Consider the following 57671-nt stretch of genomic DNA (forward strand, 5'->3'; position numbering starts at 1 on the left):
GCGGGTCATTACGGATTTCAGTGGTCAACCGGTAACCGTCCATTTCCGGCATTTCGGCATCGGTGAAGATCATCAGCAACTTGTCGGTCATTACCTGCCCGGTATCGGCCCAGCCCTTGAGCATGTTCAGCGCCTTCAAACCATCGCTGGCGATATGCATCTTGACCCCCAGTTGCGAAAGCGTTTCACGCAGTTGCGCCAGCGCTACACTGGAATCGTCGACCAGCAGCACTTCACGCCCGCGCACTTGCTCGAAGATCGGATCGGCAAGCTTCTCGCGCGAGACTTTGGCGTTGTACGGCACGATTTCGGCAAGAACTTTTTCCACGTCGATGATCTCGACCAATTGCTCCTCGACCTTACTGATGGCCGTCAGGTAATGACTGCGCCCGGCACTGGCGGGTGGAGGCAGGATGGCCTCCCAGTTCATATTGACGATACGGTCAACCCCGCCCACCAGGAAGGCCTGCACCGAGCGGTTGTACTCGGTGACGATAATGGTGCTGTCCGGGCCCGGCACCAGCGCACGCATGCCGATGGCCTGGGACAGGTCGATCACCGGCAGGGTTTTACCGCGCAGGTTGACCACGCCGCACACATGGGGATGGCGGTGCGGCATCAAGGTCAGTTTTGGCAATTGCAGGACTTCTTGCACCTTGAACACGTTGATCGCGAACAACTGCCTGCCGGCCAGACGAAACATGAGAAGTTCCAGTCGGTTTTCACCGACCAGTTGAGTGCGCTGGTCTACCGTGTCGAGAATGCCGGCCATGAGTAACTCCTGGGGTAGGTACTTGATGCCTGACCTTATCGGCCGGATTCCCAGGACCTTGATATCGTTTAGCTATCAACTAACCCGCAATTCTGACTGGCCCAGCAAAGGCGACCCCTGGGGCAAGTGGACCTTCAAAGCGCCCTTGCGCACGGCAAAGCGCATCGCATCGCCCGCAAGCGGCTCACCATCGAGGTTGATCGCCAGCCCTTCGGCGGCCTTGATCTCGACCCAGGGCAAACGCGCGCGGACAAACAGGTTATCCAGCCCCCAGCCTTCGGTCATCAGGCTCTTGAGCGTACCGACGATTTCCGTGGGTGCTGGCAAAATGCTGATATCCAGCAAGCCATCATCGACCAGCGCCTCAGGGCACAGGACTTGCCCGCCCCCGGCCTGACGACCGTTGCCGATGCCCAGCGCCAGCAACTCGCCTTGCCAGTGAAAGTCCGGCCCCTGTAGCTCGGCATAGGCCGCGTGCAGCTCAGTAAAGCGCGACAGCCCGGTAAACAGATAGGCCGCGCCGCCCAGTACCTTTTTCAGGTCTTCGGAGGTATTGGCGGTGACCTGGCTACCAAAGCCACCGGTGGCCATGTTCAAAAACAACTGGCCGTCGACTTCACCCAGATCGATGGGACAGGCTGGCACATCGAGCAAGGCCAGGGCTTGAGCGGGCTCCAGAGACACACCGGCCGCCCGGGCAAAGTCATTGGCGGTGCCCAACGGCAACAGCACCAGACTGGCCTCGGTATCGGCCAGTGCCATCGCCTCGCAAATATCACGCAAAGTGCCATCGCCGCCACCGGCAATCAGCCGGGTGTAGCCACCCTCCAGCGCCTCGCGTACCAGACGCTGCGCATCCCCGGCCTCCCAGGTCAACCGCACCGCCAGTTCCCACCCCGCCGCCCGCTGCTGCTCAACGGCAGCGCGCACGTCCTCGTTGAGCGCCTGCTTGCCGTGCAAAATCAAAAAAGCCTTACCTGCACTCATATTCCATCCCTCGACATAACGGTCTGATTGCTTGGACAACAGCCAGACCGAAAAGGCCCATGCACCCGTGATTTAACCTTCACGGCTCGATCAAAAGCGCAGAACCGGTCAGACTTCAACCCCTGTAAGTTGTCCAATGATTCTAGAGGCGTTCTGTATGAGCACACTGGTTCCCTGCATCACCGCCGGTGGCGCTGGCACCCGGCTATGGCCAGTGTCGCGCGAGGCCATGCCCAAGCCCTTTATGTGCCTGCCCGATGGTCAGAGCCTGCTGCAAAAGACCTTTGCCCGCGCATCCGGCCTGCGTGACGTTGGCCCGTTGCTGACCGTAACCAACAGGGAGGTGTTTTTTCGCACGCTTGATGATTACCGCGCACAGAACATGGACGACATCGAGCTGGACTTTATCCTCGAGCCATTTGGCCGCAATACTGCCCCGGCGATTGCCGCAGCCGCCTTGCAGATTGCGCAGCGCTACGGCGGTGATACGCAGTTGCTGGTGCTCCCCGCCGACCATCTGATCACCGATATTGCCGCCTTCGGCCGGGCCGTCGACAACGCCCGCAAACTGGCCGACGAGGGCTGGCTGGTGACCTTTGGCATACTGCCAACCCGGGCCGAAATCGGCTTTGGTTATATAGAAAAAGGCCAGAAGCTGAACCAGGATGGCTTTGAAGTGGCGCAGTTTGTTGAAAAACCGGACGCCAAAACGGCCCAGGGCTACCTCGACGGCGGCCTGCATCTGTGGAACAGCGGCATGTTCTGCATGCGCGCCGACAGCGTACTGCAAGAATTCAGGACCCATGCGCCTCTGGTACTGGATGCCGTGACCCACTGCCTTGATCACAGCCAGATGTTTGAGGGCAAACAACAACGCCACCTCGAACTGGACAGCCAGAGTTTCGCCCTGGTGCCCGATATCTCCATAGACTACGCCGTGATGGAGCGCTCGCAAAAAGTTGCCGTGGTGCCCTGCCAGCTGGGCTGGAGTGATATAGGCTCATGGCAGGCGGTGCGCGAGCTGACCCCGGCCGACGCCAATGGCAACCAGTGTACTGGCGAAAACGTACTGCACGATGTACACAACTGCTACATCGACTCGCCGAAACGGTTGGTGGGCGGGGTCGGACTAAACGACCTGATCATTATCGATACGCCGGATGCTCTGCTCGTGGCCGACGCCCGACGCAGCCAGGACGTCAGGCACATCGCCCGAACACTCAGACTCCAGGGCCACGACGCCTATCGCCTGCACCGCACTGTCACCCGCCCGTGGGGCACCTACACCGTGCTGGAGGAAGGTCCGGGGTTCAAGATCAAACGCATCGTGGTCAAGCCCGGAGCCGCGCTGTCCCTGCAGGTGCACCAACGGCGCAGCGAACACTGGATTGTGGTCAGTGGCAGGGCCGAAGTGAACAATGATGGCCTGGACTTCACCCTCGAAACCAACGAGTCCACCTTTATCAAACCCGGCAGCCCACACCGGCTGGGCAACACCGGGGAGGCTGATCTGGTCATGATCGAAGTGCAAAGCGGCGAGTATGTGGGCGAAGACGACATCGTGCGCCTGACTGATATCTATGGGCGCGCGCCTGTCTGAGATCATTGTGGGAGCGGGCTTGCTCGCGATGGCGATCACCCGCAATCGCGAGCAAGCCCGCTCCCACGGGTGACGCAACAGTGCTAGCCCAGCACTTCACTCAACGGGATAAACCCCACCCGGTCGCCTTCGGCCAGGGTGCAATCCTCAAGGACTTCCACCAGCCCTTCAGCCCATGCCGCGCTGCGCAACACGCCTGAACTCTGGTTTTTGTAAATCACCGCACGCCCTTGCTCCAAACGCCCGCGCAGGTACTCGCGACGATTGCCCGGCTTGGGCCAGACAAATCCTGCAGGCACCTGGAACTTCAGCGGTTCGACAGCCTGCACGCCTTGCAGGCGCAGCAGATAAGGCCGTGCCAGCAACGCGAACGTCACCAGAGTCGAGGCAGGGTTACCTGGCAGGCCGATCACCGGCACACCGCGAAAATGCCCGCAGGTCAGGGGTTTGCCCGGCTTGATTGCCAACTTCCACAGCGCCAGCTCGCCCTCTTCGCGCAACGCAATGCCCAAAAAGTCTGCCTCACCAACCGACACTCCGCCGGTGGATAAAATCAGGTCAACCGTTCCCAACTCACCCAACCGCTGGCGGGTGGCGGGCAAGTCATCAGGCAGAATCCCCCCATCGACCACTTCACAGCCCATGCGCGCTAACCAGCTGCACAGCACTATGCGGTTGCTGTTGTAGATTTGCCCCGGGCCCAACGGCTGCCCGGGCTCGATCAGTTCATCGCCAGTGGATAACACTGCCACCTTGACCCGTCGCATCACTCGCAGCTCGGCGCAGCCCAGGGATGCTGCCAGACCCTGCTCGATCGGCCCCAAGCGCGTCCCCGCAGTAAGGACTACCTCACCAATGGTGGTTTCCTGCCCTTTAGGACGAATGTTCTGACCTGCACGCAAGGCATGGGTAAATACCACTCGTCCGTCGACCTGCACCACGGCATTTTCCTGCATTTCGACGCAGTCCGCGCCCGCAGGTACCGGGGCACCAGTAAAAATGCGTGCACAGGTGCCTGGCGCCAGTGGCTCCGGGGCAGTACCGGCAAAAATTCGCTGGCTAACGGTTAGCGGTTCCCCGGACCAGTCGCCCAGGTTCAACGCATAACCGTCCATTGCACTGTTGGGCCAAGGGGGAAGATCAAGGCTTGCAATCAAGTCGTGGGCCAGTACGCGGCCATCCCCTGCGCCCACCGGAACCGATTCGGTGTCAAGGATCGGCGCCGACTCAGCCAGTGCCAGCAAACGCTCAAGTGCCACCTCGACGGGCATCAGCGCGCCGGTTCGACCCGGCTTATCCACGGGTTTCACAGGCCGGCGCCTGCTTCAAGTGGGCGACGAAGTTGCAGGGGCGATGACGGGAATCCAGTTGCTCGGCCAATATCCCGTCCCAACCGGTGCGTACAGCGTTGGTCGAACCCGGCAGGCAGCACACCAGCGTACCGTTGGCCAAGCCGGCAAGAGCCCGGGACTGCACGGTCGAAGTGCCGATATCGGCCACGGAGATCTGGCGGAACAGTTCACCAAAGCCATCTACTTGCTTGTCCAACAGACAACTGACGGCTTCTGGCGTGCTGTCCCGTGCAGTAAAACCTGTGCCGCCGGTAATCAGCACCACCTGCACCCCATCGTCGGCGATCCAGGTCGCGACCTGGGCGCGGATTTTATACAGGTCATCCTTGAGCAACACCCGTGCCGCCAGGTTGTGCCCGGCATCACGCAGGCGATCGACAAAAACCTGACCCGAAGTGTCCGTTTCCAGGGTTCGAGTGTCACTGACGGTAAGAACGGCGATATTCAAAGGTACGAAAGGTGCATCAACCTTGGCTTTCATAGACGAGGTCCAGTTGTAGGAGAAACAGCCCGGTGTTATATCACAGCGCTTCTTTTGCCTGGTTGCGCGGAGTTCCATATGAACCGGTTTCAATGCTCCATCTTGCTGCTGGCAGGTGGCCGTGGCCAGCGCATGGGCGGTCAGGACAAGGGGCTGGTGAGATGGCAGGGTCAGCCGCTGATCGCGTATGCCCAGCGCGTCACCCGCCCGCTGACCGATGACCTGATCATTTCGTGCAATCGCAACCACGAACAGTACACCCGCCTGGCCGATCAACTGGTCAGTGATGGCAATGATGACTTTGCCGGGCCGTTGGCGGGGATCCGCGCCGGGCTGGCCGTGGCCCGCCACTCACACTTGTTGGTGTTGCCCTGCGATGTACCGAAAATCGACCGCGGGTTGCTCGATGCCCTGCTGGACGCTGCCGCTCAACATCCCGATCAGCCGCTGATGGTGCGCCACGGGGAGCACTGGGAACCGCTGTTGTGCGTGATCCCCACAGCCCTGAAAGATGTATTCGAGGCCGCCTGGCAGGCAGGTGAACGCAGCCCGCGCAAAATCATGCTCCAGCTCAATGCACGGGCCTGGCAATGCGCCGAAAATGACCCGCGGCTGGCCAATTTCAATACCCCGGACTGGCTGAAATAATCCGCGCCAGTGTCTGCCTGGGGCTAGCAATGGAACTTGCAGACGATGTATACGTCTCAAGGACAGTAATCATTAACAGCACATTCACTTGTTGGAGATACACCATGACTCACCGGACTCTCGCCGCCCTGATGCTCGCTGCTGGCATGGCCGCCCTTGCCGGCTGCTCCTCGCCTTCGGTGATCACCCTGAACGACGGTCGCGAAATCCAGACTGTCGACGCGCCAAAATACGATGACGACTCAGGCTTCTACCAGTTCAAGCAACTGGACGGTAAAGAAACCCGCATCAACAAAGACCAGATTCGTACCGTTAAAGAGCTGTAATACCGCTCTCTGGTCTTAAAACAAAACCCGCCTTGTGCGGGTTTTGTTTTACCAGTCCAGATGAATCCTGCTCTCGAAAAGGCGTGCTTCTCCCGTGAGCGGATCAACAAAGCGCAAACTCTGGGCCAGCAGTTTCAGCGGCTCGGCGTAGTCATCGACAGCGTCCCTGATCACGTCCGGGTAGAACGGGTCATTGCATATCCCTGCCCCCAGCGCCGCCATATGCACCCGCAACTGATGCTTTTTCCCGGTGACGGGGTACAACGCATAACGCCACAACTCACCGTTTTTCTCACAAACGTCGACCAGGGTCTCGGTATTGCTGACGCCCGGCCCTTCTTTCATGCGGAAAAAAGGCTCGCCCTCCACCAGGCGGCTTTTATGCACCAGCGGCAGCTCAAGTTCAGGCAATGCGCGAGCAATGGCCTCATAGCGTTTGTCGATCTTGCGCGTGGGAAACAACGACTGATACGCCGAACGAGTGTCCGGATTGGCAGAAAACAGCACGAGGCCCGCCGTGTGCCGGTCGATACGGTGCAGGGGCACCAGATGGGGGTTGCCCAGGGTGCGGATCAAGCGCCGCAGCAGTGTTTGCTCGACATACTCACCGCCCGGGGTCACCGGCAGGAAGTGCGGTTTGTCCGCCACCACCAGATGCTCATCGGCATACAGGATGGTTTCCTGCACCGGAATGGGCGTTTCGTTGGGCACTTCGCGAAAGTAATGAATGCGCAGGCCTTCCCGGTACGCCAGCTGCGGGCTGATAGGCGCACCGTCGGCATCCAGCACCCGGCCACGGGCGATACGGTCAAGCCACTGTTCGCGGCTGATGGCACTGAAGTGTTCACTCAGGCAGTCGAGCACCGTCAACCATCTGCCTGGCGGCAGGTGCAAGGTACTGGCTTGATGCTCGGCGGCGATGAAAGGCTGGGACGACATAAAGGGTCTCGAGCGGAAAATGCAGCCGGTGATTATGCAGGTTTATCCAAGAAAATTGACCACCTGCGCAGTATCAAACGGCCAGCCCAACTCCTGGCCCGTATCGACCCGGCGCAATACCGGAATACGCAAGCCGTAGCTTTCAAACAACGAGTCGCTGTCAGCAATATCGACCAGCTCGACCATCAACCCATGCTCGACCAAGGGCATTAAAACCGCTTCGGCCAGTTCACACAGGTGACAACCCAGGGTGCCGAACAATTGGCATTCGGGAGGCATAAATAACGACCTTAGAAATAAAGTGTTTATCTTAAGAGCCTGGCCCGGTGACGTCGACCCGTAGCAGATACCCGCAGCCGTATGCCTGATTTGCCAATACAATCGCTCTATTCCCCTGCTTGCGACTACGCTTGACCCACATCAGCGACAGACCTTCGTATTTGCCGGATGCTCGCGACCTTTTTCCCGACCTGCCAAGGAAGCCTTTCGTGTTTGCCAATCTGTTAATCATCCTTGCCTCGTCACTGGTGGTCATTGCCCTGTTCCGGCGCCTGAAGCTGCCGCCGGTGCTGGGTTACCTGTGTGTCGGCCTGTTTGTAGGTCCCACCGCCCTCGACTGGATCAATGACAGCCCCGACCTGCCTGACCTGGCAGAGCTTGGAGTGGTGTTTTTGCTGTTTTCCCTGGGGCTGGAGTTCTCGCTGCCCAAGATGCTCAAGCTGCGTCGGGTGGTATTTGGCCTGGGCAGCCTGCAAGTGCTGTGTTCGGCAGTGGCGCTGGGCGGCCTGCTGTATGCCTTTGGCATGAGCCTTAACGGCGCGTTCCTGCTCGGTGCCGGACTCGCCCTGTCATCCACGGCGATCGTAAGTAAAGAGCTGACTAGCCTGGGGGAAATCTTCAGCCGTCACGGTCAGAATGCCATTGGCGTACTGCTGTTTCAGGACGTGGTCGCGGTACTGTTGCTGACCCTGGTGCCGGTGTTCGCCGGCAGCAGCGACCAGGCCTGGTATTGGGCCTTGCCGGTTACCTTGGGCAAGACTGTGATCCTGTTTCTGGGGCTGCTGTTTGCCAGTCGCTTCCTGCTGCCGCGCCTGTTCCACGAGGTGGCGGCGTCGCGCTCGGCAGAGCTGTTTGTGTTGCTGGCGCTGGTGATCGTGCTGCTCACCGCCTGGCTCACCCACCTGCTGGGCCTGTCCCCTGCGCTCGGCGCCTTCCTGGCCGGCATGCTACTGGGTGAAAGCCACTATCGACACCAGATTGAAGCCGATATCCGACCTTTCCGGGACATTCTGCTGGGTCTGTTTTTCGTCAGCATCGGCATGCTGATCGACCTGCAGCTTTTCATTCACCACGGTTTCCTGATTTTAGGCCTGACCCTGGTCCTGATGCTGATCAAGGGTGCCGTGGTCGCGATTCTGGTCAAGTTGCGTGGCAGCGACGGAGAAACCGCCTGGCGCAGTGGCCTGGCCCTGGCCCAGGGCGGTGAGTTCTGCTTTGCCCTGATGGCGCAGATGCAGAGCAACTCGCTGATCCCGGCGGATATGGCTGCCTATCTGCTGGCCGCTACGTTCTGCTCGATGCTGCTGACGCCCCTGCTGCTGCGCGCCGCGCCACTTATCGCAGCCAGCCTGCACCGGCAATCCTATGAAGAGGCGGAGCTGGAAGAAATCGCCAGCCAAAACGCCGAACTGCACGGGCACGTGGTGATGTGCGGCTATGGCCGCGTGGGCCAGTCCATTGGCCGTTTCCTGCGCAGCGAACACAAGGACTTTGTCGCGCTGGACTACGACCCCGATCGCATTGAGGAAGCAGCTAAAGCGGACAGCTGCGTGCACTACGGCGACGCCCGCCGGGGTGATCTGCTGCGCGCTGTAGGCCTGGATCGTGCGCGACTGCTGGTGATTGCCGTGGACAACACCGAGGTGGCCATGAGCGTACTCAAGGAAGCCCGGCTGATTACCCTCGAAGTGCCTATCCTGGTCAGGACCCGCGATGACAGCCAGCTCACCGAGCTGAAGGCCGCCGGGGCAACTGAAGTGGTACCGGAATTGCTCGAGTCGAGCCTGATGCTCGCCTCCCATGCCTTGATTTTGCTGGGCCTGTCAGAAAAAATCGTGCAACGCCGGGTCGACCAGGTACGCCATGACCGCTATCACCTGCTCGAAGGCTGTTTTGAAAGCGAAGACGCGCGGGAAGCTGCAATCCCCCGCGAAAACGACTGATTTAAGGTAAGGTTTTGCCTCTGTACACAAAAGACATCTCTGGCATTGCCCATCCAACAGCGTAAGCAATGCCAAGGAAACGAGTGAACCTTCACCGAAGGCCTACACTCGAACGATTATCAAGCCACTAATGGAGTGAATCATGGCCCGTAAAACAGCAAAGAATGCTCAAGAAATCCTGATGGCCGATTTCCAGACGCTGGTACTCGATGCCGAAAAGTTGCTGGAACACACCGCGTCCCTGGCCGGTGACCAGGCTGAAGAACTGCGCGCCCAGATAAAGGACAGCCTGTTCAAGGCCCGCGCAACCCTGGAAGAAACCAAGGAATCGTTGAAAGACCGCAGTCAGGCGGCTGTGGTGGCCACCGAAGATTATGTGCAGGCAAACCCTTGGCAGTCTGTGGGCATCGCGGCCGGTATCGGCTTTGTTCTGGGCCTGCTGGCAACCCGGCGCTGATATGACAGACGAATCCGGTTCCCCCCGTTCCTCACCGCGGCGCTTGGGTGCCGCATTCCTGGGTCTGTTGCACAGCCATGTCGAATTGCTGGGCATCGAACTGCAAGAGCAGAAGGCACGCACCGTCAGCCTGTTGTTGTTTGCCGGGCTGGCACTGGTGTTCGCGCTGTTGCTGCTGATCGGACTGTCGGCGCTGGTGATGATCCTGCTCTGGGACAGCTACCGCATCCCCGGCATTATCGGGCTTTGTGTGTTTTATACGCTGGCCGCGGTGTTCTGCGGGCTGCGCCTCAACGCCGCGATATTCGATGAATCCTCTCCTTTCAATGCCACGCTTGAAGAGCTGGCCAAAGACCGCGAGCGTTTGTTGCCATGAGCCTGCCTGAATTGCCGAAAAATGCTTCACGCCAGGAGTTGCGCAAAACCTTGATCCGCCTGCGCATGGAAATGCACCGGCAGGAGATTCGTCATGAGTCGCAACAACTGCTGCAACCCCTGCAAAAAATGCGCGGGATGACCAGCAACTGGCAGGAAACCCTGGGGATCAAGCATGCACCCTTGTGGGGTGTGGGGATTGTCACCCTGCTCGGGTTCCTGACCGGCAGAGGCGCCAAAAGCAAAAACACCGGGGGCACGTCACGCTGGATCAGCTTGACCACTGGCTTGATACCACTGATCAAGATGGTGATCCAGGCCTCGCGCAAGCCCTGAACAGAAAGCCTCCCCCCCTCCTTCTGTGGGAGCGGGCTTGCTCGCGATGGCATCGACGCGGTTTGACTGAAACACCGCGCTGCCTGCATCGTGAGCAAGCCCGCTGCCACATATGGCGCTCCTGATCATGCCTCCACTTGCGTCATCCGTTCTGAAACGAGAAGCTGCTGGGGCGCAAAACACAGGTCCATCCGGTCAACAGCAACGACCATATCCACACCCGCCTCACCCACTCCCTCGAAGTCAGTTGCGTCGGCCGCTCCCTGGGTGACAAGAAGCACCGGTTCGGCTGCTACCGAGCGAACTGTATTTAGGCTCCGCAGCCAAAAACGACCTTATTACAGGGTCAACAGCCAACTAGTTACAAATAAGAATATATAAGAACAAGAAGACGAAATTGTACCACTTAGGAATAACCTCAGTTTTTGCCAGGACAATTATAGAGCCAATACACCACTCTTCGAACAGCCCGTTCGAACTGATTAGGGATTTACGGTTGTTTGCATCACCAGCAAAACAAAGACACTAGCCATCGCCTGCCTATAAGTCACCTGCTCTACGCCTCTGGCGCAGCAGCGAAACCCATCCTGTTAGCCTCTAACGAACGCATAAAAGAATGAAGCCTCTACAGCCGCTTGATCAGGCTTTGGAAATTTGATAAGTTCCTGGCCCTCATCAAATAATGGCATTATGCCAGCCTCCCGCTTAATTTTTTGAATTAGTCGTTTTTTTATTGCTAGCAAGCTAAGGAATAGCCATGAGTAGAAGGCCCGCGTTCGATTGTGCAGCAGTCATTTTAAGGGACAAAACAGTCACCTCCCACACAAGCGGCTCAGTTACAACCACTAAGCAAGGCAACAACGTTTCAGTTAGTAACAATATAGGAACTCATGTCAAGCTTGAGGCATTGCTTGAGTTTCAGAACGGTGACTTGCTGCCAGCGATCCTCATTGACGAGAGTTTACATGCTCCTGTTGGCAAAAAAATTCTAATGGCTTTTAAAAGTGGTGAACCAGTCGCCTATCAAGTGACCCCGAATGGAGAGATTTACACACTCGGGTATATTAGCGAAAGAGAAACTTTTACTTTTCAAGACTTTATAATGTTTGCATTGCCGGGCGTAGGCACATTTTTTAGCCTGGCCTCACTTGCAGTTACGCAAACGTATTACGAGCACGGGGAATTCAAAACCTATAACGGCAACAAAATTGTTGTCGCCGCCGGACTCGCAGTGACTGCCCTTAGCGTATACATTGCCAAAGGATGGTTTGGCTATGTAGTAGGAACAGCCCTTACTGCCGTTGGATTTTCCATCTCTGCCATTATTGGAAACTCCAAAGCAAATGAGGGACGCAAGTTAATGCTTCGTGAAATAAAAAATGAATTCGACAAATTAAAAGCTGAATTGTGATACAAAAGGCCACTTAGGTGGCCTTTTCAATGAGAAGCACATTTGCAATCACATAATAAAACAGCTGGCTATTATGTACACGCAGGCTCAACGCTCCCCGCCCATACCATTAAACTGTCGAGCCAAGTGCATGGCATAGTTATCGGTCATGCCACTCACGTAATCCAGAACCTGCATCATTGCACCGTACTCCTTGGAAACACCCCCACTGGCGTCTAAATTATTCAAGTCCAGCCCAAGAAGCTCTACCACCCTTCTCGTCTTCGAATCAGCTACACCGCCCTTTCTGACATATTCCAAAGCAGCAGAGCAGCTAACGTTTAACAGCGTAGATATAGTGCTATAAGCCCCTATTTCTAACTCAACCTTCCTGGGATGCTGGAAGATTTCATCACGCGCAAGACCTTTGGCGGCGGCTACACACTCACGGACATTCTTATCACAAAGTTCTAAAATACCTAGAACCTTGCCAGTCATGATTTCATTATGGTTATTCATGAAAGCAGTCGCTCCAGCATCTACAAAAGCTGAAATAACTTTCCCACGAATCATAGAGAGCCTACGGCCAACCTTCATGCCTTGAATTTCTTTGACTAACTGATTCTTCTGGTGATCATCAAGGACAAGGCACAGTATTTCAAAGACCTTATCCCACTCAAGGATACCCATCTCTACACCATCCTCTAAATCAAGAATGGCGTAGCAAAAATCATCAGACACTTCCATCAAGTTAGCCAGTGGATGGCGACACCGCCAACCATCACCCAGCTTTAACAAGCCAGTAGCGTCCGCCACTTCATTGAACAAACCCAATTCAGAACAGTAAATACCATATTTGTTCTGAATAGGTCTTTGCCCATTAACAGCATCACCAGCAAGCCAAGGATACTTAATGAAAGCGCCAAGCGACGCATAAGTAAGACGCATCCCCCCTTCATAGGGATGATATTCCGAGGTCGTTAAAACCCTAAACCCTTGTGCATTGCCTTCAAATCTACGTAAATCAGTAGCTTCATTAAAAGGCAATTGTTCTATTATCTTCGCCCCAACATCATTGGTGAACCAGTGACGAATAGCTTCTTCACCTGTATGCCCAAAGGGAGGGTTGCCAATGTCATGAGCGAGACAAGCAGTCTGGACAATATCACCAATATCAGAAGCTGAATGTTGCTCAGGAATAAGTCTTTCATTCAGAAGTTCCTGGCCTACTCTCACCCCCAGGGTACGGCCTACACAAGCCACTTCCAAGCTGTGTGTGAGACGGTTATGAACGTGGTCATTAGTGGCAAGAGGATGAACCTGAGTCTTTCTGGCAAGGCGTCTGAAAGCTCCGGAGAAAATAACCTTGTCGTGGTCTGAGTGGAAAGGTGAACGGCCTAGCTCAGATTTAGGAGGACGACCGCCAAGACGGGTATTATTCAGCAACTTGTCCCAACTCATGCTTTCCATGCGTGCTCCCCAGTAATTGATAAACACCTAAGACCGTTGATTTATACCACGGTTCAAAACACACTTTAAGCTGATCAATTCAACCCTCCAACCTGGACCAAGCCCCCTACTTCAAAAAAACCCCAAACCATAAAAATAAAAAAGACCGCCAAGGCAGCCTTTTCTCTAGACGCCGTCACTAAAAAACAGTTCCATCATCAAGTGCAGACTTCAACTTGCTCTCATAGTTACTCTTATTAAATTGTTCAACCTTTTTATATTCCATTAACTTTTCCGGCCTACGATATTCGTCTGCACTTGAAAAAGCTTGGAATGCATTATCATCAGCCATCCTCACGTGCAATTGTAGCTCTCTTGATTCGTACCCGTAAAACTCAACAAAACCCGGAATCTCGCTTTGACGAGCAATCATCAGAGCCTCTTTAACTGGCTTATCATAAAGATAGAATGTGGCGGCCACCATGATTGCACCCCCCGTTTCAGTGTCATTTTTACCAAAATCAGGGTTTGCATACGGCTCAAAAACCACGCCACCATTCATGTCATCTGATTGACCAAGCCACTTATAACCTTCAAGCGATTTAGTGACTGACTTAATAGGGCCAGCGTACTGAACACTGGTTCTATCTTTATCAAGCTCTACTCGCTCAAAGGTTTCTGCTGATGCTGCAAACGACGAAACCGCAATCAACGACGCAAATACAACACTTATAATTTTATCCATTTTTTCCTTTTCCATTTAATAGATTGCATAAACCAATCAACGCTAGAACGGACAAATCCTATCACAAAACGATTGATTGTAAAATGCCACTACCCCCTACACAAAAATAAGTTCACAACCTGCTAACAACTTCTCCACTGCTATACCTGACAGTCAATCAGCAACAGAAAATTTAACATCCCCTTACAGCTAGCATCCCCCCTGACTAAAGCGCAGATTACAAACACCCCAGCTCACTCGACAAGCTATAATAGGTAGAGAAAGATCACGACTTATAAACACCTTCCCTAATAGCCCAACCTGACCACACAAAAGGAACTGGGTATTTTGCCGCCTATAGCCAGTCAACAGGAAGCAAATAGAGTTCACCGCACATAAAAAACACTTATTACTTAAGGAAAACCTTACATAAACCAACCCATCAAACACATATATACTCTAAACCTGAAGACCCTCAACGGCAGATCATGCCCTCTTCAAAATATCCAAAACTGCAATGATGTAACTAGCCTTGTCCATTTATCACCAAGAGAGGTTCCCAAACGCAAACGCAGCTTCTCCATGTGTCGAGTCCCTGCTGCTGAACCTGGTGGGCGATGATTTGCCTGAAACTTTTCGCCTGCTTGGCCCCAACGACTCACGACGGCGAAAACGGGCAATACTGCGCGGCAAGGCCATCGAACATCTGACCAACGCCGCTGCCCGGGCTTTTGTCGAACAACAGCAAGCACTGCCGGCACCAGGGGATCTGGTCGAGCATATGCACGGCACGGCCACGTTGCGTGCTGGACAACAAAGACATGGCACGCAAAAAATCTTCCAGGACAAATGCAAAACCTTGCATGAAACGGGTGCCTATACGTCCCTGGAAATCCTCCTCAATGCATTCTGTGGCGCCGCACTTGGGCAGCATGGCGGTCGTACCCCATCGTTCAAAACCGTCGGATCCTCGATTTGCTGGGCAACAATGCTCCCGACCCACAGTGGCCATTACATCGATCGTTTATGCGCATCAACGACTTTATTGCCGGCATGACCGACAGTTATGCCACTGAAATGACCAGAGCAATGACAGGTCACTCCACCCCCCGCCTGACAACCGCTGCCCTCCCCTGCCAAACAGGGAGGGCACGCAGCTCCACTTGATCAAACACTATGTTTACTACATGAAGTAGCAAGTAAGACTTTTCCATACACAGGAAAGAAATATACTCGCGCGCCCGGCGTTAAACTCAAAAAATCTTTAAACGCACATTTAAATACGCCTCTCCCCTTGTGTAATTAGTGAGCCATCGCCTTATTTTGCGTAGGATAATTCCCATACTACGTTTGTAGGCTCCCCGGTTCCTGCCCCAGCTCTTACATCTGAGCTAAGGTCGCGCTTTCTATTCAGCACCTTATGGGGAATCAATATGAACACCGTATTTATTGTCGACGACCATCCTGTAATCCGGCTCGCAATTCGCATGTTGTTAGAACATGAAGGTTATGAAATAGTCGGAGAAACCGACAATGGAGTAGACGCCATGCAGATGATCCGCGAGTGCACTCCTGATCTGGTAATTCTTGATATCAGCATCCCCAAACTCGATGGCCTGGAAGTGCTGTCACGCTTCAGCTCAATAAGCCCAGCCCTCAAGACGCTGGTTCTCACATCGCAGTCACCGACACTTTTCGCCATGCGCTGCATGCAATCCGGTGCAGCCGGGTATGTGTGCAAACAAGAAGAGCTGAGTGAGCTTACCAGTGCAATAAAAGCGGTATTTTCTGGCTACAACTATTTTCCAAGCCAGGCATTGACTTCTGAAACAAACGATCACAACAACTCATCTGAAATCGAGTTATTCAAACTTGTCAACGACAGGGAACTTATGGTTCTGAAGCTGTTCGCACAAGGCAAAACAAACAAGGACATTGCAGCCGGCATGTTTTTAAGCAACAAAACCGTGAGCACTTACAAAAAGCGCCTCATGCAAAAACTGAAAGCCCATTCGCTGGTGGAACTTATCGAGCTGGCAAAACGTAATGGTCTTGTATGAAAAACAGGATGCCCGCACGATTAATCAAGTACCTGTCACTTTTTGCGGGGTTAGTTCTGTGCGTGCCCGTGCTGGCCGCCCCGGTCCGCAGTGAAACCCTTACGTTGCTCAGCCGCTCGAGTTCCGGCCACATTGAAGTCCCCCTGGACAACACTCAACGATACTGGCTGCAAAATAAGCGCGAACTCGTGATCGGCACCTCTGCTGCCGACTATCCACCGTTCGACATGACCGATAGCGGTCGGGACTACGAAGGCCTCACCGCAGATTACGCCGACCTTCTGCGCAAAGCCCTCAAGCTGTCGATCAGGATCCAGCGCTTTGCCTCCAGAGAAGCAGCCATCAAGGCACTCGAGGACGGCCAGATTGACCTGCTGGGTACTTCCAACGGCTTTGAGGCAGCGAACCAGCACCTTGTACTTTCCATTCCCTATGCCATCGACCAACCCGTCCTGGTGACCCGAGAGGGAGAAACACGCTCACTCTCCCAAGGCCTCGCCGGTTTGCGCTTGAGTATGGTGTACCACTATCTGCCCCAGGAGGAAGTAAAGGCGCTTTATCCCCAGGCAATCATCCAGTCTTATCCGTCCTATCAAAATGCCATTAATGCCGTGGCTTTCGATCAGGCGGATATTTTTCTGGGGGACACTGTGTCGACCCATTACATGATCAACAAGGGGTACCTGAAAAACATCAAGATGGCCAATTTTGGCAAACACGAAGCCCATGGATTCAGCTTTGCAGTGCGTCGGGACAACTCGCCCCTGCTAGGCATCATCAACGCCACACTCAAGGCCGTACCCAACAGTGAACAAGAAAGCATTGCCAAACGCTGGAGCGCTGGCAGTGACATTCTACTGTCCGATCAGAAGCTGCAGCTTACTCAGCGAGAAGCCCGTTGGCTGCTCAAGCATCCTGTGGTCAAGGTAGTGGTCAACGAAACCATGGCACCCCTGACATTTTTTGATGCCAGCGGGGATTTCCGAGGCATTACTGCCGACCTGCTGGAGATGATCCGTCTGCGCACGGGGCTGCGCTTCGAAATACAACGCACGAACAGCCTCGACACCATGACCCGAATGATCAGTCGGCACGAAACCGACATTATCTCGGCCATCAATCCTTCAGCCTCACGAGAAAGCGCCCTCAGTTTCACCCGTCCTTATCTGGTGAACTCCTTTGTCCTGCTTACGGCAAAAGGTGATGGGCAACCTGCGAGCCTTGAACAACTTGCGGGTAAAAAACTGGCCTTGACCCGAGGCAATCCCCTGACCGATTACCTGCGCAGTCAATACCCGCAGATAACACTGGTAGAAACCGGGGATATCTATCGCGCCACAGAACTGCTGGCCGAAGAGAAAGTGCAAGGTGCAGTCAGTACGCTGGTCATCGCCAACTACCTGCTGGCCTCGGGGTTGTTTCAGGACCGGTTACAAATCAGTGCCACCATCGGCACCCAACCCGCCATGTTTTCCCTCGCCACTGCCCGGGATGCCAGCGAGTTGTCCTCAATCCTCAACAAGGCGTTGTTGAGTATCGCGCCTGATGAGCTGGGCATTATCAACAGCCGCTGGCGGGGCTATGTGCCGGCATCTGACAGTTACTGGCACAATTACCATCGCCTGTTCTACCAGTTCATCATTGGCACCAGCCTTTTACTGTTGCTGTCCCTGATCTGGAATGCCTATATGCGGCGCCAGATCCGGCAACGAAAATCGGCCGAACGTGCACTCAGCGATCAGTTCGAGTTCATGCGTGCGCTCGTCAACGGTACGCCTCATCCTATTTATGTGCGTGATCGCGAAGGTGTTCTGAAAACCTGCAATGACAGCTACTTGAATGCCTTTTCAGCCAGGCGCGAAGAAGTCATCGGCAAGACCGTGATGCAAACCTGCGACCTCCTGAGCAACGAATGTGAAGCCCGTGATTATCAGGCCGACTACCTGCGTGTCATGCGTGAAGGTACTCCGCTGGTGACTGATCGCCCGCTGAGAATCGGCGAAAAAACGCTCACTATCTATCACTGGATTCTTCCCTATCGGGACTCCCTGGGCGAAGTACAGGGCATCATCGGTGGCTGGATTGATATCAGTGAACGTCATCAGCTACTGGATGAGCTGCGTACGGCCAAGGAGCTGGCAGATGATGCCAACCGGGCCAAAAGCACCTTCCTGGCAACCATGAGCCATGAAATCCGTACACCGATGAACGCAGTGATCGGTTTGCTTGAACTGACGCTCAAGCGCGCCGACCATGGGCATCTCGACCGCCCGTCCATTGAAGTTGCTTATAACTCGGCCAAAGACCTGCTGGAGCTGATAGGCGATATTCTTGATATTGCCCGTATAGAGTCCGGCCGCCTGAACCTGTCCCCGGAACGCGTCAATCTGCACCAACTGGCACACTCCGTGATGCGGATTTTTGATGGCCTGGCGCGGCAAAAAAACCTCACGCTCGACCTGCGTTTCGATGCAACAGACGATCTACCCGACGTACTGATCGATCCGCTTCGTCTCAAGCAAATCCTGACCAACCTGATCAGCAATGCGATCAAGTTCACCCAACAAGGCCGGGTGACGCTTGAAATCAACTTGCTGCCAGCCGGCACCCCTGAGCGGACTGAACTGCACTTGAGCGTCAAAGACACTGGCATCGGCATCGGCATCAGCGAGCGTGATCAGGCACGCCTGTTTGAGCCCTTCGCCCAGGCACAGAACAGCGGGCAACTGGCGCTCAATGGTGCCGGTCTTGGCCTTGTCATCTGCCGTAGCCTGTGCGAAATGATGGGCGGCACCCTGGTACTGAGCAGCCAGGAAAGTGCAGGTACCCAGGTTCAGATAAAACTTGAAGTGCCGACCCTGACGCCGTCCCAGTGCACCCCCGCACAAGAACCCTCAATCAACCCTGCCGCTCATCCGCTTAACGTACTGGTGGTGGATGATCACCCGGCCAACCGCTTGCTGATGTGCCAGCAACTTGGATTTTTAGGGCACAGGTTTACCACCGAGCACGACGGCGCCGCAGGTTTGAAAACCTGGAAGACAGGAAAATTCGACCTGGTCATTGCAGACTGCAACATGCCTGTCCTGAATGGCTATGAGCTGACTCGAGCCATACGCAAGCATGAGCTGGCCTCCAGCCAACGGCCATGTACCGTGCTGGGGTTTACTGCAAATGCCCAACCGGAAGAGCGGCAACGCTGCAAGCAGGCAGGAATGGACGACTGCCTGTTCAAACCCATCAGCCTGACCCTGTTGAGTCAACGACTGGCCATGCTTGAGCCGCTATTCCACTGCCCGGAAGTCTTCAACGCCGACGCTCTCAGCCCGCTTACAGGAGGCGACAAGGAACGAACAAGACTCTTGCTGGAAGAACTGCTCCGCAGCAACTGCCAGGATCTCAAGACGCTGCTTGAGTTACCTGACAACGGCGAATTGCAGGCGTTTGTCGAAATTGCCCACAGGATAAAAGGCGCTGCCCGCATCGTGGGCGCCCAAAGCCTGATCAACAACTGCGAGGCACTGGAGCAAGCCACGCCCGCTAACCTTGTGCAGGCCCGCGAGCAAGTGCAGGTCTCCATGCGTGCACTGGGACAGGCGCTGGCCCTGCAACTTGAATCGTTGACGAAGCACACCTGAGCGCCAATCAAAGGCAGGTTGGCGCGGTTTTACTATGCTGATAGATACCAGCACGCCTACATCAGCGGAGAATCAGCCCATGCGCAACAGTGCGCTCTCCCATCGGCGCCAGTACCCGCTGCATGCTCACATAAGTGCGATGTTTACATTTTTGTTGCTATTGCTGGGCGTTGTACTGGGCGTATTCAATTACCAGCAAACCACCCGCATCATTCTCGACAGCAGCCAAAAGTTGTTCAGCTACATAGAACAGGATGTTCAGGATGACCTGCTGGATGCCTATCAACCCATACGGCATGCGCTCAACCTGCTAATTCTTGATTCTGCGGCCACAACCGACCAGGTCGAGCTTCGAACAGGCCTGCTGCAGCCCTTTGTACAAGCACTCGAAGACAACCACACACTGTCAGCTCTATACCTGGGCGATGACAACGGCAACTTTTTCCTGGTCCGGCCTTTACGCAATCAAGAGATCCGGCGCCAGTTAAAAGCCCCACCCCAAGCTAGCTTCGAAGTATGGTCGATAACACGTGCAGCCCGGCAAGGCACGGTTAATTCAAAAAAACTGTATCTGGATGCAAATCTGAAACAGCTCGAACAGCGCAACATCCCCAATGAGCTCTATGACCCCCGCGTGCGCAGCTGGTTTATTGCGCAGGATGCCGACAAAAATCAGACCACCACCAGCCCCTACCTGTTTTTTACCACCCACGAAGTTGGTACTACACTCGCCAAACGCAGTACTGCCAATACGGTGATGGGTGCCGATGTAACGCTGTCTCAACTGTCCGCCACCCTGGCCGACCATCAAACAACGCCTGGTACACAGATTGTTCTGTTTGGCGATGATGGCCGGGCCATCGCTTACCCGGACTTCAACAAATTATTGAACGCCATGGACCCCACCAAACTGCCCAAAGTCTCGGAGCTGAATCCGGCCCTTGGACTGCTGATCAATCAAGGGGCAGATGCTCAGCAGCGCCTGGACGACGGCCAGCGCCAATGGATCGTTTCGCGGTTCAAGGTGGACGATGGCAGTGCCAATGGCTTGCAATTGGCAATGATGGTCCCGCAAGACGAGCTGTTGGCCGATGCCTATCAGTTGCGCTGGCAAGGGGCCCTGGTGACATTGGGCGCCCTGGTGCTGTGCCTGCCCATGGGGTGGGTGACCTCCAGGTTGCTGGTGAGGCCCTTGCGCGAATTGGTGCGTGAAGCCGATGCGGTTCGACGGTTCGATTTCAACTATCCATTCACACGACAATCGCCCGTGCTCGAAATCGATCAGATGCAGGCATCCATGGGCCGCATGAAAGAAACCCTCGCCAGCTTTTTTGAAATCACCTCCAGCCTTTCGGCCCATACCCGATTTGAACCCTTGCTGCAGTCCGTACTGTTCGAGACTCTCAAGATTGCTCAGGCAGAGGCCGGGCTGATCTACCTGACAAAAAACGACAGTACTCAACTGGAGTTAAAAGGCCTGATCATCAACGGCCAGCCCCAGGATCTGGCAACCCAGCCCGCGCCCGTGCTGAACCCTGACGACAGCCAGAGCCCCGAGTGGTTACGGGCGCTTTTCGAAGGTCATGACAGTGTCGCCCGCTCACTCACCCTTGAACAGGCGGGTGACTTGCAGTCTGTGATGGATGAACTGGGCAGCCAGAGTGTCCACCTGATCGGCATTCGCCTGCACAACCGCCAGGGCGAAACGGTGGGTATTCTTGTGCTGGTATTGAACGACAGTGGTTCGACTGACGATCAGGACCACTTGCGGGCCGACCGGATTGCCTTTATCCAGGCGGTGTCCGGTACAGCTGCCGTTGCTATTGAAAGCCAGCGCCTGCAGGCTCGGCAGAAACAGTTGCTGGATGCATTGATCCAATTGCTGGCGGGGGCTATAGACGCCAAAAGCCCGTACACCGCCAGCCATTGCCAACGGGTTCCAATCCTGACATTGATGCTGGCACAGGCGGCTGCTGCGAGCCGGCAGCCACCCTTTGAGCAGTACGCTCCCACGGATGAGCAATGGGAGGCGCTGCGTATCGCCGCCTGGCTGCACGACTGCGGCAAGGTCACAACACCGGAATATGTGGTCGACAAGGCCACCAAGCTTGAAACCCTGTACGACCGCATTCACGAAATCCGCACCCGCTTTGAAGTGCTCAAGCGCGATGCCTGGGTCAATTACTGGCAGGCACGGGCCCTGGGTGGCGACGATCAACAGCTGGCGCACCTGCGAGATGCCTGCCTGCTTGAGCTGGATGATGACTTCGCTTTTGTCGCCCAGTGCAATCTGGGCGGGGAAGCCATGATGGAGGCAGACCTGCAGCGTTTGAACGCCATTGCGCGCCGCACCTGGACCCGCACGCTGGATGATCGCCTGGGCGTTTCCTGGGAAGAAAACAAACGCCAGTCCACCCGCCAGGAGCAAGCCTTGCCGGTGACCGAGTCGCTGCTGGCCGACAAGCCCGAGCACCTGTTCACTCGCCCCGAGGCCGACCTGATTGACCCCGAAAACCCCTGGGGCTTCAAACTCGAAGTACCACCCTACAAATTCAACCGTGGCGAGCTGTACAACCTCAGTACCCGGCGCGGCACCTTGACCCGCGAAGAGCGCTACATCATCAATAACCACATCGTGCAAACCATCCTGATGCTCAGCAGCCTGCCGCTACCTGCCTACCTGAGCAACATTGCCGAAATTGCCGGGGGGCATCACGAAAAAATGGATGGCAGCGGTTATCCAAAACGCCTGAAACGCGAGGAAATGAGCCTGGAGGCACGGATGATGGCAATTGCCGATATTTTCGAGGCATTGACCGCGTCGGATCGCCCCTATAAACGCAGCAAAACCTTGAGTGAGGCGCTGAACATCATGGCCGCCATGTGCCATGACGCCCATATTGATCCGCAACTGTTCGCGCTGTTCATGCACGAACAGATTTACCTGCAATACGCCCGGCAGTTTCTTGACCCTCAACAAATCGATACGGTCGATATCGATGCGCTGATGCTCAAGGCCGGGCTGAAAAACTGATGCGGATCAGCACTCGCTCAAGCGCAAAAAGATGGCCGCCAGCGCTTCAATGCCCAACTGATCCTGCTCGCTGAAGCGCCCGATGCTCGGGCTGTCCAGATCCAGCACGCCGATCAGGCGACCATCCTTGATCAACGGCACGACCAACTCACTGTTGGAGGCACTGTCGCAAGCGATGTGCCCGGCAAATGCATGCACGTCTTCAACTCGCTGCGTTTGCCGGCTCGCCGCTGCAGCCCCGCAGACGCCACGCCCAAACGGGATACGAACACAGGCAATTTGCCCCTGAAACGGGCCCAGTACCAGCTCCTCATTACGATTGAGGTAAAACCCGGCCCAGTTCAGATCATCGAGCTGGTGATACAAAAACGCCGAGAACTGTGCAGCGTTGGCAATAAAGTCACGCTCATCTGCCAACAACGACTCCAACTGAGCCTGCAACAGGCCATAGCCGTTCAGGCCTGCACCTGTGGCGTTCAAATCAATCATTCACTTGCTCCAACAATTTCAAACCCACCCAATAACGCGCGAACTGATAGGCACAACGGCCGTTGCGGTTGCCACGCCCGGTTGCCCAGCGCACCGCCAGAATATCCAGTGCCTCGTCGCGCTGCCACTGCAAACCGGCTTTGGTGGCCAATACATCGATCCAGTGCTCAACCACGCTCAGGAAATGGTCCTGGGTGAACGGATAAAACGACAGCCACAGGCCGAAGCGATCAGACAAGGCGATCTTGTCTTCCACAGCTTCATTGGGATGCAACTCACCGTCGACATTCTTCCAGTTCTCGTTATCGCTTTCCTTTTCGGGCACCAGATGACGGCGGTTCGACGTGGCGTAAAGCAGGACGTTATCCGGCGCTTGCTCAAGGGAACCATCGAGCACGCTTTTGAGCACCCGGTAATCGCTTTCACCCGCCTCAAATGACAAGTCATCGCAAAACAGCACAAAGCGCTGGGGCAAACCTTGCAATTGCTCGACCACCCGCGGCAGGTCGGCCAGATGGTCACGCTCGATCTCGATCAGGCGCAGGCCCGCATTGCCATACTCGGCAAGCAGTGCGCGGATGATCGAAGACTTGCCAGTACCGCGCGAACCCCAAAGCAGAGCGTGGTTGGCCGGCAAACCATCAAGGAACTGTTTGGTATTGCGACCCAGTTGATCCCGCTGGTTATCGACGCCGATCAGGTCCGAAAGGCGCATATCAAGGCTGACTTGCAATGGCATCAGGTAACCCGAACGCCCCTCCCGCTGCCAACGGGCCGCCAGGCATTGATGCCATTCGATCGGCTCACGCTGAGCAGGCAGCAAGGGTTCAAGACGTGCGAGGACCGCTTCGGCCCGTTGCAGAAAGGCATCCAGATTAGAATTCACAACATTTCCTCAGACTGATACACAATGATGGCATATTGATATGACCTACATTCAGCTCAAACCACATTACGACTCACATCGCCAGGTCGCAAATACCGCAGTAATGCCTGCCGGTTGACCCACGAATCGACTACTCTTGCACGCCGCAAGGAAATGGAAACAGGTGCAACACCCCCAATGGACATAAAACTCACCCACCGCCTGTCTTTCAAGCAAGCCAAACTGACTGTGCTGGTCGGTCTGATATTGGGGACCCTGCTTAGCCTGCTGCAAATCGGCATCGATTATGCCAGTGAAAACGCCGCCATCGATCGCGAAATCCAGTCGCTACTCGAGATCAGTCACAACCCGGCATCACGCATTGCCTACAACCTTGATTCGGAGCTTGCCCAAGAGCTTTTGCAAGGGCTGGTGCGCTCACCGGCGATCACCGCCGCACAACTGCTCGACAACGACTATCTGGTGCTCTCGGCGGTGCAGGATCTGCCTGAAACCGGCCGTTATCGGGCGCTGAGCGACTCTCTGTTCGGTGCCAACCGCTCATTTGACCAGCGACTGTACTTCAATCACCTCCCCGAACAAAGCATGGGGGTCTTGCACCTTGAGGTGGATACCTACCCCTTCGGCAAGCGGTTTTTGCAGCGGGCGGAAGTCACACTGCTCAGCGGTTTTATTCGCAGCATCGTGCTCACCTTTATTCTTCTGGGCCTGTTTTACGTCATGCTGACCAAGCCGCTGGTGCGAGTGATTCGTGAGATCAGCGATGGCAAGCCCGCAGATCCGGGGCAGTCGAAAGTGCACTGCCCCAGCGGTCACGAAAACGATGAAATTGGCGTACTGGTGAACGCTGCCAATCAGCAGTTCGAGGCCATGGCCCGTGAAATGGAATACCGGCGCCGCGCCGAAAACACCCTGACCGAGTACCTGGCACAGCTGGAAACCATTGTTTCTGTGCGCACCCAGGAACTGGAGGCCAGCAACGAGCAACTGCGCCACTCCAATGAAGAGCTTGAGGCTGCGCGCACTACTGCCCTGGAAATGGCCCAGGCACGCTCAGCGTTTCTGGCCAATATGAGCCATGAAATACGCACCCCGCTCAATGGTTTGCTCGGGATGCTGGCGCTGTGCCTGGACAGCCCGCTGAATGCCGAGCAACACCAGCAATTGTCGATTGCCCATGACTCCGGCAAGGTTCTGGTCGAGCTGCTCAATGACATTCTCGACCTGTCGAAATTCGACGCGGGCCAACTGGAGCTTGAACATATTGCCTTCGACCTGGGCACGCTGATCGAAGATACCGCCAACCTGCTGTCACAGAACGCCGCACCCAGCGTGGAACTGACCTGCCTGATCGATCCGCAGTTTCCGGCACTGGTCATGGGGGACCCGACCCGGGTCCGACAGATCGTCAGCAATTTGTTGTCCAACGCGCTGAAATTCACCCGATTCGGGCGGGTGGATGTACGGCTCAGCGCGCAAGGCGATCAGGTACGTATCGAGGTTTGCGATACCGGCATCGGCATCGCCCAGGAGGCCCAGGCCAGAATTTTCAGCCCCTTCACTCAGGCAGAGGCCGGCATCACCCGCCAGTATGGTGGCACCGGGCTTGGTCTGACCCTGACCAACAGTCTGTGCGCAGTCATGCACGGACGCCTGACCATCAGCTCGGAAGTCGGTTTTGGCAGCCAGTTCTGCGCCGAACTCCCCCTGCCCTGCCATACCCCCGCCATCCAGCCAAAGCCGTTGTCCGGCCGGGTTATTGTGGTGAGTGCAGCGAGCAGCGGGCTGAGCGAAATGCTTGGCAGTTTTTTGCCCCTGTGGGGGCTGGACTACACACGCTACTCCCAGGACGACTCACTGACCGACACCCATCCACAGTTACTGATTACCGACTGTGCCGAGTGCCTGTTTGGCCTGCGCCCGGCCATCAGTGCGCCGATCCTGCTGGTGACCGCGTATGGCAACTTTATGCCCGGTGACCAGGTCAATGCGCTGGCACCCCTGCAACAAAAAGCCCGGCCCCTGTCGCGTCAGGCACTGTACAAGACCTTGCAACATTTGCTGCTCAAGGACGACGGCGAGGTACAGGGCACTCAAACCGTGAATACTCCTGCGGTCCACCGCGCGCGAATCCTGCTGGTCGAAGACAATCCGGTCAACCAGCTGGTGGCCAAGGGCATGTTGAGCAAGCTGGGCTGTGAAGTGGTGGTTGCGAGCCACGGCGGCGAGGCGCTGAGTCGGCTGGAGCAGAAGACCTTTGACCTGGTGTTGATGGACTGCAACATGCCAGTCATGGATGGCTACGAAGCCACACGGCAAATCCGCCATCGCGGGCGCTGGCCCAAGTTGCCCATCGTCGCCCTGACCGCCAATGCCATGCCCGAAGAGCGTGAGCGCTGCCGTTCGGCGGGGATGAACGATTATCTGGCCAAGCCGTTTCGGCGCGAAGAGCTGGCGGCGTTGATTGAGGTATGGGTGCCGCAAAGGCGAGACAGAGACACCAACCGTGTTGCCGCCGACGAGTAGAACGAGGCCGCGATCGAGCGCGAAGCGGTCGCAAAATGATGCACCAGGGTGCACCAGACAGACACGGTTTGCAGGATTTGCGACGGCTGCGCCGCCGATCGCAGCCTCATTCCACTCGTCAGCGGCTACAGATAGAGCGATTTTAACCCAGTAACGCTTCGATATCGGCCTTGAGCGCCTCAGGCTTGGTGGTCGGGGCATAGCGCTTTACGCTTTTGCCATCGCCACTGACCAGGAATTTGGTGAAGTTCCATTTGATTCCCTGCGAGCCCAACAGCCCCGGCGCACGCCTCTTGAGCTGGACAAACAGCGGATGAGCCTGGGGGCCATTGACCTCGACCTTCTTGAACAGCGGGAAGCTCACACCAAAATTCAGCTCGCAAAACCCGGAAATGGCCGCTTCGTCGCCCGGCTCCTGCTTGCCAAACTGGTTACAGGGGAAGCCCAGAATCACCAGCCCCTGATCCCTGTACTGCTGCCACAACGCCTCCAGCCCTTTGTACTGCGGAGTAAAGCCGCACTTGCTGGCCGTATTGACCACCAGCAGCGCCTTGCCGCCGAAATCGCCAAAGGCCTTTTGCTCACCGACCAGTGTGGTACAGGCAATATCGAGCAGGTTATCGTTCATGGCAACACCTCAAAAAGTCAGACGCGAGGGACCAGGTCCAGGCACACCGAGTTGATACAGTAGCGCAGCCCGGTCGGGGGCGGACCGTCAGGGAACACATGGCCCAGATGCGCATCACATTTGGCGCAGACCACTTCGGTACGCACCATGCCGTGGCTGACGTCACGGATCTCGACCATCGCACTGTCGCCAATGGGCCGGGAAAAGCTCGGCCAGCCGCAGCCAGAGTCAAACTTGGCGCTGGAGTCAAACAGCGGCGCGTTGCAGCAGATACAGTGATAGACACCGTCAGTTTTGGTGGCGTTGTATTTCCCCGAAAACGGCCGTTCGGTGCCTTTGAGGCGGCACACGTTGTATTGCTCCGGGTCGAGCATGGCCTTCCATTCGTCCAGGGTTTTGTTCAACTTTTCCATGGTTCTGCCTCTGTCACTGAAAAACCCCGACCGGTGGCTTTTCCAGGGATCGGGTGGCACGTATGATTGCGCCTCGTTAATCACCAGTCTGGCACCCGCCCTAGCTGCATTCAAACGGATTCTTGAAGCAAAGCGGTGTTAGCCACTGTGTGCAAACACAGAATTTCCCAGTGCAGTGGTCATCACATCGCCTGGATCGTTCATTTTCGGGATCACATCGCCATGCAGGTCAGCAAATCAAACAAGCTCGCCAACGTCTGTTATGACATTCGCGGCCCGGTGCTCAAGCACGCCAAACGACTGGAGGAGGAAGGCCATCGCATCCTCAAGCTGAACATCGGCAACCCGGCACCTTTTGGTTTTGAAGCGCCGGACGAAATCCTCCAGGACGTGATCCGCAACCTGCCGACAGCCCAGGGCTACAGCGACTCCAAAGGCCTGTTCAGCGCCCGCAAGGCAGTCATGCAGTACTACCAGCAAAAGCAGGTGGAAGGTGTCGGCATCGAAGACATCTACCTGGGCAACGGCGTGTCCGAGCTGATCGTGATGTCGCTGCAGGCGCTGCTCAACAATGGCGACGAAGTTCTCGTACCCGCGCCGGACTACCCGCTGTGGACCGCTGCCGTGACGCTGGCTGGCGGCCATCCGGTGCACTACCTGTGCGACGAGCAAGCCAACTGGTGGCCTGATCTTGAGGACATAAAAGCCAGGATCACTCCAAACACCAAAGCCATGGTCATCATCAACCCGAACAACCCGACGGGTGCGGTGTACTCCAAGGAAGTCCTGCTGGGCATGCTCGAGATTGCCCGCCAGCACAATCTGGTGGTGTTCTCGGACGAGATCTACGACAAGATCCTCTACGACGACGCGGTGCATATCTGCACCGCTTCACTGGCCCCTGACGTGTTGTGCCTGACCTTCAACGGCCTGTCCAAGTCGTACCGGGTTGCGGGTTTCCGTTCGGGCTGGATTGCCATCTCCGGGCCCAAGCAAAACGCTCAGGGCTATATCGAAGGCATCGACATGCTGGCCAACATGCGCCTATGCGCCAACGTGCCCAGCCAGCACGCCATTCAAACCGCATTGGGCGGCTACCAGAGCATCAATGATCTGGTACTGCCCAACGGACGCCTCCTTGAGCAACGGAACCGCACTTGGGAACTGCTCAACGCGATCCCCGGTGTCAGTTGCGTGAAACCGATGGGGGCGTTGTATGCGTTCCCGCGTATCGACCCGAAAGTGTGCCCGATCCTCAACGACGAGAAATTCGTGCTGGACCTCCTGCTCTCGGAAAAACTGCTGGTGGTACAAGGCACCGCCTTCAACTGGCCGTGGCCGGATCACTTCCGTGTCGTGACCCTGCCTCGTGTCGACGAGCTGGACATGGCCATTGGCCGGATCGGTAACTTTCTGAAGACTTATCGTCAGTAGTTTCTGAACATGTTGTGCGACCAATCAAAAGTCGCACAACATGTGTCTGATGAAACATTCTTCATTCTGCGTCTTTACGGACCTCCCCCGCCTTCAATAGCCTCATGAAAACCATAAAGCCCTTTATTTACTGGCGCTCAGTGGAACTTCTGGCCAAAAAAAACGCTCCTTCATATTAGGAAATCCCCAGCAAACTACTAAAATCAGGCTGCAGGACACAGTTTGAAATAGTCACCTGGTTGAATAGCCTGTGGCAGCACCTTATATACCCCGCATACGGCAACACCCTTAAGACGAGGAGATCCATACAACCATGATGCGCATTCTGCTGTTTTTGGCCACTAACCTGGCGGTCGTGCTGATTGCCAGCATCACCCTGAGCCTGTTCGGCTTTGACGGGTTCATGGCGGCCAACGGGGTTGATCTGAACCTCAGTCAGCTGTTGGTGTTCTGTGCGGTCTTTGGTTTTGCAGGGTCTCTGTTCTCGCTATTCATATCCAAATGGATGGCGAAGATGAGCACCAGCACCCAGGTGATTACACAACCTCGTACTCGTCATGAACAATGGTTGATGCAAACCGTTGAACAACTGTCCCGCGAAGCCGGGATCAAGATGCCTGAAGTGGGGATTTTCCCGGCATACGAGGCTAACGCCTTTGCCACGGGCTGGAATAAAAACGATGCACTGGTCGCAGTCAGCCAGGGCTTGCTCGAGCGTTTTTCGCCCGATGAAGTAAAAGCGGTACTGGCCCACGAAATCGGCCACGTTGCCAACGGCGACATGGTCACCCTGGCGCTGGTGCAGGGCGTGGTGAACACCTTTGTCATGTTCTTTGCCCGGATCATCGGCAACTTTGTCGACAAGGTGGTGTTCAAGAACGACGAGGGCCGCGGCATTGCCTACTACGTTGCGACCATCTTCGCCGAACTGGTCCTGGGTTTCCTCGCCAGCGCCATTGTTATGTGGTTCTCGCGTAAACGTGAATTCCGGGCTGACGAAGCCGGTGCACAGCTCGCCGGCACCTCGGCAATGATCAGCGCCCTGCAGCGCTTGCGCTCCGAGCAGGGTCTGCCGGTTCACATGCCGGACACCATGGCGGCTTTCGGCATCAACGGCGGCCTCAAACAAGGCCTGGCGCGGATGTTCATGAGCCACCCGCCACTGGAAGAACGTATCGACGCACTGCGTCGCCGCGGCTAACCCCACGGCAAACATAAAAAGGGCGACCCAGGTCGCCCTTTTTTGTGCCCGGGTTTTGCTTCAGGCGATTTTGCTCAGGCGATACACCCGCTCCACCAGTCGCGTCACGCCGCCCTTGAGGAACTTCCACTCCTGATCGAGTACATCCGGCTGCTCGAGTACTTCCAGCGCCCAGGCAGGCGACAGCAGGCTTTGTACCTCGGCGTCCGGCACCGAGAACGGCGGGCCGTTCATTTGCGACTGATCGTAATCCAGGGTAATCAACAGCCCCCGACAGCCTGGCGGCAGAATCCGGCTCAGGTGCCGAGCATAGGCCGCACGCATCTCGGGAGGGAATGCGATGGTTGCAGCGCGGTCATACAACCCCACACAGGAGGCCACGTCAGCTTCAGTCAGGGCAAACACATCACCGCAGAGGATCTTCACAGGACCCGCCTCGTACACCTTGAAGGCGCCCTGCTGACGAACCTGTGGCTCGACCTGTTGTTCACTGAAAAACTGCTCCACGGCCGTCTGCGTCAGCTCCACACCCAGCACTTCATGACCGTTGGCCGCCAGCCAGCTCATATCCAGGCTTTTGCCGCATAGCGGCACCAGCACACGACCGCCCTCCTCCACCCCCAGTGCCGGCCAAAGGCGCTGAAGGTAAGGGTTGACCTGCGACAGGTGAAAGCCAATCTGATTGCGATCCCAGCGGTCGTGCCAAAATTCGGGCTGCATGATTCACCTTTAAATTCGATAGATAAGCACTAAAACTTATATTGGATTTAGATCAATGATCAGGATGAAGATGACGCATCTCAACTTCGAGGACCTCTTTCATGCTCCCCAGCCTGTTTATCTCCCACGGCTCCCCCATGCTAGCACTGGAACCGGGCGCCAGTGGCCCGGCGCTCAAACGCCTGGCGGCCGAACTGCCGCGCCCCAAGGCCATAGTGCTGGTGTCTGCGCACTGGGAAAGCCCCGACCTGCGGGTCGCCAGCCACCCGTCACCGGAAACCTGGCATGACTTTGGCGGCTTCCCGCCAGCACTGTTTGCCGTGCAATACCCTGCGCCCGGCGACCCGAAGTTGGCCGCGAACATTGTGGAATTGCTGGCAGACAACGGCTTGCCGGCGCGACTGGACGCCAGACGCCCTTTTGACCATGGCGCCTGGGTGCCACTGTCCTTGATGTACCCGGATGCGGATATCCCGGTGGTGCAGGTTTCGTTGCCCAGCCAGTTGGGCCCGGCGGGCCAGACCAGGGTAGGCCATGCACTGGCGGTCTTGCGCAGCGAGGGGATTCTGGTCATCGGCTCGGGCAGCATCACCCACAACCTGCGCGAACTGGACTGGCACGCAGGCCCTGAGAGCATTGAACCCTGGGCCAAGGCGTTTCGTGACTGGATGATCGACAAACTGGCGGCTGATGACGAAACGGCGCTGCATGCCTACCGCACACAGGCGCCTTTCGCCGCTAAAAACCACCCCAGCGACGAGCACCTGCTGCCGTTGTATTTTGCCCGTGCCGCGGGCGGCCAGTTCAGCATTGCCCACCAGGGCTGGACACTGGGTGCGTTGGGGATGGATATCTACCGGTTTGGCTAGCGCCCCGCTCCCACAAAGGCCAGCCACTCCAAATCCCGGACAAAAAAAATCCCCGCACCAGGCGGGGATTTTTTTAGCGATCAATCACTGCAGGAGTGATTAATCTTCGCGGTAGCGACGCAGTTTCAACTGTTTGCCAGCAACGCGGGTGTCTTTCAGTTTGGCCAGCAAACCTTCCAGACCGGCTTCCGGCAGTTCTACCAGGCTGAAGCTGTCACGCACCTGGATGCGACCGATAGCTTCACGAGCCAGGCCACCCTCGTTGAGGATAGCGCCCAGCAGGTTCTTGGCAGCGATACCGTCACGCGCACCCAGCGCGGTACGGCAACGTGCACGGCCTTCAGCCAATGGAACCGGAGCACGACGCTCGCGATCACCACGATCAGGACGGTCACCCGAACGCTCGGAACGCTCACGCGGTGCACTGTTAGGCACCAGTGGACGTTCACGCTCGATGGCTGCCAGGGTCAGGGCCTGACCGTTGGTTGCCTTGCGCAGCAGAGCAGCGGCCAGGGCACGCGGGCTGCAGCCGATATCGGCAATCAGGCGATCCAGCAGATCACCGTGAGTCGATTCAGCGTCAGCGACCAGCGGCGTCAGGCTGTTGGTCAACTTCTTGATGCGGGCATCAAGAACAGCCTGGGCATCCGGCAGACGGACTTCCGCAACTTTCTGACCGGTTACACGCTCGATCACTTGCAGCATGCGGCGCTCACGCGGAGTCACCAGCAGCAGTGCGCGACCTTCGCGACCGGCACGGCCAGTACGGCCGATACGGTGAACGTAGGACTCTGGATCGTAAGGCATGTCAACGTTGAACACGTGAGTGATACGTGGAACATCAAGACCACGTGCCGCTACGTCGGTTGCCACAACGATGTCCAGACGGCCATCCTTGAGCGAGTCGATAACGCGCTCACGCTGGTTCTGGGCAATGTCACCGTTCAGCGCAGCAGCTTTGTAGCCTTTGGCTTCAAGGGCGCTGGCCAGATCCAGGGTCGCTTGCTTGGTGCGAACGAACATGATCAGGGCGTCGAAATCTTCAACTTCCAGCAGGCTCAATACAGCCGAGGTCTTCTGGTCAGCGTGAACCAACAGGTGAGCCTGTTCGATCGCGGTAACGGTCTGAGTCTTGGTCTGGATCTTCACGTGTTGCGGATCGCGCAGATGGCGTTCGGCAATGGCACGGATCGACTGCGGCAAGGTTGCCGAGAACAATACGGTCTGACGGGTTGGCGGAAGTGCCTTGAAGATAACTTCAAGATCGTCCATGAAACCCAGTTTCAACATTTCGTCAGCTTCGTCCAGAACCAGGTGGTTCACGGTCGACAGCACTTTTTCGTCACGACGCAGGTGGTCGCACAGACGGCCCGGAGTGGCGACAACGATCTGTGCGCCATTACGGATTGCTTTCAGTTGTGGACCCATAGGGGCGCCGCCGTAAACGGCCACAACGGTAACGCCCGGCATTTGCTTGGCGTAGGTTTCGAAAGCGGTTGCTACTTGCAGCGCCAACTCACGGGTTGGCGCCAGGATCAGGGCTTGCGGCTCGCGCTTAGCAGGATCGATGCGGTGCAGGATCGGCAGGGCGAACGCGGCGGTTTTACCCGTACCGGTTTGCGCCTGACCAATCATGTCGTGACCGGCCATGATGATCGGGATCGATTGCTGCTGAATAGCCGAAGGTTCTTCGTAGCCAGTCGCGATGACAGCAGAAAGAATGTTCGGATTAAGATTAAAAGCGGCGAAGCCGCCGGTTTCCTGGGTCATGGGTCTGCCTCTAAGTGCATCCGCAAAGACCCATGCTCCAAAGCTGCGCATGCCGTGTAAGACTCAAGAGTCGCCCTGGCTGCTTTGTCGGCGGGGATTTGCGAAAACGTTTAAATGAATGGAGCGTTCAGGGTTGTCCGCGAAACGGACGAGCAGCCGAAGCGTGCTTCGGGAAATGCGACACCTAAACGTGGCCCGGCTAAAGGCCGGCGCGCACTATACCGGATTTATCAAAAAAAAGAAGGGGTTTTTTGCCACAAAATCGTCTGTATCCCTCTGTGGACCGGGCTTTAACGTTTTTTTTCGTCCTTGAAAAAGCTTTTCGTGCCGGGCCACTCTGGGTGAAACGCTAAAACGTTTCACCGCTTGGCATCAAGTCGCCGGGCGAATTGCCTTGATCAGGGACTCCAGCGAATAACCCAGACGCGGAGCCAGGACTTGTGCCCGGACTGTCAGCGCGTCGATATCGAGTGCCTGTTCCAGGTCAGCAGGCACCATCAGGATGACATTACCCTCCTTGACCGGCAGCTCCCAATAATGGCGGTGATACAGGCCGCGCAGCAACGCAGCCCCCAGCGGCTTGCCATCGTCGGTGGCCCACTGGTTGATGATCAGCCAGCCATTGGGGGCCAGCTTCTTTTGACAGTTTTCAAGGAATGTCCAGGCCAGGTGACCCGCTGCCGGTCCAAGATCGTTGTACAGATCGACAAAAATCAGGTCCGCGGGCTCGGCGCTGTCCAGCAGCTCCAGGGCATCACCGATACGAATATACAAACGCGGATCATCATCCAGGCCCAGGTATTCGATGGCCAGACGCGGCACATCCGGGCGCAGCTCGATGGCTTCGACATCTTCCAGGGGCAAAAACTTGAGACAGGCCTGGGTCAGAGTTCCGGCACCCAGCCCCAGAAACAGTGCGCTTTCCGGAGCGTCATGGCACAACGCACCAATCAGCATGGCGCGGGTGTAGTCGTATTCCAGCCAGCTGGGGTCAGCAGTGAACACGCAGCTTTGCTCGATCGCATCGCCGAATTCGAGGAAACGGTAGTCAGCCACTTCCAGCACTCGAATCATGCCGAAGTCATCATGAACTTCGGCGAGCAGACGCTCTACGCGCTCCTCAGACATTTCCTCTCCTTGCCGCGCCCCGGTACTACCCGCGGCGCTGAAAAAACAGCCACTCGATATCGAGCGCAAAGGCGCGATTGTCGGTCATTGCGGCGCAACAGGTCACGCACTAATTGCTGCTAACATGGGCCATCTCCAACAAATACTAGAGTCTGCGATGAGCCCAATCTGGACCCCTGACAGCTGGCGCGCCCTGCCGATCCAGCAACAACCCCACTACCCTGACGCGGCGCACCTGCTGCGCGTCGAGCAAAGCCTGGCCAGTTACCCGCCACTGGTATTTGCCGGCGAAGCCCGGGAACTGCGCCGACAGTTTGCCGAGGTCACTCAAGGCAGGGCGTTTCTGCTTCAGGGCGGTGATTGTGCCGAGAGTTTTGCGGAGTTTTCGGCAGCCAAGATTCGCGACACGTTCAAGGTCCTGCTGCAAATGGCCATTGTCATGACCTTCGCGGCAGGGTGCCCGGTGGTCAAGGTCGGGCGCATGGCCGGGCAATTCGCCAAGCCGCGCTCGGCCAATGACGAAACCATCAACGGCGTGACCTTGCCTGCCTATCGAGGCGATATCGTCAACGGCATCGGCTTTGATGAAAAAAGCCGCGTGCCAGACCCTGAACGCCTGCTGCAGTCCTATCACCAGTCCACCGCCACCCTGAACCTGCTGCGCGCCTTTGCCCAGGGCGGCTTTGCCGACCTGCACCAGGTGCACAAGTGGAACCTGGACTTCATCGCCAACTCGGCCCTGGCAGAGAAATACAGCCAGCTGGCCGACCGTATCGATGAAACCCTCGCCTTTATGCGTGCCTGCGGCATGGACAGCTCGCCGCAACTGCGCGAAACCAGCTTCTTTACTGCCCACGAAGCGTTGCTGCTGAATTACGAAGAAGCCTTCGTACGCCGCGACAGCCTGACCAACGATTACTACGATTGCTCGGCACACATGCTCTGGATCGGCGACCGCACACGCCAGCTGGACGGCGCCCATGTCGAGTTCCTGCGCGGGGTCAACAACCCGATCGGGGTCAAGGTCGGCCCGAGCATGAACAACGAAGACCTGATCCGCCTGATCGATATCCTCAACCCGGACAACGACCCGGGCCGCCTCAACCTGATCGTGCGCATGGGTGCCGACAAAGTGGGCGATCACCTGCCGCAGCTGATCCGCGCGGTAGAAGGCGAAGGCAAGCAGGTGCTGTGGAGTTGCGACCCGATGCACGCCAACACCATCAAGGCCAGCAGCGGCTACAAGACCCGTGATTTCGCGCAAATACTGGGTGAAGTGAAACAGTTCTTCCAGGTTCACGATGCCGAAGGCAGTTACGCAGGTGGCATTCATATCGAAATGACCGGCCAGAACGTGACCGAATGCATCGGCGGTGCCAATCCGATTACCGAAGACGGCCTGTCGGACCGCTACCACACCCACTGCGACCCGCGGATGAATGCCGATCAGTCACTGGAGCTGGCGTTTTTGATTGCCGAGACGCTGAAGCAGGTCAAGCGCTGAAGAGCACCCTAACCCTCTCCCGGAGGGAGAGGGGACTGACCGCACGCGGTTTCAAGAACACCGACAATCAGCGCCCTCTCCCTCAGGGATAGGGCTGGGGTGAGGGGCAGCAAACACCGCGCCCTCACCTGTTAAACGGATCATCCCAAAAAGCCCGATGGCTTTCGGCCTCGATATCCGCCCTGCTCAACCCAAGGTCCTTGAGCGCCGCATCACTGATCTGCCGCAAGCACGCCCGCTCCCGCGACAGTTGATACCAGCGCGAAATCCGGGCAATCCACGCCACGCCTATTTGACCTTTCATCACTTGAGCCCTCCTGTGGTATGGCTCAAGTGTCTGCGCGGGCATAAGATCAATCCAACGAATGTTTCTTATGCGATACATCTGCGAGATTGATCAATGGCTGAATTTCCCAGCATCGACACCGACCTGCTGCGCACCTTTGCCGCCATCGCCGATCACGGCGGCTTCACCCGCGCCGCCGAAGCGGTCAATCGCACCCAGTCGGCGGTCAGCATGCAGATGAAGCGCCTGGAAGAAGACGTGCTGCAATGTGCGCTGTTCCAGCGCGAAGGGCGCAGTGTCAGCCTGACCCAGGAAGGCGTGGTGCTGCTCGGCTATGCCCGGCGCATCCTCAAGCTGCACAGCGAAGTGTTCAACACCCTGCGCCAACCACAGATGGTGGGCACGGTGAAGATAGGTTCGCCGGATGATTACGTGATGCGTTTTTTGCCCGGCGTATTGTCGCGCTTTGCCCAGGACTACCCGCTGATCAACGTCGAGGTACATTGCGAGCCGTCATCCCAGCTGTTGCAGCGTAATGATCTGGACCTGACGATCGTGACCCGCAAACCCGGTACCGAAATGGGCCAGATCCTGCGCCAGGAACGCTTTGTCTGGATGGTGGCCCAAGGCTTTTCGCCCCATGAACAAACACCCCTGCCCCTGGCAATGTTCAATACCGACTGTTTTTGCCGGACCTGGGCCTGTAATGCCCTGGATATTCAACAACGTGAATACCGGGTTGCCTACACCAGTGCCAGCCTCGCGGCGATCAACGCCGTGGTCAGCACCGGGCTCGCCGTCACCGCTCAGCTACAAAGCCTGCTGACGCCCGACCTGCGCATCATCGGCGCGGCCGAGAACCTGCCGGAGCTTCCCTCAGCCAGTATTGTGCTGTTACGCAAAGCCAACAGCGCGTCGTCACCGATCATTGAGTGCTTTGCCGAATATATCGTCGAAGGCTTCAAGCTTTGAGCGCCAGCAACCCCGCGCACAGCAGCAAGAAAGCACAATACAGGCCGCGCAACAGGCGCTCCGGCAAAGCGTGAGCCAGCCTGACACCCCAACTGATGCTTAACAGCCCACCAATGGCCATCGGTACGCCCATGGCCCAGTTGACCTCGTCATGCACTGCATACGTCAGCAAAGTCACCGCCGTACTTGGCGCAGCCAGGGCCAGTGACAGGCCCTGGGCCACAACTTGAGTGGTGCCGAACACACTGGTCAGCACGGGCGCCGCCACCACGGCGCCACCGACACCAAACAGCCCTCCGGTCGTGCCTGCCACGGCACCCAGCACCCCGAACCACGGCCAGCCATAGCGTGAACCGGCCACAGGCGGGGCTGGCGAGGTGTACATTTTGATCAGGTTATAGAGGGTGATCGCCAGCAAAAAGACGATAAAGCCCCAGCGAATGATCCGCGCATCCACGCCAACGGCGAGCATCGCGCCCAACCAGGCGAAGCAAAAACTCATCAGCACCAGCGGCAATGCCTGACGCAAATTGATCCTGTTGCGTTGCTGATAGCGGTACAACGCCAAGAACACATTGGGCACCGACATGGCCAGGGCCGTGCCTTGCGCCAATTGCTGGTCCAGACCGAACCACAACCCCAGTACCGGGATCGCGATCAGACCGCCTCCAATTCCGAACAACCCGCCCAGCGCCCCCATGGCGATACCCAAGGCTGCATACATTACAAAATCGATCAGCATTACCACCCCTCGTTGTGAGCACCCATGCTAACCAGTCCCCGGCGCCGGGCAAAGCGCAGAACCGGGGCTTTTTCATCGAGCAAAAAAAAGCCCGGCATCAAGGCCGGGCTTTTTCATCGTGCGGTTAACGCAAGGTTTAAACCTTGGCGCGGCCCTTGTAGGAACCACCGTCACGGGTATCGATTTCGATCCAGTCACCGATTTCAACGAAATCAGCAACGCTCAGCTCGGTACCGTTTTTCAGTTTGGCAGGCTTCATCACCTTGCCCGAAGTGTCGCCGCGAGCGGAACCTTCGGTGTAGTCAACCTGACGCACGATAGTGGTCGGCAGCTCTACGGATACCAGACGGTCTTCGAAGAAGATCGCTTCGCAAACGTCGGTCATGCCTTCTTCAACGAATGGCAGAACGGCTTCGATGTCTTCAGCGTTCAGCTCGTACATGGTGTAGTCAGTGGTATCCATGAACGTGTAGGTGTCGCCGCTGATGAAGGACAGGGTCGCTTCTTTGCGATCCAGGATCACGTCTTCCAGCTTGTCGTCAGCGCTGTATACGATTTCGGTCTTGTAGCCAGTCAGCAGGTTTTTCAGCTTGGTCTTCATGATCGCGCTGTTACGACCGGACTTGGTGAATTCAGCTTTCTGAACCAACCAAGGGTCGTTTTCGAGCTTGATGACTGTACCGGGTTTAAGCTCTTTACCAGTTTTCATTACGAATATCCGAATTTGGATTGAGATTTACAAAAATCTAGGTCGCGTATCATATCCAATTTCTATAAAACAGTACTAGCGCTTGCGCAAGATCAGCCTGTAATGACTGTTCCAGACACCACTGTTCAGCGTGTGCAGCGATTTCAGGCCAGCATTGGAGCACCCCATTCCAGCTTTCGCCCATCTCGGCGCCAGCATTCCAGGCATGCCAAAGCCCGGTAACCGCCCGGGCTGCCTGTGGTGAAAGGCCTTTGACGTAGAGGTCGAGGAATGCGTTGAGCTTGACCCAGTGCGCGTCTTCTTCCTGCTCATAGATATGCCACAGCAGGGGGCGCCCCGCCCATTGCGCCCGCACAAACGAGTCTTCACCACGCACTGCGTTGAAATCACAGCTCCATAACAGGTGGTCGTAATCCTCTTGCCTGACGAACGGCAACGCCTGAACGGTCAACGCCCCGCGCTGTTCGACCGCACCCAGGGGCAACTGCTCAATACCCAGCCACTGCAGCAGATCACCCATGATCCGTCCTTGTGGCACCAGCAGGTGGGTGGGCCCGGCCCCCGCCGCCATTGCATCCAGCCAGCTGGCCAGGCCGGTATTTTCATAGGCAAATAATGAAATCAGCCGCGCATTGTACGCCGGGCAAACCCCCAGCCCCTGCAAAAATACCTGCTTGGCCTGCGGGTCCTGCTCAAAGGCGTGGCGGCGCTGCAACAAGTCTGCCTCACGCAACAGCCCTCCAGTACCGGCATCAAACCCCGGAAAGAAAAACATCCGTTTCAAACCGTCAGGCCGCATCGATGGCAGGCCGTGGCAGCCGCTGACCCAGTCTTCGGCACTCAAGTACTCGAGATTGATCCACAACGCCGGTTTTTCGCGAGCCTTCATCGCCTGCAGATAGCCTTCAGGCAGTTTGCAGGCAAAGGCCTCGACCACCACGTCGGCAACCTCCGTCGCCGGCCACTGCGCCGGCCACTGGCAAACCTCAACCCCCTGCTGCCATTGCTGCGCAGCGCCGACATCCGCCTCGGGGCACAACGGCACAAACGCACGCAAGTCATCGACCCACAACCGTACGCCCTGCTGATGCTCGGCCACCAACTGCCGGGCCAGACGCCAGGTCACCCCGATGTCGCCGTAATTATCGACCACACTGCAAAAAATATCCCAGGAGGCTTTCATACCGGGCTCCAACATTCAAAAGGGGGGATTGTCCGCATAATTGGCTGCGTACAGAAGTCTTGAGGCGGATTAATCTGCGCGGCACTCGTGCGACAATCGACGTTCGTCACTATCAAGCTGCGACCATGAACAAGACTGCTGTGCACCTGCTGATGCTGGAGAAACTCGAAATCGACCTCGATGTCCTCCAGCGCGCGGCGCAAACCGCCTATGAAGCGGCCACCCATGCGGAAAACATCGCCGAGAACAAATACGACACCCTCGGCCTGGAAGCGTCATATCTGGCCACAGGACAGGCACGCCGGGTTGAGGAAATTCGCCAGGCGTTGAAAAACTGCCGGGCCATGACCCTTGCGCCGTACAACCCGGCGCAGGGCATTCAGATCGGAGCGCTGGTCAGGCTGGAAGCCGAAAATGGCAGCGAACAGTGGCTGTTCCTCGCCCCCGATGCCGCCGGGCTCAAGCTCGACCACAGCGGGCAGACGGTCACCGTCATCACCCCGCGCTCACCCCTGGGGGCCGCCTTGCAGGGCAAACAGCTTGATGATGAAGTGCAGATCAATGTGGGCGGTGCGGTACAGGTGTTTAGCGTTTGCGAAACGCTCTAGACAACTGTGGGAGCGGGCTTGCTCGCGATAGTATCGCCCCGGTCACGCAGATAAACCGCGGCAGCTGAATCGCGAGCAAGCCCGCTCCTACCAAAGTTTGATGCATGCCTTACTTGGCAGCAGCCACCATGCGGTTCAACTCACTGCGCACCATGTTGGCGTATTCCGGCGGTGACATGGCGTCCAGTTCCGAGCGCACCCATTCAGCCCATTTGCCCTTGCGCTTGGCGCGTTCACCAAACAAACGCGCCGCATCCCCTTTGGCCTTGCCAAGGTTGCTCTGCCAAAGGTCATACAAACGGGATTTTTCATCTTCAAGCGCTGCACGCTCTGCGAGAGGCTTGTTGGCGAGGTTGAAGCTCATGTGAATTTCCTGCGGTGTTAATTAGGTGACATCTTACACCCTACAAAGAAGTGTCTCAGTCTGGTTTTTGACTACGCTGTCAGCTCAGGCGCAAATCAGATGCAACTTTTTAGCATTGGGTTGACTCCATTACATATCACCCCTTTAACCTGCAAGGAGTACCGCAATGGCTCGAAAAAATGCCGTACAAGCTGAAGATCAAATCAAGGATCAAGCGTTCAGCGAACTGCAAGACCTGATTGCCGAATCTGAAAAGCTGCTCAAGGACAGCGTGTCCCTGGTCGGTGAAGAAGGCGAAACCCTGCGTGCCCAGGTGAGCCTCAAGCTCAAGCAGGCACTGGATTCAGTGACCAACGTGCGCGAGCGCACCAAGCCTGTGGTCGACGCCACGGAAAGCTATATCGGTGGCCATCCATGGCAGACCGTGGCCATCTCGGCCGGTTTCGGTCTGGTCGTTGGCCTGCTGCTGGGGCGTCGCAACTAACATCGGCTGCCACTGTTGCCTGCACAGCCCCTGGTGATTATTGCCAGGGGCTGTGCGGTTTAAAATTTAAAACCGCCGACATATTCAGTGACATTCTCCGCTGACATTCTGATACTTCGTCGCATTCCCCATGCCAACGAGACAGTCAATGTCCACGTCTACTGCTGCAACAAAACCTCTTAGCACCGCCCTGATTCTGCTGATGGCCACCGCCACCGGCCTGGCTGTTGCCAGCAACTATTACGCCCAACCCCTGCTGCACACCATCGCCCAGCAACTGGGCTTGAGCATGGGCAGCGCCGGTACCGTGGTTATCACTGCCCAGCTCAGCTATGGCGCTGGCCTGTTACTGCTGGTGCCGCTGGGTGATCTGTTCGAACAACGCCGACTGATCGTCACCATGACCGTGCTCAGCGCCCTGGGCCTTCTGCTAAGCGCATTTGCCCCTTCGTTGACGTGGCTGTTGATCGGCACGGCACTGACCGGACTGTTTTCGGTATCGGCCCAGGTGCTGGTGCCCATGGCGGCCAGCCTGACCGACCCGCAAAGCCGTGGTCGGGTCGTTGGGACACTGATGAGTGGCCTGTTGCTGGGCATTTTGCTGGCCCGCACCGTAGCGGGCGCGCTGTCATCGGCAGGTGACTGGCGCACCATTTACCTGGTGGCTGCCGCCTTGATGCTGATCAGTGCCATCTCGCTGTATTGCGCCCTGCCCAACCACCATCAAAGCGCCGGGCTGAGCTACCCAAAACTGCTGAAGTCGGTGTTCACTCTGTTTATCGAAGAACCCGTACTGCGCCTGCGCGCCCTGCTGGGCCTGCTGACCTTCTCGCTGTTCGCCCTGTTCTGGACCCCCCTGGCCTTTTTGCTGGCGGTACCACCCTACAGCTACTCGGACGCGGTGATCGGTCTGTTCGGCCTGGCCGGCGCCGTCGGTGCGGTAGCGGCCAACTGGGCCGGACGCATGGCTGATCGCGGCAAGGGGCAACAGGCCACCACCGCTGGCCTGCTGGTGCTACTGGCCTGCTGGCTGCCCATGGCATTTGCCGGGCATTCATTGGTGGCTTTGCTGATCGGTGTGCTGGCCCTGGATTTTGCCGTGCAACTGGTCCATGTGAGCAACCAGAACGCGGTGTTCAAAGTCCGCCCGGCAGCCCGCAACCGCCTGAATGCTGGCTACATCACCTGTTATTTCATTGGCGGCGCACTGGGTTCACTGGTAGGTGCGCAGACCTACCCGGCCTATGGCTGGGACGGTATTGTCGTGGTCGGCGCCGTGGTCGCGACACTGGCATTGGCGGTATGGGGCTACAGCCTGCAGCGCGAAAGCAAGCTGCAACCGGTGGGCTAAGCAGCTATATGGCACTTTTCATCGTAATGCGAACTCGCTAGCATGCGAAAAATGCCCTGACCATCCGAGACGCCATATGATCCCTAAAGAATCCCGTAACGAACTGGCCCTGGATACTTTTATCAAGGCGCACCCTGAACTGATCGAAGAAATGAAAGAGCTGAGCGCCGAGGACCGCCAGCAACAGATTTTGTGGGCCTTTGAGGACGAAGCCGAAAGCCGCGGCCTGGAAGCCTGGGAACTGGCCCTGGAACTGATCGCCCGCTCCCCTGAAGAACTCAAGAGCATGCGCCTTGAAGTGCATCAGGAAGTCGCCGAAGCCCTGGACATGAGCTGGGAAGAGTACTGCGGGTTCAACGAAATCGCGGTCTGAGCCACGCCACGTTGCATAAAACGCCCGGTCGATCACTCACCGGGCGTTTTTGCACTTAAAGGATCAGGACTTGTGGTGGGCATCCACCAGTTTTTGCGCCATCAGCAGATGCATTTCCAGCTTGGGCAGATACTTTTCGGCAAACGCCTGCAACTCCGGTGACTCGGGATTTTGCGCCTGCTCCTTGTACAACTCGATGGCCTGTTCATGGGCCTTGACCTGATTGGCCGCATAGGCCGCGTCGAACGAATCGCCCTCCTGCACTTGCAGCATCAGCTTTTTCGCCTTGTCGAGTATCTGCTCATCGCTGGACACCTGCAGGCCCAGTCGGCTGGCAAGATCCTTCAAATCCCGATTGGCATTGGTATGGTCCTTGATGGCTTCCACGGCATAGCTTTCTATGTCCGTCGAAGAGGTTTTACTGATCGCCATACGGCTGGTCTCGATCTCCGCAATCCCTGCTGCATGAGCCTCATCAACAAAGTCTGCCGGACTGGCTGCGACTGCTGTGGCCGCCACGATCAGGGAGCAGACCAGGGCACAACCTGCCACAAAGCGTTTGGGGCCAATCAGGTGTTTCATAACGTCCTCCAGAAAAAGGCAGGTTTATTCCCTGCACAGAATCTGAAGGCACGTGATGGCAAAGGTTTAAATCAAAGCTGTTTTTTCTGACGGATGGCAACTGAAGGCACTTCAGCGAACCCTGAGCCATACTGTCCAGCAGCACTTTCCGTCAAACAGGAGAAGCCATATGGACGCCTTCAGGGCCATGCTCGACAACTGGGAGTCCAGATCTCAGGAGTCCAGTGAGCGGGTTGAATACAGCCTTTCACTGCACAAGCGTGATTTGGTCAAAATCAAGGCTTTCGCCCAAGCCTACGGCCTGGATGAAGCCACCATTACCCAAAGCCTGATTCATTGCGCGCTTGAGCAAGCAGAGCAGGCCATGCCCTATGTGAAGGGCTCTGAGGTCATCAGGATTGAAGAAGGTGAAGAGATTTATGCCGATGCCGGCAAAACCCCAGCATTCGTGAAAGCGGAACAAGCAATTTCCAGAGAACTGGACCTGAACAGTCCGCCTTCCTGAATCAAGTCTTGGGCCGTGACCGGGTAGCGCTGCGCCCGGGGGCACCGGCAGGTGGCGTGTACTGCCGGGCCTGCGCGCAGCCCGCATTCAGCAACAGCACGCCAAAGGGGGAGCGGCCTTATCATCGTCTAAATCCATTTGAGCTCGAATGGGAGCGTTCAATGGCACTACCGGGTAGTTATCCTTCAATCCCGGCACCACACGACCGAGCATTCGCAACAATTCGATCCAGGCCAGTTACATGATATCAACCGTTAGTTTTCAGGCCGATATTTAACCCGACGCAAAAGTTAACCCCGCGCCACAAAGTTATTGTCCGACAATATAACGATATATATCCGCTCGTCCGACCAAACCGCCATAAAAACATTAAAACTTGCCCAATAAAATAAATGTGCTTTTCTAGTGAAGCGATCCCAACCCATCGTCTTCAAAGGATGAAGTGATGAACACTGACTCTCGAGCACCCAGTACGACTTTGCCAAAAACCGAGCAGGATTTAATTAACGACGTTACTCAAAAAATCACACAGCACAGTAATGAGCTACGTAAACGCTATCGCGTACTGGGTTTCCAGAATGCCATAGGCGCCAGCGTGATGGCTGTTTCTGTAACTGGCATGATAATAACGGGCACACTGTATATAAAAGGGCTTATTCCCGGCTGGCTTTGTATTGTAATCAATGCGTTGTTGACGTCATTTATTCATGAACTTGAACACGACTTGATTCATCGCCTGTATTTCAGAAAACACCCCGTGGCGCACAACCTGATGATGCTGCTGTGCTGGATAGCCCGCCCCGGCATGCCCAGCCCCTGGTTACGGCGTGAACTGCACTTTCATCATCACAAAGAATCCGGCACCCACACCGATGTTGAAGCCTGGATTACCACCAGCGGCAGCAAGTGGGGGGCCAAGCGCTTTTTAAAACTCATCGACGGTTTTGTCTTTGGCATTGTCAATGCCCTGTTCGCACCGACCTGGCAAGAAAAAATCAGGTTGACCGTCAAGGTGCTTCGGTTGAATGCGCCCATGGGGCTTCTGTACTGGGGCTGCTGGTATATATTCCTGGGTTACCACCTCTACACATGGGTGAACTCGCTGATGGGCCTCACCGTTGAGCTCTCTGCTGCCGCATCACTGCTGATACAGGTGGTCAATGCTGCAGTGGTGATTATCGTCGCGCCCAATATCATCCGTCAGTTCTGCCTGTTTTTTATCAGCTCTAACATTCACTATTTCGGCGACGTCATGCCACGCAATCCCTTGCAGCAAACCCAGGTCATGAACCGGTGGTGGCTGTGGCCATTCCAGTTGTTTTGCTTCAACTTCGGGAGCACCCATTGCATTCATCACTTTGTGGTCAAGGACCCGTTCTACCTGCGCCAAATGACCGCGCCCTTCGCCCATAAAGTTTTAGCGGACGCCGGTGTCAGGTTTAATGACTTCGGCACCTATAAGCGCTCAAACCGTTACAGCTTTACGCAACCGGAAGCTTAAGCAATCAACCCGCTTCTATTTGTTTGATCTCGCCCTATAAATATCACCCTAGCCAGTGACCTTCAGAACTGGCTAAGCCTTTATCAACCGCACATCCTGTAGGAAATCAGGGGGCTGTGTTGACTTAATGTGGCGTTTAAGGAGGGGTTCGAAACCGTCCATACCCGTTTTTTCAAATCACGGCCCCCGGCTTATAACGACTGCAGAGGATCTGCTGACTAACGAGCGGCCCCATGGCAGCCCCATGGGGTTGTGTGTCAACTTGTGGATCTGCTGCCTGATAGGGCATGTGTATTCTTTGCGTTTAGCCCTCGAAAAAAGGCAAGAACAGTAAGCACCTTGCTCATGAACAATTAAAAATAGCTCGGCGGGTTTTTTAAGAAATACTCAGCTTCCTGATTATTCCTTTCATTTATTCTGAGCAGCAAGCTCGGGTGAGCTCCTTTATAGCCTCTTGATTCTGCTGCAACAAAACCAGCTGATCTGTAGATGTTGGTTTGTACGTCTTGAAAAAGCATAAACCCTGTAGTTGCTTGTTGTTTCTCATATCCTTCTAGCAGCATTGACAGGCAGCTTAGGCCATATCCTTTCTTGCGGCTGTTTACCTCTGTAGCTAATGAGCCTATGCCTATCCATGAACTGTTGTTATGCCCCGGGATCACATAGGAAATGGCAGATGATAGGGGCGCCCCGCTACTACCCCTTAAGATAAACCAGTTGCCTAATCTGTATTTTTCCGATGCGCAGCATATATCAAGGTATTCTTCCGTTTGGAATTCCGCACCCCACGCATCCTTTCCCATCAAAAAAACCTGGGTCATATCATTTTCTTCCGCAAGGCTTAACGTCATATTATCCCTGTATAGGAGTTTAAGTGGCAGCGGCTTACTCAGCTTCATATGGATTGCATCCCTCCTTTTTATGATGCAATGGCCAACCTGTTAAATGTCGACTTCAGGCTTGAAATCCATACTAGTATTTGTTCTGCATAGGTCAAGAAGGCTGGCGCTAATAGTTGCGCGCTTGAATTTTTCGAATTTCATTGCACTTAATGCTATCGCGCTAATTTGGTGCGGATTTTCGTAGTGTGTAATTGTGCGATTGGTTAGGGTGCAGGCAGGGAACTTATACTTGCAGGAGCACTATAAGAGTGCGTTTTAATTGTGCGCTTACTAGGTGTAAGGTTCCGACATGAGAAGCTGCGGACTCATTGCGAAACAGGCTGGGTTTTCAGTCCAAGCCTCACAGAACACCTTGAGCGGAGTTCAGCCGTGCAAAGCCTTGAGATGCCTGGCAAAGTTGGAAGCCATCACGAAAGCCAAAACGTGGGCTTTCAGCGCATCAAAACCCAGGTAATGAAACGTCTTAACCGTAGTTCCTATAATCGTACGATTCATTCGCTAGACTTGGCCGCCATTCCAAGAATGGTAAGGCTTGGTTAGCCGGTGCTTGATGTTGCTCTTGTAGGGCTTACCGGGCGAGTGACGCGGACTGCATGGATAGGATTCACGCCCGATCAGCACCGGTTTCAAATCAACAGAAACATCTTTATATCTAGCAACGCTGACATCGCCATTGATCATGGCATTGCTGGATCACTAGTCAGCCCCGCACACAGGCACCCAGCACAAATGGCATGATCTTCCTTCATTGCTGGCACATATCCTTCGTGTCGAAGATCCTGAAAACGCCCAGATATCCGTCAGCACTCTGGGACGCGGATCAATGAAGACGACCCGGACGTCGTCAGCATCCTGCAACACGCTCTGAATCTACAGCCAGCGCCCTCCACAATTCAGGGATAAGCACGGGCAAAATTCAGCCGGTATTCCCATACCACCATTTTCCAGACGCCAGAAACCACAAACCCCCGACTTTCTCTAGGAAAATCAGGGGTTTGTGTTTACTTAATGTGGCGGTGAAGGAGAGATTCGAAACCGCCCGCCCCCGCTTTTTCAAATCACGGCCCCCGGTTTATAAGGGCTGTAGAGGAGCGAGCTGTGTAAAAACGTTCCCATGGCGTTCCCATGGGTTTGTGCGCCAACCTGTGAATCTGCTGCCTGATAGGGCATGTGTATTTTTTGGGGAACGCCATCGGAAAAAGGTAAGAGCGGTAAGCGCTTGGGTAAAACGTCTATAACGCCCGGATTCAAAGGGCTACAGCCAATACGGTGCGAGTAATGTCTGAGTAACCTATAAGTAATCTAATTACTCTTTTATTAAGTAATTGCCTATAAGGCTCAGAACCTTACAAATCAATGACTTACGATTAAATTACCTTGCACATCACTCAAAATAACTTGTCTGTGTAATATGCCAAAGCCAATAAATACGTGGCTTCCAATGCCGTAGCGAGGCTCTGACCGAACAAATTACCTGTTTCCGTCTAGGTCCCTGAGAATCTGAGCTAAAACATCCTGAAATCTTACAAAACGGCCCAGAAGCGCACACGTTACGTAGTAGCATATGGCTTGCATCGCTAGAATTTTTGGCGTAATGTCACTATGCCTCCATTCAGGTATTAACTAGGGTTGTTCAAATGCGACCCGATTCAAAAAAGCCACAAGCAACGGCGATGAGTTACTCGGAGACGTTATGCTTAAAGGAATAGGGTGAAATATGAATGGAGGCTTCTTTTTAAATTTCGTCGCGTTGAACTCATCGACGACACCAGCCGAGCTTGCAGCTCTTCTCGGCACAGACTATGGAAAAATCAAGCATTTATACTATCGCAGTGGAATGCTACGTCACTACCTTGAGTTTGAGATTCCAAAGAAAAATGGCGGAAAACGCAAGATTTTAGCGCCTTCGGATAAGTTAAAAACTCTTCAATCCCGTTTAGCCTTGCTTCTGAAAAAAATTTACAACCCACGCGAGCCGGTTAAAGCTTTTCGCGAGGGAAGCTCAATTGTTGAAAACGCCTGGCCTCATTGCCGAAAAAAATTCGTTTTCAACATCGATCTCGAAAATTTTTTCGGCACCATTACATTTTCTCGTATCCGCGGATTGTTGATAGCCAAGCCATATTCTTTTACCCCCGAAACTGCAACGGTCATAGCCCACCTCACTACAGTAAACGGGATACTTCCTCAAGGCGCACCTAGCTCACCCATTCTATCAAATATGCTGTGTGCAAGTCTGGATCGGGCGCTTTACTCTCTCGCCAAGAACAATCGAGCTGTTTACACGCGATACGCCGACGATATAACACTTTCTTTTTACTGCCCTATTGAATTTATTCCTAGGCACGTGGTGGAAAGCTCAGCATCTAATGATAGAGCTAACCATTATCATAGTAAAGTCGGAAGTGAACTACAGTCTGTGATAGACCAACATGGATTTACTATCAATACAAGTAAAGTAAGACTGCAAGGGCCAGGCGAACGCCGAACTGTAACCGGGCTAGTTACAAATCAAAAACCTAATGTGCCCCGACCTTATATTAGAAAAACGGCTGCATTGATTCACTCCATAGAAAAACACGGGGAGCAGGTAGCAAATGCTATCTACAAAGAGAAAAACCCGAACACTAAGGGAATAATTGAATCCCATCTCCAGGGCCGCTTGCTTTTCATCAAGCAAGTTGTAGGAGAAAGCTCGGAGGTCTATCGGAGGCTCGCTCAGCGTTACAACATGCTGCCTACCAAATCCAAAGTGCCGAACACTCCTCTAACTACTACTGAAGACTCCGACAACTTCAAAGTAGGAGAATTTATAAAGGACAAGTGCTGGATAACTGAATTCGAGCAAAAAATCGGTGATGATTTGGTGCAGATTCAGGGTAGTGCCTTTATGATCCAAGGAAACCTACTCATAACATGCGAGCATAACCTCAGCCACATCATTGATGATAAGCGGGTTGAATTCAACGAATGCCTTGTCTATAAAGTGGGTCATGGAGAGACCATTCATGAGGCCAAAGTAATTATTCGTAGTAAAGAACTCGACATTGCCGTACTGAAAATCCAAGAGCCCTCGACTGCTTTAAAATACTTCTCATTAGAGGTTTCCAAAGAGCCGAACATTGGCGACCGTGTTGCGGTGCTGGGTTTCCCTAACCATAAGCTTGGAGGCCACAATGTCGGCGTCCTGAAATGCCGCCTGACTAACAAATATCCGTTACACGGCGTACAACATAGCGAAGTTGATAAAAATCTTTACTCGGGAAATAGCGGCGGACCTGTAATCAACTCAAGTTATCACGTCGTAGGCATTGCAGCTAAGGGAGCCGAGGGAAACCCCCACGGCAAAAACACTTTCATCAGAGTCTCAGAGTTAATAAAGTACCTCGAAAAAAGTGGTGTTATTCTTTAGTTTTCGCTCTATTTAAGAGTCTTTGGTAGTCCCATTTTAATGAAGTCTACTGCAGCCGAGCCAGAGCATTTCGAAACGTAGCCTTTCTTGCAGGGATCCGCAGGGATTTTATTCCACAAAAATCTCTACACAGCCCACAACCCAGCCAGCTGTCAGCCTGGTGCAGAAGTGCGGAAAAAAAGACCTATTAAGCACGCAGGCGAGGTGGGGGGACGACGGCGCGCGCCAGGGCATGAAGCACGTTACTACCCCGAAGCCAGTCAACTTTGTCATCCGACAGCCTTCACCTGAAAGCCGTGTAGCCTGTATGGGTGGCGCCAAAGTGCGACCGACTTCCATCAGCACTTTAACGAGAGGCGTTGTGCGCTCGCACTGGCAGCCTCACAAGGTGTGTTTACAGTTCTATTTGTTACAGCCGTAAAAAAACCGCCTCGGTGGGCGGCTTGGCAATATGGTAACGCACAGATCAAACGATGATTGTGTGAGGGTATGCATGCATGGCGCTGTCGTGTGTCACCAGGCTGATACCTTCTGCAAGCGCTTGGGCCACCATGATGCGGTCAAACGGATCTCGATGATGGTTCGGCAGATTGCCTACAGTCAGCCCGTGATCAGAAGTGATCGGCAATTCAAGGTAGCCCGCATCCAACAGCACTTTGCGTAGCACAGCAGGAATAACGCCAGTGCGCTCGGCGCCTTTTATGGTCAGCTCCCAGATGCTGGCAGCGCTGAAATACAAGGTGTTGGCCTCATCGTCGATAAGCTGGGCCGCTGCCTTGGACAGCTTTTCGTCGCCGATAGCTGCCCAGATGAGGATATGAGTGTCGAGCAATAGCCTCATGCCTTGCCCTCAAACATATCCGCTATTTCAGCATCCAGAGCGTCCGAAGCCTCGGCGTTGAATGTCACACCTGTGAGCATCCCGCGACGCTTGGGGGCGGTAATCGGAACCAGCTTGGCCACTGGCACGCCTGCCTTGGCGATGATGATCGTCTCCCCGCCCGCTGCCGCATCAACAAGCTGCGAGAAGTGCGTTTTCGCTGCATGGATGTTGTGGGTCTGCATGTGGCTATCTCCCATGGATTGGTTTATGCGATTAGTCTAGTCCATACAATGGACTAAGTAAAATATACCTATGCGCCAACGCCTCTGAGCAACGCTCATTTGATAAGCCTCGCAATATTACGATGACGGGAGGCGATGTGGAGCACAACATTAGATTAGCCAAAATAAAGTAATTCTATTTACACCGTACTGGCAAAAGGCTATATTTTATATATGGTTTGTTACAAGCAAGGATTTGGCATGAAAAAGAAACTGCAAGTATTTATCTCAAGCACCTTTACCGATCTAATTGAAGAAAGGCAGGCAGCAGTTAGTGCCATATTAAAAGCAGGTCATATTCCAGCAGGAATGGAACTTTTCACTGCGGGCGACCGCTCTCAGATGGAAACCATTACAAGCTGGATCGACGAATCTGATGTTTACATGTTAATCTTGGGCGGTAGATACGGGTCTGTAGAAAGCACTACAAACCTGAGCTACACAGAGTTAGAGTTTGATTACGCAGCAACACAAAACAAACCAATGTTCTCAGTTGTTATAAAAGAAGATGCCCTAGAGGGTAAAATCAAAAAATTCGGAACGAGCTTTTTAGAAAAAGAGAACCCGAAAGAGCTTGGTCTATTCCGAAAGAAAGTACTATGCAATATTTCATCTTTTTTTGAAGACACGAAAGATATAAAATTATGCATCCATGAAAGTCTATCCGATTTTTCAGCAAATAAAGAGCTCAAGGGATGGGTATCAGGCGGTGAATTAATCGATACAAAACCATTGTTCGATGAGATCACTAAGTTATCAAATGACAATAATATCCTGCGAGAAACAATTAAGACTTTAGAATCACGCCCTCAGCACGTTCCGCAGGCTAGCCAAGCCCAGAGCACCGATTTATCAGGACTAGAAGAAACCTTAACAAATATAAAAATTACCGTACCTGCAAGCCTAAGCACCTCTGAAACAGAATACGAAACAAGCTTACGCGATATATTCTACAACAATAAAGACTCACTAATCTCTGGAACCACCAACTCCGCCTCACAAATTACAGATTACTCTAGATTCATGTACTTCAACATATGTCCAAAACTACAGATTTATGGTCTAACAGACAATGAAAAAATCGCAGGCGTACAATACCGCCGCTACTTCGTAACCCCTCTTGGCATACAACTACTAGCCCACATAGAAAAAAAGAAACTAAAATCAAAATCAAAATCAAAATAAATATTAAAAACTGGCGCAGCTATAAAAGCTGCGCCCTAGCCTAACCAAGATAACGATATTTCTACCTCCCCATCAAAATAACATCCCCAAAGCCTCCGGCTCCCAATTCATAACCACCAACGCCCCACTCACATCAGCCTTCCCCTGCCGCTGATTCGCAGTGCTGTACCGAATATCCACCGTCTCAAAGTGAAAGCCCTCAAACACCCGTCTGATATGTATGCGATCCATAAACCCCACCTACCATATGGCCGTGGTATGAAGTCAGGTATCCGAGTCGGCTACCTGCTCCGCTTGAGTTCTTACCCCAAATAACCGGTCGGCTATCTGCCGACCTCGCTCCAGCCCTTCAGCCGTCAACCAAATCGATTTGTTCTTGTTCACTGGATTACTGATGAAACCCTGTTCATGCAATCGGTTCATGGTCTCGAAATCTAACCCTTTCCAAGCATTGCCGTTATCAGAGCTGAAGGTTGTCAACAGGGCCAGCACGGCTTCTTCAATCAACTTATCGTCGTATTCCATGATCATTGCTCCGCTCGTACTCTTTAAGCTCACCGCAAACCCCGCTCGCCATCAAGATGGATGGCGCGTTTAACTACGCGAGACCGGCGAGCAGTTCCAGGGCAGTAAAGCTTCGTAATCCTCAACCGAAGAAGCCGACGGCAGGCGCTCAAGTGCGTGGCGCAGCCACGCATAGGGCTCCTGGCCGTTGGCTTTGGCGGTCTCGACCAGGCTGTAAAGTTGGGCACTGGCCGTCGCACCTTTGGGCGTGTCGCTGAACAGCCAGTTCTTTCTTCCGATCACGAAGGGCCAGATGGCTCGTTCGGCCGGGTTGTTGTCGATTGGCAAGTAGCCTTCCTCGACATACCGCTCAAGTTTCTTCCAGTTGCTCGCCAAGTAGCTGATGGCTTTGCCCAAGACGTTTTGAGCTGTCACCTGTGGCTGCGTCTTTTCGATCCAGCTTTTCAACTGAGCCAGCACCGGCAAGCTTTGTTCGTGACGACCGATTTTACGTTCAGCGTCACCGCAGGCCTTCAGGTCGCGTTCGATGCCGTAAAGCTTGTTGATCAGATTCAGCGCGATATCCGCGCGTCCCGTTTTACCTTTGGTCTGCACTTTCTGTGCTTCAACGAATTTGCGACGAGCACGGGCCCAGCACCCTAAACGCTCAACTCCAGCTTGGGCGCCCAGTGCGTTGTAACCGGCATAATCATCGGTCATGACATAGCCACGATAGCCCTCGAGCAGGCGCGTAGGCACCTCCTGCGCTCGGCTGGTGGAGTAGTCAAAAAGGATGACCGGCTTATCCCGCGGTCCGCCGGTTTGCACCCACATCCAGGACTGGCTGCTTGGCTCGCGGTCAGGCTCTTTCAACACCTGTACTCGCGTTTCATCGCAGTGGATGACGCGACTGGCCAACAGGCTATCGCGTATTAAATTCAGCAGCGGCTGGAAGTGCTCACCGCACTGGATAACCCAGCGAGCCAAGGTCTGGCGGGGGATATCGATGCCGTGACGACCCAGTACTTTTTCAAAGCGGTGAAGCGGCAAACCGTCCACATATTTGGTGGTCAGCAGCATCGCCAAAACGCTCGGGCTGGCCATGCTTTTTCAATCACCTGAGCCGGTTTGTCCGCAGTGACCGGTGCAGTCTCACAGTCGCGGCAATCGTAGACTTTACGAACGTGTTATCTGCATCGGGACGATTTCAAGTTGCTCGCTGATTTCCTCGCCAATGGCGTGTTTGCGACAACCGCAGACGCAAGTCAGTTCATACTCGGGCAGTTCGTGGATGACTTCGATGCGCGGCAGAGTGGAAGGCAGTGGCTTGCGCTTGCCACGGCGCTTGGTGGGGGCTACGACATCTTCTTCAGAGTCTTCATCGATAGCTTCGACGACGCTTTCTGCTTCGTTGAACAAGGCCAACTGAGGCGTCGCAGGATCTGTTTGCTCGGATTGTCGTCCGAACAAACGCTGGCGCAGCAGCGCGTTTTCTTCTTCCAGATGAACAATGCGCCCCTTGTTCGTTTCGCGCTCAAGCAGCATCTGCTCGAGCAATTGCTTGAGCAGCGCAGGGTCGTCAGGAAGATCTTTGGGCATCGAAATCATGCCCTGGATTATACCGAATCAGGCCACGAATCGCGGCGTCAAAACCTGATGAGGACGGTTACGCCAGAGATCAAAACCGTCGAGCATCCAGTTGAGTTCCTGGACGGTCAGGACAATCGCTTCGTCCATCACGTCGGGCGACGTTTTGAAACGTTCGGACTCCAAGCGCTTGAGCCAAAGGCAGAAGCCGTTGCGCTCCCAGTACAAAATCTTCACCCGGTTGCGTGGCTTGTTGAGGAAGACGAAAAGCACCGGGTCGAACACCGCGACTTTGATGTCCAACTCGACCAAGGCCGCCAGACCGTCAATGGACTTTCGGAAGTCGACGGGCTTGGGGTAGAGATACACTTTTTCAACTTTTGCGTCGGGGCGCATCATGGCTGGCGGGCTCCAGAAAGAAATCGGGAGCACAGCATCCGGGATCACGCGGCGACTTTGAATATGGGGTTCATGGAGCGCTTACGATTGACTGGATCGCCGAGCAGATGGGGCATACCAACGGGAATATGATCCGCCAGCGCTATGGGACCTGGATTAATGAGGATGAGCCGGATGTGGTTGGGATGCTGGAGATGGCATTGATGCTTTAGCGTTATACTTCAGCACTCAAATAAGAGTAATACTTTCGAAAAAAACCGAACAATTTCCCCTCAGAAAATCCTACCAAGTTAATTGTAATTAATATATAAAACTTTTAATAATGCGCCCTCACGAAAGGGCGCACCGCTAAAGACCCTTACAACTACCTGAACCTTGAAAATAAGACAGGGAAATCCTCAGGCTCAAGTTCAACAACTTGCGTGCCACGCCTACAGAAGTATGTCTTTTTGTACAGCGAAGGCTGCTGCTGCCCTTCCACCTCAAGAACAAAGACCGTTTTATCGAAGTAGCTTACACACTTCATATGCGCACCAACATAAGACTTCAAAGGTTCAGAAAGCTCAGAGCGATTTATTTTATCAGTTATCATCTGAAACAACTGATCTAAGTTCTTACCTAGAAATATAGCTTCATGCTCGACACCAGTCACATGAAACTCACCGAACAAAAGCGGATCAACCCCAAAGAGCTTATTTACGCGCAATGCAGTTTGAGCATTATCAGCAACACCTACGACTACATAACCCTTATGCCCCTTCTGAATATTTGCTATTGCAGCACAAGTTTCCAGAATCTTATCAAACGACCCATCATCAAATTTTGGATTATCAGAAAGCTCCAAGAAGCCTTGTTTAAAATCAAATGCGGCTTGTTCAGTCTTTGAGTTAGTAAGTAGGTTTTGCAGCTTAGTTACCCAATGAACTTTTGCAGGATCTGGGTTCGAATCCACTTCAAAAAACTGCTGTATAATACCAACAACAGTATTTACCGCTGCGGCTCTATTCTCTGCCCCCCACCGCCCACCTTCTTGGATAACAATATGCTTACCCTTATTGGTCAGAGCACCAATAGCACCAGCCCTATCCACTACAATCATGCCCTTTCTTACGATCAAGTCATGCATAGCCAAAAATACAGCTTGAAAATATCGAGGTATGGGATTTCCTACCCCATTAGAAGGGAATAAAAGTTGGTAGAAGGACACCCCGGCCTGCGCCAACATTAAAACAAGAGCATCGTGAGTGCGCTGATAATCAAGATCTACTAGATCAGGATTCCGTCGCCGAATCGCTTGATCCATGGATTGAAATCTATCAAGGCTTCCACCTTTCAGAGGAACTCTCGCACCATAATAGTCATCGAACAACTCAGTTCTGGATGCTATAGGGCCATCGGACACCATATAAGCTATTACGTCCGCTACAAGTTCTTCATCTCGACTCTGACGAAGATGATCTTTAGTTAAGATTCCGTGATACACCCAAAAAACGTTTTCTGCATTAATCCCGTACGGCAGCTCTCTATTAGTAATGCTGATTTTTTTCATCTCATTCAAAAAAAGCGAAATACCATTTGAAGTATCACCGCGAATTCTTGAAGACACTACTCGTACGCAATCAGCGAAAGCATTCGTAGCACCTGCAACCCTTAATTCTTGCCGAGAAAGTTGACGACCACCTGAGTTGATCCTCCTAAAGACCTCATCAACGGACTCAGCATCAGCAAACTCGTAAATAGAAAGCGGAACAGGATAAGCCGCTATCGAAAGGCACTTCTCGCGTGACATTAGTGGCGCACGCTGCTCTAGGACTCCACGATCCAGCATATCTTTTGTTGTAGCGAATGTATTCAAATCAAAATAAGTATCATCAACAGCAAAGTCATTACTGATAAATGACGTAATAGCGTCCATGCGCTGCATACCATCAATAATTTCCAAATGCCCTGCTGGATTATCTTGCGGATCTGCGAGCAAGATAATAGGTACAGGAAATCCGCTAATTATAGAATCAATAAAATTCTGCTTTTCTTCAATAGTCCAAATCAGCTTCCGCTGATAGCGTCTATTCACAACATATTTTCTATCGACATAATTTATGTAAATACGTTCTACCTGCTCGCCTCTGACAATCAATTCTTGCTGTGGTGAAGCCATACCAACCTCCAGTTAATTTAGAATCCTTTCGAAGCTCACTACATTTTGTAAGAACAGCAGTATGAGCACGATCTACTACCAATATCTAAAACCGTACGCGAATAGCAAACTCAACACGGTATCACGCACCTAGGTAAACCGCATGGGCATTCTCATCACCTGAGCAGTGACTTCTACCTACAGATCGAAAATGGCCAAAATGAAGAAGTACTGCACTCGACAAAATCATGCACGCCCCTACCCTGAATCACCACACTGAGGGGAATCCGACACAAGCAAATTAACAACAATAAATGCCCTCCAGCCCCATTCCAGCCCCATATCGCCCTTTTCCAGACGCCAGAAACCACAAACCCCCGACTTTCTCTAGGAAAATCAGGGGTTTGTGTTTACTTAATGTGG

The 57671-nt window shown here is 54.7% G+C and carries 52 protein-coding genes, 1 tRNA gene and 5 pseudogenes (2 of these 58 cut by a window edge); 28 read left to right on the plus strand and 30 right to left on the minus strand.

The window, feature by feature from the left end; translation table 11 throughout:
• Window positions 1-772 carry the 5' portion of a chemotaxis protein CheV gene (locus tag QN377_RS05455; RefSeq protein ID WP_095019373.1) on the minus strand. 164 nt of this gene lie to the left of the window's left edge, so the window shows 772 of its 936 coding nt (coding positions 1-772); the start codon lies at window positions 770-772; the stop codon falls past the left edge of the window.
• A gap of 75 nt (window positions 773-847) precedes the next feature.
• The gene (yegS, locus tag QN377_RS05460) at window positions 848-1759 is read right to left on the minus strand and encodes a lipid kinase YegS (RefSeq protein ID WP_095002219.1); all 912 of its coding nucleotides are present in this window, start codon (window positions 1757-1759) and stop codon (window positions 848-850) included.
• A 157-nt stretch (window positions 1760-1916) separates the two neighbouring features.
• Between yegS and QN377_RS05465 the strand changes: the two genes are divergently transcribed.
• Window positions 1917-3359, plus strand: coding sequence for a mannose-1-phosphate guanylyltransferase/mannose-6-phosphate isomerase (locus tag QN377_RS05465; RefSeq protein WP_322213280.1), 1443 nt, complete (start codon window positions 1917-1919; stop codon window positions 3357-3359).
• Window positions 3360-3442: 83 nt separating this feature from the next.
• Here QN377_RS05465 and glp read toward each other — a convergent pair whose 3' ends face one another.
• Both glp and moaB read right to left on the minus strand, forming a co-directional pair.
• A complete protein-coding gene (gene glp, locus QN377_RS05470; RefSeq protein WP_095019376.1) occupies window positions 3443-4669 on the minus strand; it encodes a gephyrin-like molybdotransferase Glp in 1227 nt (408 codons plus the stop codon).
• Entirely contained in the window at window positions 4653-5192 is a 540-nt protein-coding gene (moaB, locus tag QN377_RS05475) for a molybdenum cofactor biosynthesis protein B (protein ID WP_095002222.1), read from the minus strand. Before moaB ends, glp begins: the two co-directional genes overlap by 17 nt.
• 78 nt (window positions 5193-5270) lie before the next feature.
• Here moaB and mobA point away from each other — a divergent pair, with 78 nt between their 5' ends.
• Entirely contained in the window at window positions 5271-5840 is a 570-nt protein-coding gene (gene mobA / locus QN377_RS05480) for a molybdenum cofactor guanylyltransferase MobA (RefSeq protein WP_095019377.1), read from the plus strand.
• A gap of 104 nt (window positions 5841-5944) precedes the next feature.
• Window positions 5945-6166, plus strand: a complete 222-nt coding sequence (locus QN377_RS05485) for a YgdI/YgdR family lipoprotein (protein ID WP_095002224.1) — start codon at window positions 5945-5947, stop codon at window positions 6164-6166.
• Window positions 6167-6214: 48 nt separating this feature from the next.
• Here QN377_RS05485 and QN377_RS05490 read toward each other — a convergent pair whose 3' ends face one another.
• Together QN377_RS05490 and QN377_RS05495 are read right to left on the minus strand one after the other, a co-directional pair.
• Entirely contained in the window at window positions 6215-7105 is an 891-nt protein-coding gene (locus tag QN377_RS05490) for a pseudouridine synthase (protein WP_169916717.1), read from the minus strand.
• A 42-nt stretch (window positions 7106-7147) separates the two neighbouring features.
• Complete coding sequence (locus QN377_RS05495) at window positions 7148-7384, minus strand: glutaredoxin family protein (RefSeq protein ID WP_095002226.1); 237 nt, start codon at window positions 7382-7384, stop codon at window positions 7148-7150.
• A gap of 209 nt (window positions 7385-7593) precedes the next feature.
• On the opposite strand from QN377_RS05495, the gene QN377_RS05500 reads away from it, so the two are divergent.
• The 6 genes and pseudogenes from QN377_RS05500 (at window position 7594) to QN377_RS05520 (ending at window position 11906) form a co-directional block, all read left to right on the plus strand.
• Window positions 7594-9327 (plus strand): cation:proton antiporter, encoded by a 1734-nt coding sequence (locus QN377_RS05500; RefSeq protein ID WP_095002227.1) that lies wholly within the window; start codon window positions 7594-7596, stop codon window positions 9325-9327.
• Between the two features lie 142 nt (window positions 9328-9469).
• A complete protein-coding gene (locus QN377_RS05505) occupies window positions 9470-9784 on the plus strand; it encodes a DUF883 family protein (RefSeq protein WP_095002228.1) in 315 nt (104 codons plus the stop codon).
• Between the two features lies 1 nt (window position 9785).
• A complete protein-coding gene (locus QN377_RS05510; protein WP_095002229.1) occupies window positions 9786-10160 on the plus strand; it encodes a phage holin family protein in 375 nt (124 codons plus the stop codon).
• Window positions 10157-10495 (plus strand): hypothetical protein, encoded by a 339-nt coding sequence (locus tag QN377_RS05515; protein ID WP_095002230.1) that lies wholly within the window; start codon window positions 10157-10159, stop codon window positions 10493-10495. The genes QN377_RS05510 and QN377_RS05515 overlap by 4 nt, the downstream gene beginning before the upstream one ends.
• A 167-nt stretch (window positions 10496-10662) precedes the next feature.
• Window positions 10663-10764 (plus strand): annotated as a pseudogene (locus QN377_RS22830) (hypothetical protein); the annotation flags it as partial.
• A 488-nt stretch (window positions 10765-11252) separates the two neighbouring features.
• Window positions 11253-11906, plus strand: a complete 654-nt coding sequence (locus QN377_RS05520) for a hypothetical protein (protein WP_095002231.1) — start codon at window positions 11253-11255, stop codon at window positions 11904-11906.
• A gap of 87 nt (window positions 11907-11993) precedes the next feature.
• On the opposite strand, the gene QN377_RS05525 is transcribed toward QN377_RS05520, so the two are convergent.
• The gene (locus QN377_RS05525; protein WP_306108787.1) at window positions 11994-13355 is read right to left on the minus strand and encodes a deoxyguanosinetriphosphate triphosphohydrolase; all 1362 of its coding nucleotides are present in this window, start codon (window positions 13353-13355) and stop codon (window positions 11994-11996) included.
• A 178-nt stretch (window positions 13356-13533) separates the two neighbouring features.
• The gene (locus QN377_RS05530; protein ID WP_141228814.1) at window positions 13534-14094 is read right to left on the minus strand and encodes a hypothetical protein; all 561 of its coding nucleotides are present in this window, start codon (window positions 14092-14094) and stop codon (window positions 13534-13536) included.
• A gap of 550 nt (window positions 14095-14644) precedes the next feature.
• Between QN377_RS05530 and QN377_RS05535 the strand changes: the two are divergent.
• The 4 genes and pseudogenes from QN377_RS05535 to QN377_RS05550 form a co-directional block, all read left to right on the plus strand.
• Window positions 14645-15225: pseudogene (locus QN377_RS05535) on the plus strand (deoxyguanosinetriphosphate triphosphohydrolase); the annotation flags it as partial.
• Between the two features lie 266 nt (window positions 15226-15491).
• On the plus strand, window positions 15492-16118 hold the full coding sequence (locus QN377_RS05540) for a response regulator transcription factor (RefSeq protein ID WP_095002233.1): 627 nt from the start codon (window positions 15492-15494) through the stop codon (window positions 16116-16118).
• A gap of 8 nt (window positions 16119-16126) precedes the next feature.
• Window positions 16127-19756 carry a transporter substrate-binding domain-containing protein gene (locus tag QN377_RS05545; protein WP_323567612.1) on the plus strand — a complete coding sequence of 1210 codons (3630 nt, stop codon included), beginning with the start codon at window positions 16127-16129 and terminating at the stop codon, window positions 19754-19756.
• A 79-nt stretch (window positions 19757-19835) separates the two neighbouring features.
• The gene (locus QN377_RS05550; protein WP_095019380.1) at window positions 19836-22790 is read left to right on the plus strand and encodes an HD domain-containing phosphohydrolase; all 2955 of its coding nucleotides are present in this window, start codon (window positions 19836-19838) and stop codon (window positions 22788-22790) included.
• Window positions 22791-22796: 6 nt separating this feature from the next.
• Here QN377_RS05550 and QN377_RS05555 read toward each other — a convergent pair whose 3' ends face one another.
• Together QN377_RS05555 and QN377_RS05560 are read right to left on the minus strand one after the other, a co-directional pair.
• Entirely contained in the window at window positions 22797-23279 is a 483-nt protein-coding gene (locus QN377_RS05555) for a GAF domain-containing protein (RefSeq protein ID WP_095002236.1), read from the minus strand.
• Entirely contained in the window at window positions 23272-24165 is an 894-nt protein-coding gene (locus tag QN377_RS05560) for an ATP-binding protein (protein WP_095002237.1), read from the minus strand. Before QN377_RS05560 ends, QN377_RS05555 begins: the two co-directional genes overlap by 8 nt.
• 177 nt (window positions 24166-24342) lie before the next feature.
• Here QN377_RS05560 and QN377_RS05565 point away from each other — a divergent pair, with 177 nt between their 5' ends.
• Window positions 24343-26691, plus strand: coding sequence for a hybrid sensor histidine kinase/response regulator (locus tag QN377_RS05565; RefSeq protein ID WP_095002238.1), 2349 nt, complete (start codon window positions 24343-24345; stop codon window positions 26689-26691).
• A gap of 142 nt (window positions 26692-26833) precedes the next feature.
• Here the strand turns inward: QN377_RS05565 and QN377_RS05570 are convergent, their stop codons facing one another.
• A complete protein-coding gene (locus QN377_RS05570) occupies window positions 26834-27319 on the minus strand; it encodes a glutathione peroxidase (protein WP_095019381.1) in 486 nt (161 codons plus the stop codon).
• Window positions 27320-27336: 17 nt separating this feature from the next.
• Window positions 27337-27732 (minus strand): peptide-methionine (R)-S-oxide reductase MsrB, encoded by a 396-nt coding sequence (msrB, locus tag QN377_RS05575; protein WP_095002240.1) that lies wholly within the window; start codon window positions 27730-27732, stop codon window positions 27337-27339.
• Window positions 27733-27954: 222 nt separating this feature from the next.
• Here msrB and QN377_RS05580 point away from each other — a divergent pair, with 222 nt between their 5' ends.
• Together QN377_RS05580 and htpX are read left to right on the plus strand one after the other, a co-directional pair.
• Entirely contained in the window at window positions 27955-29166 is a 1212-nt protein-coding gene (locus QN377_RS05580; protein ID WP_095002241.1) for a pyridoxal phosphate-dependent aminotransferase, read from the plus strand.
• Between the two features lie 313 nt (window positions 29167-29479).
• Window positions 29480-30367, plus strand: a complete 888-nt coding sequence (gene htpX, locus QN377_RS05585) for a protease HtpX (protein WP_088379295.1) — start codon at window positions 29480-29482, stop codon at window positions 30365-30367.
• Window positions 30368-30427: 60 nt separating this feature from the next.
• Here htpX and QN377_RS05590 read toward each other — a convergent pair whose 3' ends face one another.
• On the minus strand, window positions 30428-31087 hold the full coding sequence (locus QN377_RS05590) for a thiopurine S-methyltransferase (protein WP_095002242.1): 660 nt from the start codon (window positions 31085-31087) through the stop codon (window positions 30428-30430).
• Between the two features lie 101 nt (window positions 31088-31188).
• On the opposite strand from QN377_RS05590, the gene QN377_RS05595 reads away from it, so the two are divergent.
• Window positions 31189-31956 carry a DODA-type extradiol aromatic ring-opening family dioxygenase gene (locus QN377_RS05595; RefSeq protein ID WP_095019382.1) on the plus strand — a complete coding sequence of 256 codons (768 nt, stop codon included), beginning with the start codon at window positions 31189-31191 and terminating at the stop codon, window positions 31954-31956.
• A 99-nt stretch (window positions 31957-32055) separates the two neighbouring features.
• On the opposite strand, the gene QN377_RS05600 is transcribed toward QN377_RS05595, so the two are convergent.
• Both QN377_RS05600 and QN377_RS05605 read right to left on the minus strand, forming a co-directional pair.
• Window positions 32056-33726 (minus strand): DEAD/DEAH box helicase, encoded by a 1671-nt coding sequence (locus QN377_RS05600; RefSeq protein ID WP_095002244.1) that lies wholly within the window; start codon window positions 33724-33726, stop codon window positions 32056-32058.
• A 372-nt stretch (window positions 33727-34098) separates the two neighbouring features.
• Entirely contained in the window at window positions 34099-34854 is a 756-nt protein-coding gene (locus QN377_RS05605) for a spermidine synthase (RefSeq protein WP_095002245.1), read from the minus strand.
• A gap of 157 nt (window positions 34855-35011) precedes the next feature.
• Here QN377_RS05605 and QN377_RS05610 point away from each other — a divergent pair, with 157 nt between their 5' ends.
• A complete protein-coding gene (locus tag QN377_RS05610; protein ID WP_095020307.1) occupies window positions 35012-36358 on the plus strand; it encodes a class II 3-deoxy-7-phosphoheptulonate synthase in 1347 nt (448 codons plus the stop codon).
• Window positions 36359-36482: 124 nt separating this feature from the next.
• On the opposite strand, the gene QN377_RS05615 is transcribed toward QN377_RS05610, so the two are convergent.
• Window positions 36483-36662, minus strand: coding sequence for a DUF1127 domain-containing protein (locus QN377_RS05615; protein WP_138738786.1), 180 nt, complete (start codon window positions 36660-36662; stop codon window positions 36483-36485).
• 96 nt (window positions 36663-36758) lie between these two features.
• On the opposite strand from QN377_RS05615, the gene QN377_RS05620 reads away from it, so the two are divergent.
• Window positions 36759-37616, plus strand: a complete 858-nt coding sequence (locus QN377_RS05620; protein ID WP_095019384.1) for a LysR substrate-binding domain-containing protein — start codon at window positions 36759-36761, stop codon at window positions 37614-37616.
• Here the strand turns inward: QN377_RS05620 and QN377_RS05625 are convergent.
• The 3 genes from QN377_RS05625 to earP form a co-directional block, all read right to left on the minus strand.
• Window positions 37606-38355, minus strand: coding sequence for a sulfite exporter TauE/SafE family protein (locus tag QN377_RS05625; protein WP_176465201.1), 750 nt, complete (start codon window positions 38353-38355; stop codon window positions 37606-37608). The genes QN377_RS05620 and QN377_RS05625 overlap by 11 nt on opposite strands.
• A gap of 139 nt (window positions 38356-38494) precedes the next feature.
• Window positions 38495-39067 carry an elongation factor P gene (locus tag QN377_RS05630; RefSeq protein WP_016780001.1) on the minus strand — a complete coding sequence of 191 codons (573 nt, stop codon included), beginning with the start codon at window positions 39065-39067 and terminating at the stop codon, window positions 38495-38497.
• A 49-nt stretch (window positions 39068-39116) separates the two neighbouring features.
• Window positions 39117-40250, minus strand: a complete 1134-nt coding sequence (gene earP, locus QN377_RS05635) for an elongation factor P maturation arginine rhamnosyltransferase EarP (RefSeq protein ID WP_095020310.1) — start codon at window positions 40248-40250, stop codon at window positions 39117-39119.
• Window positions 40251-40375: 125 nt separating this feature from the next.
• On the opposite strand from earP, the gene QN377_RS05640 reads away from it, so the two are divergent.
• Entirely contained in the window at window positions 40376-40858 is a 483-nt protein-coding gene (locus tag QN377_RS05640; protein WP_095002250.1) for a GreA/GreB family elongation factor, read from the plus strand.
• Between the two features lie 109 nt (window positions 40859-40967).
• Here QN377_RS05640 and QN377_RS05645 read toward each other — a convergent pair whose 3' ends face one another.
• The gene (locus tag QN377_RS05645; RefSeq protein WP_095002251.1) at window positions 40968-41222 is read right to left on the minus strand and encodes a hypothetical protein; all 255 of its coding nucleotides are present in this window, start codon (window positions 41220-41222) and stop codon (window positions 40968-40970) included.
• A gap of 166 nt (window positions 41223-41388) precedes the next feature.
• On the opposite strand from QN377_RS05645, the gene QN377_RS05650 reads away from it, so the two are divergent.
• The 3 genes from QN377_RS05650 to QN377_RS05660 all read left to right on the plus strand — a co-directional run bounded on the left by QN377_RS05650 (window position 41389) and on the right by QN377_RS05660 (window position 43430).
• On the plus strand, window positions 41389-41706 hold the full coding sequence (locus QN377_RS05650) for a DUF883 family protein (protein WP_095002252.1): 318 nt from the start codon (window positions 41389-41391) through the stop codon (window positions 41704-41706).
• A 148-nt stretch (window positions 41707-41854) separates the two neighbouring features.
• Complete coding sequence (locus QN377_RS05655; RefSeq protein ID WP_095002253.1) at window positions 41855-43057, plus strand: MFS transporter; 1203 nt, start codon at window positions 41855-41857, stop codon at window positions 43055-43057.
• 76 nt (window positions 43058-43133) lie between these two features.
• Entirely contained in the window at window positions 43134-43430 is a 297-nt protein-coding gene (locus tag QN377_RS05660; protein ID WP_016779995.1) for a DUF6388 family protein, read from the plus strand.
• Between the two features lie 63 nt (window positions 43431-43493).
• Here QN377_RS05660 and QN377_RS05665 read toward each other — a convergent pair whose 3' ends face one another.
• On the minus strand, window positions 43494-44012 hold the full coding sequence (locus QN377_RS05665) for a DUF4142 domain-containing protein (protein ID WP_095002254.1): 519 nt from the start codon (window positions 44010-44012) through the stop codon (window positions 43494-43496).
• A 169-nt stretch (window positions 44013-44181) separates the two neighbouring features.
• Between QN377_RS05665 and QN377_RS05670 the strand changes: the two genes are divergently transcribed.
• Together QN377_RS05670 and QN377_RS05675 are read left to right on the plus strand one after the other, a co-directional pair.
• The gene (locus tag QN377_RS05670) at window positions 44182-44517 is read left to right on the plus strand and encodes a hypothetical protein (protein ID WP_095002255.1); all 336 of its coding nucleotides are present in this window, start codon (window positions 44182-44184) and stop codon (window positions 44515-44517) included.
• Between the two features lie 445 nt (window positions 44518-44962).
• Entirely contained in the window at window positions 44963-46018 is a 1056-nt protein-coding gene (locus QN377_RS05675) for a fatty acid desaturase (protein WP_095002256.1), read from the plus strand.
• A 353-nt stretch (window positions 46019-46371) separates the two neighbouring features.
• Here the strand turns inward: QN377_RS05675 and QN377_RS05680 are convergent, their stop codons facing one another.
• On the minus strand, window positions 46372-46917 hold the full coding sequence (locus tag QN377_RS05680; protein WP_095019388.1) for a hypothetical protein: 546 nt from the start codon (window positions 46915-46917) through the stop codon (window positions 46372-46374).
• A gap of 1720 nt (window positions 46918-48637) precedes the next feature.
• On the opposite strand from QN377_RS05680, the gene QN377_RS05685 reads away from it, so the two are divergent.
• Window positions 48638-50332, plus strand: coding sequence for a reverse transcriptase domain-containing protein (locus tag QN377_RS05685; protein WP_322213296.1), 1695 nt, complete (start codon window positions 48638-48640; stop codon window positions 50330-50332).
• A gap of 466 nt (window positions 50333-50798) precedes the next feature.
• Here the strand turns inward: QN377_RS05685 and QN377_RS05690 are convergent, their stop codons facing one another.
• Window positions 50799-51173: a type II toxin-antitoxin system VapC family toxin gene (locus QN377_RS05690; RefSeq protein WP_095004249.1), complete on the minus strand. Its 375-nt coding sequence runs from the start codon at window positions 51171-51173 to the stop codon at window positions 50799-50801.
• Entirely contained in the window at window positions 51170-51397 is a 228-nt protein-coding gene (locus tag QN377_RS05695) for a type II toxin-antitoxin system Phd/YefM family antitoxin (RefSeq protein WP_095004250.1), read from the minus strand. Before QN377_RS05695 ends, QN377_RS05690 begins: the two co-directional genes overlap by 4 nt.
• Window positions 51398-51637: 240 nt before the next feature.
• On the opposite strand from QN377_RS05695, the gene QN377_RS05700 reads away from it, so the two are divergent.
• A complete protein-coding gene (locus QN377_RS05700; protein WP_322213298.1) occupies window positions 51638-52621 on the plus strand; it encodes a DUF4062 domain-containing protein in 984 nt (327 codons plus the stop codon).
• 72 nt (window positions 52622-52693) lie between these two features.
• Here the strand turns inward: QN377_RS05700 and QN377_RS05705 are convergent.
• The 4 genes and pseudogenes from QN377_RS05705 to tnpB form a co-directional block, all read right to left on the minus strand.
• Window positions 52694-52843: pseudogene (locus tag QN377_RS05705) on the minus strand (DNA adenine methylase); the annotation flags it as partial.
• A gap of 42 nt (window positions 52844-52885) precedes the next feature.
• Window positions 52886-53146 (minus strand): DUF6429 family protein, encoded by a 261-nt coding sequence (locus QN377_RS05710; protein ID WP_322213299.1) that lies wholly within the window; start codon window positions 53144-53146, stop codon window positions 52886-52888.
• Window positions 53147-53215: 69 nt separating this feature from the next.
• Window positions 53216-54733: pseudogene (tnpC, locus tag QN377_RS05715) on the minus strand (IS66 family transposase).
• 18 nt (window positions 54734-54751) lie between these two features.
• The gene (gene tnpB / locus QN377_RS05720) at window positions 54752-55111 is read right to left on the minus strand and encodes an IS66 family insertion sequence element accessory protein TnpB (RefSeq protein ID WP_322213300.1); all 360 of its coding nucleotides are present in this window, start codon (window positions 55109-55111) and stop codon (window positions 54752-54754) included.
• A gap of 74 nt (window positions 55112-55185) precedes the next feature.
• Between tnpB and QN377_RS05725 the strand changes: the two are divergent.
• Window positions 55186-55323 (plus strand): annotated as a pseudogene (locus QN377_RS05725) (site-specific integrase); the annotation flags it as partial.
• Window positions 55324-55475: 152 nt separating this feature from the next.
• Here the strand turns inward: QN377_RS05725 and QN377_RS05730 are convergent.
• Together QN377_RS05730 and QN377_RS05735 are read right to left on the minus strand one after the other, a co-directional pair.
• Window positions 55476-57269, minus strand: a complete 1794-nt coding sequence (locus QN377_RS05730) for a DUF262 domain-containing protein (protein ID WP_322213302.1) — start codon at window positions 57267-57269, stop codon at window positions 55476-55478.
• Window positions 57270-57668: 399 nt separating this feature from the next.
• Window positions 57669-57671 (minus strand) — tRNA-Ser (locus QN377_RS05735); it runs 87 nt beyond the window's last position.

Origin of the sequence: Pseudomonas sp. CCC4.1 (assembly GCF_035019225.1) — a bacterium.
In the GTDB taxonomy this organism is placed as follows: domain Bacteria; phylum Pseudomonadota; class Gammaproteobacteria; order Pseudomonadales; family Pseudomonadaceae; genus Aquipseudomonas; species Aquipseudomonas bubulae.

Bases quoted from the DNA above. Each gene is read 5' to 3' on its own strand.
- QN377_RS05505 (WP_095002228.1), top strand. From the start codon at position 9,470: ATGGCCCGTAAAACAGCAAAGAATGCTCAAGAAATCCTGATGGCCGAT.
- QN377_RS05550 (WP_095019380.1), top strand. From the start codon at position 19,836: ATGCGCAACAGTGCGCTCTCCCATCGGCGCCAGTACCCGCTGCATGCT.
- QN377_RS05640 (WP_095002250.1), top strand. From the start codon at position 40,376: ATGAACAAGACTGCTGTGCACCTGCTGATGCTGGAGAAACTCGAAATC.
- QN377_RS05530 (WP_141228814.1), bottom strand. From the start codon at position 14,094: ATGGAAAAGGAAAAAATGGATAAAATTATAAGTGTTGTATTTGCGTCG.
- QN377_RS05665 (WP_095002254.1), bottom strand. From the start codon at position 44,012: ATGAAACACCTGATTGGCCCCAAACGCTTTGTGGCAGGTTGTGCCCTG.
- QN377_RS05565 (WP_095002238.1), top strand. From the start codon at position 24,343: ATGGACATAAAACTCACCCACCGCCTGTCTTTCAAGCAAGCCAAACTG.
- QN377_RS05590 (WP_095002242.1), bottom strand. From the start codon at position 31,087: ATGCAGCCCGAATTTTGGCACGACCGCTGGGATCGCAATCAGATTGGC.
- QN377_RS05675 (WP_095002256.1), top strand. From the start codon at position 44,963: ATGAACACTGACTCTCGAGCACCCAGTACGACTTTGCCAAAAACCGAG.
- QN377_RS05485 (WP_095002224.1), top strand. From the start codon at position 5,945: ATGACTCACCGGACTCTCGCCGCCCTGATGCTCGCTGCTGGCATGGCC.
- QN377_RS05605 (WP_095002245.1), bottom strand. From the start codon at position 34,854: ATGTCTGAGGAGCGCGTAGAGCGTCTGCTCGCCGAAGTTCATGATGAC.
- QN377_RS05515 (WP_095002230.1), top strand. From the start codon at position 10,157: ATGAGCCTGCCTGAATTGCCGAAAAATGCTTCACGCCAGGAGTTGCGC.
- QN377_RS05600 (WP_095002244.1), bottom strand. From the start codon at position 33,726: ATGACCCAGGAAACCGGCGGCTTCGCCGCTTTTAATCTTAATCCGAAC.
- mobA (WP_095019377.1), top strand. From the start codon at position 5,271: ATGAACCGGTTTCAATGCTCCATCTTGCTGCTGGCAGGTGGCCGTGGC.
- moaB (WP_095002222.1), bottom strand. From the start codon at position 5,192: ATGAAAGCCAAGGTTGATGCACCTTTCGTACCTTTGAATATCGCCGTT.
- QN377_RS05620 (WP_095019384.1), top strand. From the start codon at position 36,759: ATGGCTGAATTTCCCAGCATCGACACCGACCTGCTGCGCACCTTTGCC.
- QN377_RS05570 (WP_095019381.1), bottom strand. From the start codon at position 27,319: ATGAACGATAACCTGCTCGATATTGCCTGTACCACACTGGTCGGTGAG.
- QN377_RS05650 (WP_095002252.1), top strand. From the start codon at position 41,389: ATGGCTCGAAAAAATGCCGTACAAGCTGAAGATCAAATCAAGGATCAA.
- earP (WP_095020310.1), bottom strand. From the start codon at position 40,250: ATGAAAGCCTCCTGGGATATTTTTTGCAGTGTGGTCGATAATTACGGC.
- QN377_RS05555 (WP_095002236.1), bottom strand. From the start codon at position 23,279: ATGATTGATTTGAACGCCACAGGTGCAGGCCTGAACGGCTATGGCCTG.
- QN377_RS05545 (WP_323567612.1), top strand. From the start codon at position 16,127: ATGCCCGCACGATTAATCAAGTACCTGTCACTTTTTGCGGGGTTAGTT.
- QN377_RS05490 (WP_169916717.1), bottom strand. From the start codon at position 7,105: ATGTCGTCCCAGCCTTTCATCGCCGCCGAGCATCAAGCCAGTACCTTG.
- msrB (WP_095002240.1), bottom strand. From the start codon at position 27,732: ATGGAAAAGTTGAACAAAACCCTGGACGAATGGAAGGCCATGCTCGAC.
- QN377_RS05670 (WP_095002255.1), top strand. From the start codon at position 44,182: ATGGACGCCTTCAGGGCCATGCTCGACAACTGGGAGTCCAGATCTCAG.
- QN377_RS05580 (WP_095002241.1), top strand. From the start codon at position 27,955: ATGCAGGTCAGCAAATCAAACAAGCTCGCCAACGTCTGTTATGACATT.
- QN377_RS05655 (WP_095002253.1), top strand. From the start codon at position 41,855: ATGTCCACGTCTACTGCTGCAACAAAACCTCTTAGCACCGCCCTGATT.
- QN377_RS05730 (WP_322213302.1), bottom strand. From the start codon at position 57,269: ATGGCTTCACCACAGCAAGAATTGATTGTCAGAGGCGAGCAGGTAGAA.
- QN377_RS05610 (WP_095020307.1), top strand. From the start codon at position 35,012: ATGAGCCCAATCTGGACCCCTGACAGCTGGCGCGCCCTGCCGATCCAG.
- QN377_RS05510 (WP_095002229.1), top strand. From the start codon at position 9,786: ATGACAGACGAATCCGGTTCCCCCCGTTCCTCACCGCGGCGCTTGGGT.
- QN377_RS05540 (WP_095002233.1), top strand. From the start codon at position 15,492: ATGAACACCGTATTTATTGTCGACGACCATCCTGTAATCCGGCTCGCA.
- QN377_RS05710 (WP_322213299.1), bottom strand. From the start codon at position 53,146: ATGGAATACGACGATAAGTTGATTGAAGAAGCCGTGCTGGCCCTGTTG.
- QN377_RS05695 (WP_095004250.1), bottom strand. From the start codon at position 51,397: ATGCAGACCCACAACATCCATGCAGCGAAAACGCACTTCTCGCAGCTT.
- QN377_RS05700 (WP_322213298.1), top strand. From the start codon at position 51,638: ATGAAAAAGAAACTGCAAGTATTTATCTCAAGCACCTTTACCGATCTA.
- QN377_RS05525 (WP_306108787.1), bottom strand. From the start codon at position 13,355: ATGGAAAGCATGAGTTGGGACAAGTTGCTGAATAATACCCGTCTTGGC.
- QN377_RS05615 (WP_138738786.1), bottom strand. From the start codon at position 36,662: ATGAAAGGTCAAATAGGCGTGGCGTGGATTGCCCGGATTTCGCGCTGG.
- QN377_RS05495 (WP_095002226.1), bottom strand. From the start codon at position 7,384: ATGCCTCCCGAATGCCAATTGTTCGGCACCCTGGGTTGTCACCTGTGT.
- QN377_RS05680 (WP_095019388.1), bottom strand. From the start codon at position 46,917: ATGAAGCTGAGTAAGCCGCTGCCACTTAAACTCCTATACAGGGATAAT.
- QN377_RS05690 (WP_095004249.1), bottom strand. From the start codon at position 51,173: ATGAGGCTATTGCTCGACACTCATATCCTCATCTGGGCAGCTATCGGC.
- QN377_RS05595 (WP_095019382.1), top strand. From the start codon at position 31,189: ATGCTCCCCAGCCTGTTTATCTCCCACGGCTCCCCCATGCTAGCACTG.
- QN377_RS05465 (WP_322213280.1), top strand. From the start codon at position 1,917: ATGAGCACACTGGTTCCCTGCATCACCGCCGGTGGCGCTGGCACCCGG.
- QN377_RS05685 (WP_322213296.1), top strand. From the start codon at position 48,638: ATGAATGGAGGCTTCTTTTTAAATTTCGTCGCGTTGAACTCATCGACG.
- QN377_RS05645 (WP_095002251.1), bottom strand. From the start codon at position 41,222: ATGAGCTTCAACCTCGCCAACAAGCCTCTCGCAGAGCGTGCAGCGCTT.
- QN377_RS05660 (WP_016779995.1), top strand. From the start codon at position 43,134: ATGATCCCTAAAGAATCCCGTAACGAACTGGCCCTGGATACTTTTATC.
- htpX (WP_088379295.1), top strand. From the start codon at position 29,480: ATGATGCGCATTCTGCTGTTTTTGGCCACTAACCTGGCGGTCGTGCTG.
- tnpB (WP_322213300.1), bottom strand. From the start codon at position 55,111: ATGATGCGCCCCGACGCAAAAGTTGAAAAAGTGTATCTCTACCCCAAG.
- QN377_RS05630 (WP_016780001.1), bottom strand. From the start codon at position 39,067: ATGAAAACTGGTAAAGAGCTTAAACCCGGTACAGTCATCAAGCTCGAA.
- QN377_RS05520 (WP_095002231.1), top strand. From the start codon at position 11,253: ATGAGTAGAAGGCCCGCGTTCGATTGTGCAGCAGTCATTTTAAGGGAC.
- yegS (WP_095002219.1), bottom strand. From the start codon at position 1,759: ATGAGTGCAGGTAAGGCTTTTTTGATTTTGCACGGCAAGCAGGCGCTC.